The 57671-nt window shown below is 62.9% G+C and carries 57 protein-coding genes and 1 pseudogene (1 of these 58 running past the window's edge); 43 read left to right on the top strand and 15 right to left on the bottom strand.

The genetic code is table 11. The annotated features are described in order from the left end of the window. The 5 genes from AUL38_RS17580 to AUL38_RS13280 all read right to left on the bottom strand — a co-directional run. A partial coding sequence (locus AUL38_RS17580) for an IS3 family transposase (protein ID WP_059062940.1) occupies positions 1-308 on the bottom strand: 308 nt, incomplete at its 3' end. 68 nt (positions 309-376) lie between these two features. Continuing rightward, positions 377-1144, bottom strand: coding sequence for a helix-turn-helix domain-containing protein (locus tag AUL38_RS17995; RefSeq protein WP_369795321.1), 768 nt, complete (start codon positions 1142-1144; stop codon positions 377-379). Positions 1145-1353: 209 nt separating this feature from the next. Further along, positions 1354-3594, bottom strand: coding sequence for a cation-translocating P-type ATPase (locus AUL38_RS13270; protein WP_059062860.1), 2241 nt, complete (start codon positions 3592-3594; stop codon positions 1354-1356). Further along, on the bottom strand, positions 3591-5420 hold the full coding sequence (locus AUL38_RS13275) for a cytochrome c oxidase assembly protein (RefSeq protein WP_235590723.1): 1830 nt from the start codon (positions 5418-5420) through the stop codon (positions 3591-3593). Before AUL38_RS13275 ends, AUL38_RS13270 begins: the two co-directional genes overlap by 4 nt. A 239-nt stretch (positions 5421-5659) precedes the next feature. Further along, positions 5660-5884 carry a heavy-metal-associated domain-containing protein gene (locus AUL38_RS13280; protein WP_059062861.1) on the bottom strand — a complete coding sequence of 75 codons (225 nt, stop codon included), beginning with the start codon at positions 5882-5884 and terminating at the stop codon, positions 5660-5662. 142 nt (positions 5885-6026) lie between these two features. Here AUL38_RS13280 and AUL38_RS13285 point away from each other — a divergent pair, with 142 nt between their 5' ends. From AUL38_RS13285 to AUL38_RS13330, 10 genes are read left to right on the top strand one after another with little or no spacing between them, the layout of a single operon-like run. Next, entirely contained in the window at positions 6027-6902 is an 876-nt protein-coding gene (locus AUL38_RS13285; protein WP_235590724.1) for a TauD/TfdA family dioxygenase, read from the top strand. Next, positions 6899-7450 carry an FcoT family thioesterase gene (locus tag AUL38_RS13290; protein ID WP_059062862.1) on the top strand — a complete coding sequence of 184 codons (552 nt, stop codon included), beginning with the start codon at positions 6899-6901 and terminating at the stop codon, positions 7448-7450. The genes AUL38_RS13285 and AUL38_RS13290 overlap by 4 nt, the downstream gene beginning before the upstream one ends. After that, positions 7440-8225 carry a glycosyltransferase family 2 protein gene (locus tag AUL38_RS13295; RefSeq protein WP_059062863.1) on the top strand — a complete coding sequence of 262 codons (786 nt, stop codon included), beginning with the start codon at positions 7440-7442 and terminating at the stop codon, positions 8223-8225. Before AUL38_RS13290 ends, AUL38_RS13295 begins: the two co-directional genes overlap by 11 nt. Before the next feature lie 4 nt (positions 8226-8229). After that, positions 8230-10191, top strand: a complete 1962-nt coding sequence (locus tag AUL38_RS13300; protein WP_059062864.1) for a glycosyltransferase — start codon at positions 8230-8232, stop codon at positions 10189-10191. Positions 10192-10243: 52 nt separating this feature from the next. After that, on the top strand, positions 10244-12283 hold the full coding sequence (locus AUL38_RS13305) for a hypothetical protein (RefSeq protein ID WP_153006598.1): 2040 nt from the start codon (positions 10244-10246) through the stop codon (positions 12281-12283). Next, positions 12283-12501, top strand: coding sequence for a hypothetical protein (locus tag AUL38_RS13310; RefSeq protein WP_059062866.1), 219 nt, complete (start codon positions 12283-12285; stop codon positions 12499-12501). The genes AUL38_RS13305 and AUL38_RS13310 overlap by 1 nt, the downstream gene beginning before the upstream one ends. Then, positions 12498-13562: a serine hydrolase gene (locus AUL38_RS13315; RefSeq protein ID WP_059062867.1), complete on the top strand. Its 1065-nt coding sequence runs from the start codon at positions 12498-12500 to the stop codon at positions 13560-13562. The genes AUL38_RS13310 and AUL38_RS13315 overlap by 4 nt, the downstream gene beginning before the upstream one ends. Further along, positions 13559-14191, top strand: coding sequence for a 4'-phosphopantetheinyl transferase (locus tag AUL38_RS13320; protein WP_059062868.1), 633 nt, complete (start codon positions 13559-13561; stop codon positions 14189-14191). Before AUL38_RS13315 ends, AUL38_RS13320 begins: the two co-directional genes overlap by 4 nt. Then, complete coding sequence (locus AUL38_RS13325) at positions 14188-15210, top strand: glycosyltransferase family 2 protein (RefSeq protein ID WP_083506887.1); 1023 nt, start codon at positions 14188-14190, stop codon at positions 15208-15210. The genes AUL38_RS13320 and AUL38_RS13325 overlap by 4 nt, the downstream gene beginning before the upstream one ends. Continuing rightward, positions 15210-16124 (top strand): glycoside hydrolase family 16 protein, encoded by a 915-nt coding sequence (locus tag AUL38_RS13330; protein WP_059062870.1) that lies wholly within the window; start codon positions 15210-15212, stop codon positions 16122-16124. Before AUL38_RS13325 ends, AUL38_RS13330 begins: the two co-directional genes overlap by 1 nt. A gap of 448 nt (positions 16125-16572) precedes the next feature. Here the strand turns inward: AUL38_RS13330 and AUL38_RS13335 are convergent, their stop codons facing one another. Then, a complete protein-coding gene (locus tag AUL38_RS13335; RefSeq protein WP_059062871.1) occupies positions 16573-17226 on the bottom strand; it encodes a GntR family transcriptional regulator in 654 nt (217 codons plus the stop codon). 56 nt (positions 17227-17282) lie between these two features. Between AUL38_RS13335 and AUL38_RS13340 the strand changes: the two genes are divergently transcribed. The 4 genes from AUL38_RS13340 to AUL38_RS16935 are packed head-to-tail and all read left to right on the top strand — an operon-like array spanning position 17283 to position 20042. Further along, positions 17283-17936, top strand: coding sequence for an ATP-binding cassette domain-containing protein (locus AUL38_RS13340; protein WP_059062872.1), 654 nt, complete (start codon positions 17283-17285; stop codon positions 17934-17936). Beyond that, the gene (locus AUL38_RS13345; RefSeq protein WP_235590725.1) at positions 17933-18799 is read left to right on the top strand and encodes a metal ABC transporter permease; all 867 of its coding nucleotides are present in this window, start codon (positions 17933-17935) and stop codon (positions 18797-18799) included. Before AUL38_RS13340 ends, AUL38_RS13345 begins: the two co-directional genes overlap by 4 nt. Then, positions 18757-19668 (top strand): metal ABC transporter solute-binding protein, Zn/Mn family, encoded by a 912-nt coding sequence (locus AUL38_RS13350; RefSeq protein WP_059062873.1) that lies wholly within the window; start codon positions 18757-18759, stop codon positions 19666-19668. The genes AUL38_RS13345 and AUL38_RS13350 overlap by 43 nt, the downstream gene beginning before the upstream one ends. Then, positions 19668-20042 carry a copper chaperone PCu(A)C gene (locus AUL38_RS16935; RefSeq protein ID WP_083506889.1) on the top strand — a complete coding sequence of 125 codons (375 nt, stop codon included), beginning with the start codon at positions 19668-19670 and terminating at the stop codon, positions 20040-20042. Before AUL38_RS13350 ends, AUL38_RS16935 begins: the two co-directional genes overlap by 1 nt. On the opposite strand, the gene AUL38_RS13360 is transcribed toward AUL38_RS16935, so the two are convergent. Continuing rightward, positions 19988-20602, bottom strand: coding sequence for a hypothetical protein (locus AUL38_RS13360; protein WP_059062875.1), 615 nt, complete (start codon positions 20600-20602; stop codon positions 19988-19990). The genes AUL38_RS16935 and AUL38_RS13360 overlap by 55 nt on opposite strands. 21 nt (positions 20603-20623) lie before the next feature. Continuing rightward, a complete protein-coding gene (locus AUL38_RS13365) occupies positions 20624-20812 on the bottom strand; it encodes a hypothetical protein (protein ID WP_059062876.1) in 189 nt (62 codons plus the stop codon). A gap of 570 nt (positions 20813-21382) precedes the next feature. Here AUL38_RS13365 and AUL38_RS13370 point away from each other — a divergent pair. The 3 genes from AUL38_RS13370 (at position 21383) to AUL38_RS13380 (ending at position 24488) form a co-directional block, all read left to right on the top strand. After that, complete coding sequence (locus AUL38_RS13370; RefSeq protein WP_059062877.1) at positions 21383-21973, top strand: DUF5134 domain-containing protein; 591 nt, start codon at positions 21383-21385, stop codon at positions 21971-21973. A 62-nt stretch (positions 21974-22035) separates the two neighbouring features. Then, complete coding sequence (locus AUL38_RS13375) at positions 22036-22770, top strand: YcnI family protein (protein WP_083506891.1); 735 nt, start codon at positions 22036-22038, stop codon at positions 22768-22770. After that, a complete protein-coding gene (locus tag AUL38_RS13380) occupies positions 22767-24488 on the top strand; it encodes a copper resistance protein CopC (RefSeq protein WP_059062878.1) in 1722 nt (573 codons plus the stop codon). The genes AUL38_RS13375 and AUL38_RS13380 overlap by 4 nt, the downstream gene beginning before the upstream one ends. Before the next feature lie 33 nt (positions 24489-24521). Here AUL38_RS13380 and galE read toward each other — a convergent pair whose 3' ends face one another. The 3 genes from galE to AUL38_RS13395 are packed head-to-tail and all read right to left on the bottom strand — an operon-like array spanning position 24522 to position 27912. Beyond that, a complete protein-coding gene (galE, locus tag AUL38_RS13385) occupies positions 24522-25541 on the bottom strand; it encodes a UDP-glucose 4-epimerase GalE (RefSeq protein WP_059062879.1) in 1020 nt (339 codons plus the stop codon). After that, entirely contained in the window at positions 25538-26710 is a 1173-nt protein-coding gene (locus AUL38_RS17910; RefSeq protein ID WP_369795322.1) for a glycosyltransferase, read from the bottom strand. Before AUL38_RS17910 ends, galE begins: the two co-directional genes overlap by 4 nt. Then, positions 26710-27912 carry a lipopolysaccharide biosynthesis protein gene (locus AUL38_RS13395; RefSeq protein ID WP_059062881.1) on the bottom strand — a complete coding sequence of 401 codons (1203 nt, stop codon included), beginning with the start codon at positions 27910-27912 and terminating at the stop codon, positions 26710-26712. The genes AUL38_RS17910 and AUL38_RS13395 overlap by 1 nt, the downstream gene beginning before the upstream one ends. A gap of 114 nt (positions 27913-28026) precedes the next feature. On the opposite strand from AUL38_RS13395, the gene AUL38_RS13400 reads away from it, so the two are divergent. The 9 genes and pseudogenes from AUL38_RS13400 to AUL38_RS13440 all read left to right on the top strand — a co-directional run bounded on the left by AUL38_RS13400 (position 28027) and on the right by AUL38_RS13440 (position 36595). Beyond that, on the top strand, positions 28027-28995 hold the full coding sequence (locus tag AUL38_RS13400) for a beta-ketoacyl-ACP synthase III (RefSeq protein WP_235590726.1): 969 nt from the start codon (positions 28027-28029) through the stop codon (positions 28993-28995). Then, on the top strand, positions 28992-30005 hold the full coding sequence (locus AUL38_RS13405) for an alpha/beta fold hydrolase (RefSeq protein ID WP_059062883.1): 1014 nt from the start codon (positions 28992-28994) through the stop codon (positions 30003-30005). Before AUL38_RS13400 ends, AUL38_RS13405 begins: the two co-directional genes overlap by 4 nt. Then, a pseudogene (locus tag AUL38_RS18000) lies at positions 29954-30640 on the top strand (AMP-binding protein); the annotation flags it as partial. The gene AUL38_RS13405 and the pseudogene AUL38_RS18000, both read left to right, overlap by 52 nt. Before the next feature lie 59 nt (positions 30641-30699). Further along, complete coding sequence (locus AUL38_RS17585; RefSeq protein WP_235590727.1) at positions 30700-31533, top strand: AMP-binding protein; 834 nt, start codon at positions 30700-30702, stop codon at positions 31531-31533. 2 nt (positions 31534-31535) lie between these two features. Then, entirely contained in the window at positions 31536-32510 is a 975-nt protein-coding gene (locus tag AUL38_RS13415) for a hypothetical protein (protein ID WP_059062884.1), read from the top strand. A 100-nt stretch (positions 32511-32610) separates the two neighbouring features. Continuing rightward, positions 32611-33246 (top strand): copper resistance CopC family protein, encoded by a 636-nt coding sequence (locus tag AUL38_RS13420; RefSeq protein ID WP_059062885.1) that lies wholly within the window; start codon positions 32611-32613, stop codon positions 33244-33246. Next, complete coding sequence (locus AUL38_RS13425) at positions 33243-33785, top strand: copper chaperone PCu(A)C (RefSeq protein WP_059062886.1); 543 nt, start codon at positions 33243-33245, stop codon at positions 33783-33785. Before AUL38_RS13420 ends, AUL38_RS13425 begins: the two co-directional genes overlap by 4 nt. Then, a complete protein-coding gene (locus tag AUL38_RS13430) occupies positions 33772-35067 on the top strand; it encodes a Dyp-type peroxidase (RefSeq protein ID WP_083506892.1) in 1296 nt (431 codons plus the stop codon). Before AUL38_RS13425 ends, AUL38_RS13430 begins: the two co-directional genes overlap by 14 nt. A 223-nt stretch (positions 35068-35290) precedes the next feature. Continuing rightward, on the top strand, positions 35291-36595 hold the full coding sequence (locus AUL38_RS13440; protein WP_059062888.1) for a UDP-glucose/GDP-mannose dehydrogenase family protein: 1305 nt from the start codon (positions 35291-35293) through the stop codon (positions 36593-36595). On the opposite strand, the gene AUL38_RS17425 is transcribed toward AUL38_RS13440, so the two are convergent. The 3 genes from AUL38_RS17425 to AUL38_RS13450 all read right to left on the bottom strand — a co-directional run bounded on the left by AUL38_RS17425 (position 36592) and on the right by AUL38_RS13450 (position 38001). Beyond that, on the bottom strand, positions 36592-36729 hold the full coding sequence (locus AUL38_RS17425) for a hypothetical protein (protein WP_161937442.1): 138 nt from the start codon (positions 36727-36729) through the stop codon (positions 36592-36594). The genes AUL38_RS13440 and AUL38_RS17425 overlap by 4 nt on opposite strands. A gap of 67 nt (positions 36730-36796) precedes the next feature. After that, a complete protein-coding gene (locus AUL38_RS13445) occupies positions 36797-37573 on the bottom strand; it encodes a M56 family metallopeptidase (RefSeq protein ID WP_059062889.1) in 777 nt (258 codons plus the stop codon). A gap of 50 nt (positions 37574-37623) precedes the next feature. Next, positions 37624-38001 (bottom strand): BlaI/MecI/CopY family transcriptional regulator, encoded by a 378-nt coding sequence (locus AUL38_RS13450; protein ID WP_059062890.1) that lies wholly within the window; start codon positions 37999-38001, stop codon positions 37624-37626. A 294-nt stretch (positions 38002-38295) separates the two neighbouring features. Between AUL38_RS13450 and AUL38_RS13455 the strand changes: the two genes are divergently transcribed. From AUL38_RS13455 to AUL38_RS13520, 13 genes are all read left to right on the top strand, one after another. Continuing rightward, entirely contained in the window at positions 38296-39372 is a 1077-nt protein-coding gene (locus AUL38_RS13455) for a site-specific DNA-methyltransferase (RefSeq protein ID WP_083506902.1), read from the top strand. 702 nt (positions 39373-40074) lie between these two features. Next, entirely contained in the window at positions 40075-41265 is a 1191-nt protein-coding gene (locus AUL38_RS13465; RefSeq protein ID WP_153006601.1) for a hypothetical protein, read from the top strand. A gap of 267 nt (positions 41266-41532) precedes the next feature. Further along, on the top strand, positions 41533-42414 hold the full coding sequence (locus tag AUL38_RS13470) for a bifunctional DNA primase/polymerase (RefSeq protein ID WP_059062894.1): 882 nt from the start codon (positions 41533-41535) through the stop codon (positions 42412-42414). A gap of 2 nt (positions 42415-42416) precedes the next feature. After that, entirely contained in the window at positions 42417-43175 is a 759-nt protein-coding gene (locus tag AUL38_RS13475; protein WP_235590728.1) for a DUF2637 domain-containing protein, read from the top strand. Continuing rightward, positions 43168-43617 carry a hypothetical protein gene (locus AUL38_RS13480; RefSeq protein WP_059062895.1) on the top strand — a complete coding sequence of 150 codons (450 nt, stop codon included), beginning with the start codon at positions 43168-43170 and terminating at the stop codon, positions 43615-43617. Before AUL38_RS13475 ends, AUL38_RS13480 begins: the two co-directional genes overlap by 8 nt. A 249-nt stretch (positions 43618-43866) precedes the next feature. Continuing rightward, entirely contained in the window at positions 43867-44706 is an 840-nt protein-coding gene (locus AUL38_RS13485) for a hypothetical protein (protein WP_059062896.1), read from the top strand. Beyond that, the gene (locus AUL38_RS13490) at positions 44703-45827 is read left to right on the top strand and encodes a ParB N-terminal domain-containing protein (RefSeq protein WP_059062897.1); all 1125 of its coding nucleotides are present in this window, start codon (positions 44703-44705) and stop codon (positions 45825-45827) included. The genes AUL38_RS13485 and AUL38_RS13490 overlap by 4 nt, the downstream gene beginning before the upstream one ends. A gap of 82 nt (positions 45828-45909) precedes the next feature. Continuing rightward, positions 45910-46599 carry a hypothetical protein gene (locus AUL38_RS13495; RefSeq protein ID WP_059062898.1) on the top strand — a complete coding sequence of 230 codons (690 nt, stop codon included), beginning with the start codon at positions 45910-45912 and terminating at the stop codon, positions 46597-46599. A 17-nt stretch (positions 46600-46616) separates the two neighbouring features. Further along, entirely contained in the window at positions 46617-47786 is a 1170-nt protein-coding gene (locus tag AUL38_RS13500; RefSeq protein WP_235590729.1) for a M23 family metallopeptidase, read from the top strand. Positions 47787-47856: 70 nt separating this feature from the next. Next, positions 47857-48159: a DUF6112 family protein gene (locus AUL38_RS13505; protein ID WP_059062899.1), complete on the top strand. Its 303-nt coding sequence runs from the start codon at positions 47857-47859 to the stop codon at positions 48157-48159. Positions 48160-48262: 103 nt separating this feature from the next. Further along, complete coding sequence (locus AUL38_RS13510) at positions 48263-48586, top strand: DUF6112 family protein (protein ID WP_059062900.1); 324 nt, start codon at positions 48263-48265, stop codon at positions 48584-48586. Positions 48587-48622: 36 nt separating this feature from the next. Then, positions 48623-50065: a conjugal transfer protein TrbL gene (locus tag AUL38_RS13515; RefSeq protein WP_059062901.1), complete on the top strand. Its 1443-nt coding sequence runs from the start codon at positions 48623-48625 to the stop codon at positions 50063-50065. A gap of 135 nt (positions 50066-50200) precedes the next feature. Beyond that, the gene (locus AUL38_RS13520; RefSeq protein ID WP_059062902.1) at positions 50201-51661 is read left to right on the top strand and encodes an SCO6880 family protein; all 1461 of its coding nucleotides are present in this window, start codon (positions 50201-50203) and stop codon (positions 51659-51661) included. Here the strand turns inward: AUL38_RS13520 and AUL38_RS13525 are convergent. Then, positions 51658-53445 (bottom strand): hypothetical protein, encoded by a 1788-nt coding sequence (locus AUL38_RS13525; protein ID WP_153006602.1) that lies wholly within the window; start codon positions 53443-53445, stop codon positions 51658-51660. The two genes, AUL38_RS13520 and AUL38_RS13525, sit on opposite strands and share 4 nt — an antisense overlap. 63 nt (positions 53446-53508) lie before the next feature. On the opposite strand from AUL38_RS13525, the gene AUL38_RS13530 reads away from it, so the two are divergent. The 4 genes from AUL38_RS13530 to AUL38_RS13545 form a co-directional block, all read left to right on the top strand. Continuing rightward, positions 53509-55032, top strand: a complete 1524-nt coding sequence (locus AUL38_RS13530; RefSeq protein ID WP_059062904.1) for an ATP-binding protein — start codon at positions 53509-53511, stop codon at positions 55030-55032. Beyond that, complete coding sequence (locus AUL38_RS13535; protein WP_059062905.1) at positions 55029-55550, top strand: hypothetical protein; 522 nt, start codon at positions 55029-55031, stop codon at positions 55548-55550. Before AUL38_RS13530 ends, AUL38_RS13535 begins: the two co-directional genes overlap by 4 nt. Continuing rightward, complete coding sequence (locus AUL38_RS13540) at positions 55547-56089, top strand: hypothetical protein (RefSeq protein WP_153006603.1); 543 nt, start codon at positions 55547-55549, stop codon at positions 56087-56089. Before AUL38_RS13535 ends, AUL38_RS13540 begins: the two co-directional genes overlap by 4 nt. A gap of 66 nt (positions 56090-56155) precedes the next feature. Beyond that, positions 56156-57671, top strand: the 5' portion of a protein-coding gene (locus AUL38_RS13545; protein ID WP_059062907.1) for a type IV secretory system conjugative DNA transfer family protein. 257 nt of this gene lie beyond the right edge of the window; only the first 1516 of its 1773 coding nucleotides appear in the window; it begins with the start codon at positions 56156-56158; the stop codon falls past the right edge of the window.

A 57671-nucleotide genomic window follows, 5' to 3' on the forward strand; every position in this document is an offset into this window, starting at 1 on the left:
CACGAGCGGGTAGAGCCTTTTCCCGGCAGGTGCGCCTGGGAAAGATACGCGGCCGCACGACGGAGTACTTCCACTTCTTGTTCGAGGAGCTTGTTGCGTTTGCGTAGCTCACGCAGCTCAGCATTCTCGGACTGCGTGACACCGGGTTTCTGGCCCTGTTCGACGCGTTCCTCTCGGAGCCATTTATCGAGGGTTCCAACGTGGATGCCGAAGTCTTTCGCGATCTGCGCCAGTGTCACTTCCGGGCCGCGATCCAACGCGATCCTCACGACGTCGTCACGGAACTCTTTGGGATAACGAGGAGGCATAGGTTCATCCTTCCAGGCCAGCCGAAACTAGCCATGTTGATGTCACCTACACGAGCATCAGTCCCGATTCAGAAGCGCCTCCGTATGAGGTTTTCATCAAGACGGGCCGCTGCTCTGAACGAGGAAGGGCTGACGCCCCAGTACGCGCGAAAAGCCCGACTAGCGACTTCCGGGGTGGACCACCCAATCTGAGCGGAGATCAGCGAGATTGGATCGTCATTGAGTACAAGCCTTTCAGCCATAGCCTTAGCCCTGAGTATCCTCAAGAATCGAGCCGGGGTCAGGCCAGTTTCCTTGCGAAACAGTCGGGTAAGTTGCGCAGAAGAAAGGGCAACTTCATTTGCGAGATGCCGGACATCCCAAGGGCGTTCTATATGGGAACCTAGTAGATCTATTGCGCGTAGGACTTCCCTGCCCGGAGACTTCGTTTGGTCAGCCGGCCTAGGACCAGAAAGATGCAGGAAGAGATCGGCGAAAACCTGAGCGGCACCGACAATAATCTTCGGCAGGGTTTCTTGGTTCAAGCTCAGTCGGGATAGTGAAGCCATACTCTGCGCTAGCGAAGAAGAGAGTTCTTTATTCACGGTTCCGAAGTGGACTGGAGGGCCGGGTCTTAGTGATTGAAGCAACGCCATAGTAAGGGGGTGCGTCTGGGGAAGCCATCGAGCGTGGTCTGACACAAATTCTGGCCTCATATAAAGTGTCAGCGTGCGAGTCGGTGCGAGAGGCTCTCCAGCACAGAGCGTCTCATTCGGAATCAATATGAGATCTCCGGGACCGACCGCGACTTGGGCGCCACGAAACGAGAGTCTCGACCACCCGGACGAGACATACATGAGTTTGACAGCCTCGGCCTTAGTCACACCCGTGGGCTTCAGCGTGAGTGCAGTTCGCACTTGGAACGGCGCGAGGATACTTGGAAAGATCCGATCTCCCGATAAGACCTCAACGGAGAGCGGTTCGATCACGCTGTTATCTGCCTGGTAGATTTCGCTCAAGCGTCCGAAGTTCCACTGACACAAGCCCACAAGCGTTTGGGCAGGGCTTAGCCTCTGAAGCTCTGGAGTCGAAGGCTGTTGTAGACAACAAGCACAGACGACAATGCCATGGCTCCGGCAGCAATGAGCGGGTTCAAGAGCCCGGCTGCAGCGATCGGAATCGCAGCGACGTTGTAACCAAAGGCCCAGACAAGGTTTACGCGGATCGTTTGCAGTGTCTTACGAGAGAGCGCAATCGCATCCGGAATAACTGCAAGATCGTCTCGAACTAAGATGATGTCTGCGGATTTGAGGGCGATGTCCGAGCCATTGACCATCGCGAGACCGAGGTCTGCGGCGGCGAGCGCGACGGCATCATTGATGCCGTCGCCGACCATCGCGACCCGTTCCCCTTGGGTCTGGAGTGCACGCACGGTTTCGGCTTTGTCGGCAGGAAGGACTTCACTGAGGGCGGTGTCGATTCCGAGTTGTGCGGCGGTGTAGTCGCCTGCCGCCTTGGAGTCACCTGTCAGGAGCACGGTTTTGAGTCCCTGCTTCCGGAGAGCGTCGACGGCCTTCTTGGCCCCAGGCTTGATGGTGTCGGCGAGATTGATAGCACCGATCAGCTTCCCATCGACCGCGACAAACACCGTGGTCTCGGCGGGATTCTCGTGAAGTTCTATCCCATTCGATTCGTTGAAGTTCAGGGCTACGCCATGCTCTGCCAGAAGCGCCCTGTTGCCGACAATGGCGAGTATGCCGGAGACCGTCGCTGTCGCTCCCTTCCCGGGAACGATATTGAAATCAGTCGCGGACTCCAGATCCGTAATTTGCTTCTTTGCTGCGGTCATGATTGCGCGTGCAATGATGTGCTCTGAGCCCTGCTCGACTGAGGCTGCGATGCGGAGCAAATCGTGTTCTTGGATGTGTTCTGCGGTGGCTGTGCCCGTCACTGTCATGGTTCCGGCGGTCAGTGTGCCGGTCTTGTCCAGGACGACGGTGGTGATGGTGCCGCTTGCCTCGAGTGCGTCTTGTCCTTTGACGAGGATGCCGAGGCTGGCACCTCTACCGATACCTACCATGAGTGCGGTGGGCGTTGCGAGGCCGAGTGCACAGGGGCAGGCGATGATCAGGACGGCGATTCCGATGCCGAAGGCGTCTTGGAATGCGGTGCCTGCAAGCATCCAGGCGAGTGTGACGAGAATCGCGAGAGCGATGACTGCGGGAACAAAGTAGGTGGTGATGCGGTCTACGAGCGTCTGTACTCGAGCTTTACGGGATTGGGCTTGTTCGGCAAGGGCGGCCATCTGCGCGAGTTGGGTGTGCGCTCCGACTGACGTTGCACATACTTCGAGTCTTCCGTTGGTGCTGATCGTTCCGCCGACGACGTTGTCTCCAGGACTGAGGTCTTTCGGGACAGCTTCCCCGGTCAACATGCTGGTGTCCACTGATGCGTATCCGGCGCTGATCGTGCCGTCCGCAGGAATTGTCTCGCCTGGAAGGACTACGAAAGCATCTCCGACGCGCAGAGACGCGGCAGGTTCGATGCTTTCGCTGCCGTCTCGGGTAATGCGTACGTGGGTAGCGGCAAGCTGACCCAGCGCGCCGAGTACGTCTCCCGCTTTTCTTCTGGAGCGTGTTTCGAAGTAGCGCCCAGCGAGCTGGAATGTCGTCATCCCGGCAGCGACATCGAGGTAGATGGAGTTTGCTCCTTCCGGGGTGACGCCGAAGCCGAGCCAGTATCCGGCCCCGTCCTGCCCGATACCGAGCAGAAGGGAGGTGACCGCCCAGCCGAATGATGCTGCGATGCCGAGTGACACGAGGGTGTCCATGCTGACATTCCCGTGGCGTAGGTTGCGGAGTGTGGCTTTGTGGAAGGGCCAGGCCGCCCAGGTGACGATGGGGAGGGCGAGCATGATACAGAGCCATTCCCAGCCGGGGAAGCGCCAGCCCGGAACCAGTGCGAGAACGATCGTGATGTCCATCAGTGGAACTGTGAGGATCGCGGCGACGAGGAGCCTGCGCCTCAGGGAGGTGATCCTCACCTCTGTTGCGCGTCTCGACCAGGCGTCATCGGCGTCGTCGTGAACGCGCGCACCGTATCCGGCCTTCTCCACGCGACGCACTGCTAGGTCGGCCTTGGCGGGTGAGAGTCCAGTGACGATCGCGCGTTCCGTCGCGTAGTTCACACTTGCCGTCACTCCGTCGAGTTGCCCCAAGGCACGCTCTACTCGGCCCGCGCATGCGGCGCAGGTCATGCCGGAGATATCGAGTTGAAGGGGATCCGTGGCGTTCTGTTGGATCGTCATGAGCTACTGCCTTCCTCTGTGCCGAGAAGCTGGGGACCTCGCACATTGCGAGCCTGTCGAGCACTGAGTTTTTCAAGCATCCGGTTGTAGTCGTCGAACTCGTCATCGAGGCCCGCGTCGAGGTGACGATCTTTGCGGCGTGCGTCCTTTGCGTCCTGTCTCGACCACTGCACGCCGAGCGCGATGATGACGAGGAGGAGTGGGAGTTCCCCGCCGGCCCAGGCGACACCGCCACCCAAGTATTGGGATGCTTGGAGATCAGCCCAGGGTAAATCAAAGTACCTGTAAAAGTTCTCTGCAATGATGTCGCCGCCCGAAGACATCAAAATCACACCGAAGAAGGCATGGAATGGCATGGCCGCGAGAACGAAGCCGAGCTTGCCGATATGAGGAAGCGGTCGCGGAGGACGATCTACGCCAATAACTAAGCCGTAGAACAGATAACCCGCGATGAGGAAGTGCACGTTCATGAGCTGGTGGGCCCAATGGAAACGCATGTACTCGCCGAATATCCCCGAGAAATACAGGCCATAGTACGAGCCGACGAACAGAGCGAAGACCATCAGAGGGTTGTAGATGAAGCGAAGCACACGCCAGTGCAACGCCCAGGTCACCCAGTCATGGACCCCAGCAAGTCGCTTCGGGTCCGACTTCGTCGCGCGCAGGAGGAGCGTGACGATGCCACCCATAACGAGCAGGATCGGTGCCAGCATGTTTAGGCTCATATGCACGATCATGTGAATGCCGAAATCCGGAGCGGAGTACTTGCCAAATCCTGAGCTGGTGACGAATACGACGACGACCCAGCCGCCCACCCAAGAAATGGTTCGCCCTACCGGCCATGCGTCACCGCGTCGGCGGAGAGTGCTGACCGCAACGAGATAGACCGTCACCGCGGCAACCGCCAGCAGCAGGAAGAGAATGTTCGGACGCCAGTGCGTGAACAGTACGAGCGGGGTGGGCGCTTCGGCCACTTCGAACCCCAAGAACACCTGGGAAATGGATGTGGGAACGAAATAGTGCGGAGGCGGGAAGCGTGTCATCGCAGCGGTGATTCCCACCCAGCCGGCGATCGCGACGGCCAGACCTCCGAGCAAACGGGACAGCCGCTTCTCGTCGATGCGTCGGCGCCGCCACATAGACCACGCGCACACCGCCATCCCGCAGATGAGCGCGAGGCATGTCCATCGCGTGATGATCTGCCAGCCGGTCACCGAGCCGAGAAGCCCAGTTCCCGCCAGCTTGAACCAAGCGAGAAGCACATCGGCACCAACGATAACCGGCAGCGCGAAGACGAGGAACAGGAACATTCGCGGAAGCACGTCCGGCGAGACCAGGCGACCGGATGCGACCCGGATCGCTGCGAGCAGGATCACACCGAACACCGCGCTAGTCAGCAGTGATTGGTAGACGCCCGCGTCGCTTCCGAAGTCGTGTTCGGGTCCGACAAGGATCTGGCCGACCACGACCGGGGCCAGCACTCCGAAGCATGCCGCCCACAAGGGAATCAGCAGTCCCGTCCAATTCTCAACGACCATGCTGAAGAAGAACACGACGAGCGCGGCAAACAACGTTAGGGCCCATGCTCGGGCATAGTCATTAGTCCCGAACAGGAACGACACCGCGTGGGGCTCCCCCAATCGCGCGAAAGGCTGCCCGTGGCTATCCAGCATGGTGAACAGCACCATGGCACCCGCTGCAGATGCCCACACCCCCGAACTGATCTGGAGTACCTTCAACTCGAGCGGGCTGCGCAGAAGATCAGCATTCCGCCCTTGCGCATCCCGGAAGAACAGCAGCGTCAATAGCGCACCGACGGTCGCCATTGCTGCAGCATCAGCGGCGGCCTGACCTACTGCCGTGAGAACACCGACGTCGAGGCCCGGAAAGCTCCGGCGAAGTAAGTCGTAGGGCGCTTGACCCGCAAGTATTGTGACCAGCGGTGCGGGTACGAGAACGAGCCCGGCACACAAGGCAGCCATGCTCCGCACGATGCCTGAACGCCTCTTGACGATTACTGGATCGTGCGCGCGAGCCTCATCATGCTGGGTCGAGGTAACCGTGGTCAAGAACCCTCGTTCTCCCAGGAGACAAGTTCGAAACCCGCTTCTGAAACGGCATCCTCAATCGAAGATCGCTCCACCAAGCCTCCATAGCGCACCGCGACGGCCCCCGAAGCGGCATCGACGTCTGCCCCCACAACGCCACCTATTGCGAGGAGCTCGGCGGAGAGCGCCTGCTCACAATGTCCGCAGGTCATCCCGTTCACGCGGAACTCCAGTTCATTCATCGGGGCATGAACCTTTCACTTCTTCTGACACAATCACCGCTAAGTCTACGACATGTCGAGATGCAGGGGCTCCGAGGACACTCGCAGTGACTACATCATGTAGAGTTACTACGTCTTGTAGTGCTATCAGGAGGAGGCAGACGTGATCGTAGAGCAGGGGAACGACGACACCATGGGTGTGGTCGTCAAGGACTTCAACGTCGATACCGTGACGTCCGAGGAGATCGACCGGCTGAAGCAGTCGATCTACCGGGACAAAGTGGCCGTACTCAGGAACCAGGGCGACATCACCCCGGAGCAGTTCGTGAAACTCGGCCGCATGTTCGGCGATCTGGTGAGCTATCACGAACCGATGTATCACCACCCGGAGTTTGAGGAGATCTTCGTCTCCTCGAACATCCCCGAGGACGGCAAGCAGATCGGCGTGCCGAAAACAGGGAAGTTCTGGCACGCTGACTACCAGTTCATGCCCCAGCCGTTCGCGTTCACGATCTTCTCACCGAAGGTGCTGCCGCCGAAGAACCGCGGCACATTCTTCATCAACATGGCTGCCGCATACGAGGCGCTCCCGCAGGAACTGAAGGATGCTGCAGCGGGGACCACGTCCTCGCATAGCGTGCGGAAGTTCTTCAAGATTCGCCCCGATGATGTCTATCGCCCTCTCGGTGAGATCATCCGCGAAGTCGAAGAACACACGCCGGCAGTGACCTTCCCTACCGTCATGGAGCATCCCGTCACCGGCGAGAAGATCCTCTTCATCAGCGAGGGCTTCACCGTCGAGCTCAACGGCAGCGACGATCCCGACCTGCTCGACAAGCTCTTCGAAGCGACCGGGCAACTCGACCAGGAGTTCGCGCACCCCAATATCTACCAGCACGCATACGAGCCCGGAGACATCGTCATCTGGGACAACCGCACGCTGATCCACCGTGCACTGCACACCACCACGCCTGCAGCGACGGTCTCCCACCGCGTCACCGCGCTCGACGGCCTCCCCCTCTACTCTCGCGCACTGTGACCGCGCGGTTCTCGACGGGGCGGCTCGATGACCGCGAACCGGTGTTCCACCGTGCGGTGAACCCTTACCGGGCCAAGGGATGCATCTATCTCACCGGCGCGGAGGTGACCCGCTCCGAAGAGGGGCAGGTGGCCTCCCGTGGCCAGTTCCGGATCGGCGAATCTTGCTACATCGACGATACCGGCCACTTCAACGCAGCCGAGTTCGTGATCTGCTACAACCAGCTCATGTACACGACCCTTGCGGTCGCCGTGCAGCATTCCCTCCTGCCCGCGTTCTCACACTGGACACTCGACGATTACTGGGCGCGCCAACTCCCCGATGTCCTCATTCACAAGCTCACCAGCAGCTACCAGCGACCGATCGATGCACGCGGGTTCCGTGCCGATTTCACGATCACGAGCCTCAGCACCCGAGCGCTCTCGCGCGGCATGCTCACCCTGGAGACGAGCATTCGCTTCGAGGACGACAACGGCGGTCGCGCGAGAGGCGAGGTAGCCCTCGCGCTCGTCAACGCTCCCGCCTCAGGTGACCAGCATGACCCCTGATGCCACTGTTACGGTCATCGTCCCGTCTTTAGATGAAGCGCAGAACCTCGAGGAAGTACTCCCCAAGATTCCGGCGCAATACGAACTCATCATCGTGGAAGGGGCGAGGTTTCACCGTACGAGCGAACTCGTAAGGTCTCTCCGGCCTGACGCCCGCGTCATCGAACAAACCCGATATGGCAAAGGCAACGCGGTGGCGTGCGGCTTCGCGGCCGCGACCGGAGACATCATCGTCATGTTCGATGCAGACGGCTCCGCCGATCCTGACGAGATCCCACGCTTCGTGGGGGCAATCACCGACGGTGCGATGTTCGCGAAAGGCACCCGGTCGCGGGGCGGAGGAAGTGACGACATCACTCACCTCCGCAATGCCGGAAACGTGGGATTGACGCTACTGACGAACCTGATGTTTGGGGTGCGCTACACCGACCTGTGCTACGGGTACAACGCCCTTCACCGCGACCTGCTCCCGCTCCTCGACCTCCCCGACACAGAACCTGCGGGAGGGGCGCCTCAGTGGGGCGATGGATTCGAGATTGAGACCCTGATCAACGTGCGGGCTGCGCTCGCCGGTGTCCCGATCACTGAGGTTCCGAGCCATGAACGCTCCCGTATCCATGGAGTCAGCAATCTCAATGCTTGGCGCGATGGGAAACGGGTGCTTGCCACGTTGATCCGTGAGCGACGCAACGCGAAAGAACGCCTGATCGCAGTTGACCCTATGCATCAATCCGACACCCCACTGTCGGTTCGCGGTCAGTTCCCCCTCTCGTAGTTCCATGCGCCTCGAGATCGTCATCTGCACATACACGGAGCACCGCAGCCACCTGGTGGACGCCTGCGTAACCTCCGCGATCAAGGAACTCCCTGAAACCGGCACGATCACCCTCGTGGCCGATCACGCGGCCGCACACGCGCGGGCACTTGGAGAACGCTACCGGCACATTCCTCGCATTCACCTGATGGAGAACACGAGGCAGCGCGGACTTTCCGGTGCGCGGAACACGGCGATCGCGGCCAGCACTGCTGACGTGCTGCTCTTCATCGACGACGACGCGATCCTGCAAGAGGGATGGTTTGAGGCACTTGCTTCCCGGCTCGAAGACCCCAACGTTGCAATCATCGCCGGTGCCGTTCTGCCAGATTGGGAGAGCGCAACTGGTGCCCCAACATGGTTCCCACCCGAGTTCGGATGGGTGGTGGGCTGCGATTATGTCGGCATGGCCGCGAGTGGGTCAGAGGTTCGCAACCCCATCGGTGCGTGTATGGCAATCCGCAGGGAGGTATTTGCCGGCATCGGGCTCTTCGCCGAGGGACTCGGAAGGATCGACACCCACCCCGTTGGCGGTGAGGAGACGGACTTGGGCATCCGGCTTCGCAAACAGATGCCGGATGCCCAGATCATCCGAGATACGGACCTGGCGGTGCGCCATTTCGTACCGCATGCGCGAACACGCGTCTCCTACATGCTGCGCCGATGCTTTTGGGAAGGCCGTTCTAAAGCGCTGCTCCAGGCACGTGCTTCTCTTCCGCGAAGCTTGGGAACCGAACGAACCCACGTCCTCACCACGGTCAGACACGCGGTCTTCACGGACTTTCGGAGCATGCTCGGAGGCGACCGCTCAGCGTTCCCCCGGAACTTCATACGCCTGGCCGGCCTCTGCGCGGCAGGAACGGGATTCGTGACCTCGCGGCGACGGCATCGACGTCAGGCTGCACTCGAGGGTAGCCCGCACCTCGGCGTGGATGTCACCGTGTGCATCGCAACCCTCGGTCGCAATCGTGCGCTGGCAGAAACGGTCCGGGCGATCCTGGCTCACACGCAGGCCCAGGTGGAGGTACTCGTCGTCGATAACGATCCCCGCTCCGGCCGTGTTCGCGCCACCCTCCATGATCTCCACGACTCGCGGTTGCGGATCGTGACCGAACCACGCAAGGGCCTCTCACTCGCGAGAAACCGCGGCATCTCCGCCGCCCGGGGTCGCATTGTCGCGTTCACTGACGATGACGCGCACCCGGAACCGGGGTGGGTCGACGCTCTCCTGTCGGCCATGTTGGATCCGGTCGTGGGCGGCGTGACCGGCCGAGTCATACCAATGTCGACTGACGCAGACGTGGAACGCTGGTTCGAGGAAGCGATCGGCTTCGACAAGGGAGAGACGCGCAGCGAATGGGGACGCGGCGACGCTGCCGCCCCAGGCTGGCAAACGGGCCGTCAGGGACCGGTGTACCCGGTTGCCGCGGGCGAGTTCGGCTCCGGCAACAATATGGCCTTTCCGCGCGCGTTCCTCGTCGAGCAGCACGGTTTCGCTGACACTCTCGGGGCGGGGTCGCTCACGCGAGGCGGCGAAGACCTTGACATGTTCCGAAGGGTGATTCTCGCAGGCAGGATCTTGCGTTACGAACCTGCGGCTCTGGTGAAGCACCGTCACCGGGACACATTGCCGGCGCTGCGCACACAATTGTTCGGGTATGGCACCGGCATGGCCGCGAACGTGACCCGGCTCGCAGCGACCTCACCCCGCCACATGGTGTCCGTGCTTCGCGCGTTGCCGGCCGGCCTCAGGATGCTGCTCTCCAAGGATTCGACGAAGAACAGTCAGCGGCCTGGCGACTATCCGCGTGCACTCGTGTGGGTCGAACGACTCGGGTACGTTGCCGGCCCCGGCCTGTATCTGCTCGAAGCGATCCGAACAGGACTCGGCCTCCGGGGGGGCAGGAAGGGAGGCACCGATGCGTGAAAGTGCGTTGATGCGTCCTCTGATCGTTCTCTCCTGTGCGTTGTCCTTGCTGGTGCCGATTCTCGCGTGGTGGGATCTGCCCGTGCCAGGCCGCATCGGCCTCGCAATCGCATTCGTACTCCTGGTCCCAGGAGCGCCCCTCGCCATCATCCTTATCCGCCGATCCGGAGCGGTGCTCTGGGCCTTCATCCCCGCACTCTCCCTCTCCTTAGTGATGCTCCTCACCGTGGCGCAGGTCACAACCGGTACCTGGAGTGCGCCGGTCGCAGCCACCATTTTGGGGTTGGGAAACGTGGCCTGCACGGCATTCGCGTGGAATCGCACACCGCCCCTGCGAATCACGCGCCCGGTTCTGCGCAGGCCCGGACATCGCCGAATCGTATCCGTCGTGGCGCTGTTCATCGCGGTCGCGTTGTGGTGGGCGGCAACGACCAGCGTCGATCTCGATGCGGCTGGTGCTGCCGGCCTGGTCACAGTTCTGCCCTGGACCTATTGGCTGGCACTTATCCTTGCCGTCTCTGTCGCGGTCTTCGCAATCACCAGCAAGCCTGCGCCAGACGGGGTCATGGCGGCGATCGGGGTCGCCGTCCTGGCGGTCATGGTCACCACATTCGTCGGCATCGCGGACGGCGGATCACCGGTCGGCACCGCCTATGTGCATGTCGGCTTCGTGGAATGGATCTCCCAAACCGGCACCCTACGCGAGGCGATGGATGCGCGGTTTAGCTGGCCTGGGTTCTTCACCGCTGCCTCGGCTGTGACCGGCTGGGCGGGCCTTGCCGACGCGACGCCGTTCGTCGTGTTCTTCCCCGTACTCGCGGTGCTCTTGAGTATGGCACCGGTGTACGTCATTGGCATGGCGGTGTTCAGGGACCGTGCGGTCGCCTGGACCGGGGTGTTGCTGTTCGTGCTCGGCAGCTGGGTGCAACAAGACTATTTCGCCCCGCAGGCGGTCGCATTCCCGCTGATGCTGACGGTCATCGCGGTGCTGCTCTGGCAGACCAGCGAAACCGGGATCCCCGCAGGCACCGCAAGGGGTTGGCGGCGATTTCTCGAGCCGATGCGCCGGACTCCAGCCCGACTTCCGGGATACTCTGCCTGCCGCGCCCTCATGCTCGAAGCGGCTCTGGTGGTGATCGCGAGCGCGATCGTCATCTCTCACCAGCTCACCCCGGTTTCGCTCATCGTCGTATTGCTACTGCTGAGCCTGCTCGGTGCGACGCGATCACGAACCCTGTGGTTCGGTGTCTCAGTGGTGTTCGCAGCCTGGTTCGCCTTTGGTGCAACCGACTGGTGGACGGGGCATCTGAGCGTACTCATCGATGGGTTCGGGCGTCTCGCTGAGGCCGTCGGCGCCGGTGTCGTAGAGCGCGTCTCCGGTGACCCCGTCTACCAGGTGATGCAGGCGGCACGGATCGGCTGGTCTGCGTTGTTCGCCATCGCGGGGTTCGTCGGTTGGTCGGTGACTCGCGGCGGCAGGCTTCCAATGCCCGTGACCGCTGCTCTCGTGGTCGCACCAATGTCGCTCGTGCTTGGGCAGCCGTACGGTGGTGAGGTCGTGCTTCGCGTGTACCTGTATGCGTTGCCAATTCTCGCAGTACTCGCCGCAGGCGGCATCGCACCGCTCATCCGGGCGCGAAGCGCTCTGTCTCGTGTTGCCCTCACGTTGATCATGGTGCTCGCCGCTGCGGGAGTGACCACCGCGCGTGGCGTGAACGTTGCTTTCGAACGCACGCCCGTGGATGTGCTTGAGGTCGCACGCGCGGTGCTGTGGGAGACCCCGACCGGGAGCACGATCCGCCCGTTGGCGACCGAGGGCGCGTTGCGGGTCGCCCGGATCAGCGATCTCCACCACCCGCCCTCCGTGGACGGCGATGGCACCGCGTTCGAACGCCTGCTGCAGCAGGCCCCCGATGTGGTATTTCTCACCACCATGCGGGAGCGGTACGAACAGATCACCAGGGGCGCAAGACCGGGCTGGTACGAAAACGTTGCGACGCTCCTGGAAGCGAGCGGCCAGTACCAGGTGACCCATCGCACCGAGCACGTGATCGTGCTCGAACGGAAACCCGGCCCCGGAGAGGACGAGTGATGACGCGACTGGACTGGTTGATCGGCGGGATCGCTGGGATCGCCGCCGCGACCGCATTTGCAATGTACGCCTGGTCGGTGGTGCTCCGTGAGCGGCGCGGCCCCGACGCCCATAGAGTGACGCTGCGCCAATCGCGGCCGGTATTCACCACACTGTTCGTGCTCATTACCACCATTGGAGTAGCACTCTTGGTGCTGCGTCTTGGAGTCCTCTCATGAAGAAGTCGACCTGGGTCACGGCGCTGCTCATCGCGGCTGTCACAGTCGTCGGGGCATTCGGCGTGACGCACGGCAATGCTGCTCCTGCCTTGTCCTCAAACCTGACCGGGGATTCGGATCTTGCTGCAGAAGCTGCGCCATATCTCAGCGGTGTCAGGGATCGCGTGTCGATCTGCGTGTGGGAGGACGGTAGGTTCACGTCAGCTGGTTTCGGAGCCGACGCCAACACCAGATATGAGATCGGATCCATCACCAAGACATTCACCGGCATGCTTCTCGCCGACGCAGTCGCTCGCGACGAAGTCGATATCGACGACCCGGTCGGCCGCTACCTCCCGCTTGACGACGCACCGGTTGCCTCGGTCACGCTCCGTGAGCTTGCTGCGCACACCAGCGGCCTCGGGGAATGGGGCGACGATGAGCGAGATGGCACTTGGATGCGCTGGTGGGTGGAAGACATCCGAGGCGACACCATCCACAATCTCGATCTCGAAGCACTCTACGATCGTGCACGCACCGACTCGTTGTCGACCCGAGGCGAGTACCGATACTCCAATATCGGCTTCGCGCTCCTCGGGCATGCGCTCGCCGAAGCGGCGGGAATCTCCTACGACACCCTGCTGCAGGAGCGAGTGCTGGGCCCAGGAGGTATGAGCGACTCAGGCCTTACGTCCAACACTGACCGGAATGCGCAACGAGGTTATCGCGCAGACGGTCGTGCGGTACCTCCGTGGCGGCTCGGCGCCTACGCGCCCTCCGGTGGCGCGTACTCTACCGTCACTGATCTCTGCCAATACGCCGTTCGGCTCGTTGACACGCACGAATCGGATGCGGCGGAGAAAGACGTTGATGTGCTCGGAACCGTGATGGCGGGTACGGACCTTGGATGGGACGCCACCGAAGAAGGGGACAGCTTTGTCCTGTCGAAGACGGGGCAGACCGGCGGCTTCCAGTCCGCGGTCGCTCTCGATCCTGCAGCGTCGCGCGTTGTGGTCGCCCTCGCCAACACTGCGAACGACCTCGACCCACTCGTGCAGGCCCTCCTCGAGGGCGGTCGGTGACCGTGGTTGGATCGGTGCGGATCCGAGCCGGACACCTCTATGAGGGTGCGCCCGCGGTGGGTATCGAGCAGGAGATTGCCGCGGGTATGGGGCCGGCCAGGCGCACTGAGTTCTGTTCGGCACGTGCCCTCGCGCATGATGCCCTCGCGAGTCTTGGACTCAGTGCGCCACAAGGCATCGGGCAAGCCGGTACAGGTGCGCCGCTCTGGTCGCAGGGAGTGTCGGGCAGCATCGCTCACTCCGGCGACCGCATCGCCGTTGCCGTTGCCGATATCCCCGGCATATTCCTCGGCATCGACCTCGAACCGGTCGGTGCTGTACCGGCTGACGTAGCAGTTTCCGTGACCACTCCCGGCGAACTCGCGGACGCGCATTCGCGGAGCGGTCTGCCGCTGAACTCTCCGCTGCTGCACACGCTGCTGTACGTTGCGAAAGAGAGCAGCTTCAAAGCACTGAACCTGACAGACGGTGAGCACATCTGGCATCCACGAGATCTTCATGTCCAGCTCACCGACTGGGAAGAACACCACGGGACATTCACCATCAATCATGACCTGCAGGTGCGGGGCCGCTGGTGGATGGATAGCGGCTATGTCTTCGCGAGCACCACGATCGGGCTGGAAGCATGACTCCGTGGCCGGAAGTATCCGTGATTGTGCCGTTCCGGAACGCTGCCGCAGACCTTCCATACGCTTTCGCTCAACTCGCGCGTCTCAAAGGGCCAGTGGAGATACTTCTCATCGACGACGCCTCCACCGACAACGGCCCCGAACTCGCCGAAACCTACAGCCATAGCGATCCTCGGGCACGTGTGATCCACCGGACCAAGGCTGGTGGCTCAACACGTTCACGCATGGCCGGCGTCAACGCAGCTCGGGGCGATTACATCTGGTTCTGCGACGTCGACGACGAATGGGAACCCGACATCGTCACTACCCTGCTCCACGAAGCCACGTCGCACGACGCCGATCTTGTTGTTTGTCGTGCGGAACGGGTCGAGGCAGATGGTCGCCGCTGGGTCATGGAAGGTTCGCCACACGCACGCAGTGTCTCCGGTCACGAACTGTCGTCACTCGTGTGGACTGGGCAGCTTCGTGGGTATCTGTGGAACAAACTCATTCGCCGCCACCTCATCCCGCCGCTTCGGCGAGAGCCCCTCTCCTCTCAGGACGACTTCCTCATGATTCTCGACATCCTCGAGAATACCCACCGCGTGCGCCTCATCCCCGACATTAAATATCGGTACTTGGAACGAGCAGACTCAATCAGTACTGGGACGGCCTTGCGACAAGAGAACGTGCAACGCTGCCGTAATGAAGCAATGCAACGTCTCCTGCCAGCGCATCCCACACGGCGTGAGCAGCGCGATGCCGACGCGTTCACGCTCTGGTTCTACCTGGTGCCGTCGATCGCGACACCCGTCCACCGCGGCTGGGCCGACGAAGACGCCACTGCAGCGCGAAAGGAACTCACCTCACAGATTGCCTGGCGAACCATTCTCCACTTGGCAAGAAATCAGCCCTCCGTCGCCGCGCATGCGGCACTCATCCGGGCCAGCGGGCGCTATTACCCAACGCTTTACCGTCTGTCGAGGAGGGTGACACGGGGGCTCCGCACCGGTAATCTACGACATGTGGAGAAGAAGTGATGGGCTCGCGCAACGCAACGCAGGCAGTTCGCACCCGGCGTGGTGTGGCCCTGATGATCGCCGGGGCGATCGCCTTGTCCGCTTGCTCGCTCGCTGCGGGGCAGGGGCCCTCACCCATCGACAGATCAACAGTAGAGAACCTCAGCCAGCACAGCCACAGTCAACCCGTCACCGCTGCGAAGAACAGTGTCACGAAGATGACTCTTCAGACTCAGGACAGCATCAGTGCAGAAGTCGTGACCGGCGATGACATCTGGTCCACGGTCTTCTTCGACGACTTCGACCGCAACTCTCTGGGAGCCGACTGGTCCGCGTATACCGGAAGGCCGAGCTCAGATCCACGCACCTGGTGGGATCCGACGATGGTGTGGCTCAGCAACGGATCACTCGTACTTGCAGGCGCCCCCTCCACCGGGCATACGAACTTGTGGCGCACCGGCGCAGTCTCCAACTGGAAAGCCGCCCAAACCTACGGGAAATGGGAGGTGCGTCTCCGTACCCACGCCAGCCAGGTCCTCAGCTACCACTTCCTCTTATGGCCGCAAGCAGAAAGCTGGCCACCCGAGATCGACATTGCCGAAGGGTACTCGCGAGAACGAACGAACTCACAGTCCTTCCTGCACTGGGTCGACGAGAGCGGAACCCGGCGACAGACGAGCTTCTCCGTCAACGGCAACTTCTCAGAGTGGAACACCGTCGCCGTCGAATGGACTCCAAACGCGGTCCGCTTCTTCCTCAACGGCCAAGCCTACGGCGAAGCTACAGGGTTGGCCGTACCGCACGAGCCGATGTTCCTCGCCCTCCAGACAGAGACTCGCCTCGCTGCGTCTCTACAAGGGCAGAGCAGACAGACTCAATTTGTGTGGATTGACTGGGTTCGGATATCCGCACTGGATAGTCAAGAACTGGCGTAGGACTAAACTGGCCGCTGCATTGACCATTCCCGCACTGGCACAGGTAATGATGGTCTCGATATTGGCGCAGGCAATGTGATTCAGGCGTGGAAGAAGGACAGTACGATCGGGGTGGCGAACCGGCGGGACGGTAGAGCGACAAACAGCGATCCGGCAAAAGAGACAGCGCGGTGGCGGGACCGTGCCAAGACGCTACGCCGCGCGCTCAACGAGATTGAAGCGCTCCCTCCGGCGAAGCTGCGCAGCGTATCCGGCAGTGGCAGGTGGAAGCCGGAGCACGCCGAGCCCAGGCTGAGCGCGCAAATGCTGAACGCGCGAAGAAACTCATTACAACCGAGTGGAAGCCAAGTCAATCCACAGAACCGCAGCGCAACTGCGGGATCGGACACTGCCTAAGGCCTCATCTGTCGGACATATTTGCAACAGGGGAGACTGGGACGCGTTAGCGTCAGGTTCCCGCCGTACGGATTATCATTTCACTCGAATGAGCCCTGGTGAGATCCTGCACCGCGTCAGCATCTGCTCGTTGCAGCGCGTGAAGGATCTTTCGATGACTGTCCCATCCTGCGCGGTGAATGTGACCGATCGTGCGTGTGACGATCGCACCCGTTTGGGCGTAGAGGGGTCTGAGCGCGGCTTCGGCGGCGCGTTGATGGATGGCGTCGGCCAGGTGGTCGAGAAGGTTCGCGTGTGCGCGGATCGCGGTCAGTGCGTCCCCGTCGAGCGTTGCGGATAGCCCAGCGTCGAGCGATTCCGCAATGCGGGCGAGGTCGTCATTTGTCCGGTTTCTTGCTGCGTACCTCATCGCCCATGGCTCAAGGTGAAGCCGTCCTTCGAGGATCGGGACCAGGTCGGCGGACTCCTTCTCGGGGAGCACCGTCGCGCCCTTGTTCGGGACGACATCCGCGAGTCCCAGGCGCGCGAGGCTCCGGAATGCTTCTCTGACAGGGACACGGGAGACCTGAAGCCGGTCGGCGATCTCCCCGGCCACCAGGCGTACGCCTGGCCGGTGGGTCCCGTCAATGATCTCCACCGCCAGCACGCTAGCAACACGGTCGGCGCTGTCGGCGGCGCGAAGGCCTCCGCTTGATAAATTGCTCACACACCACACCCTAACGAAGTGAATTCACTTTACTCTACTTCATGTAGAGTAAAGACATGCTTGATTCTTCGGCGCTCGCCGCTGCCCCCGCGCTTTCGGTATCGTCGCTGCGGGTCAACATCTCCGGCGCAACTGTCCTCGGCGGGGTTGATCTGTCGATCCGCGCTGGCGAGCGGGTAGCGGTGCTGGGTATGAACGGTGCCGGGAAAAGCTCTCTGCTGCGGTCACTGCTCGGGCTGATTCCTGCACAGTGGCGGGGGCTCACCATCGAAGGCGTACCGGTGACCAGCCTGGCATCGCATCGACGGGCTCGCCAGCGCGTAGCTTGGGTGCCGCAATCCCCGGCATTCGGAGATTTCCCGGTCACCGCACGCGACCTCTTCGACCTGGCAAATGCCCGCGCGGAAGCGGTAAAGGTGTCTAGACGGCTCGGCGTCGGCGAGCTGGTCGACGTACCTGTCCGGGAGGTCTCCGGCGGGCAGTTGCAGCGGCTGTTGTTGTCGCGCGCGTTCGGTCAAATCACCCGGAGCGGAGGTCTGTTGCTCGCTGACGAGCCGTCAACAGGTTTGGACAGCCGAAGCCTTGGCCTGCTTCACTCGCTCCTCAGCAAGAGCAATGCCGCCGCGCTCGTGGTGACCCATGACGAGCGCCTGCTCTCCGCCTGCCACCGTGTCATCCGTGTGGAATCAGGACAGCTGGTAGACGCGTGATCGGCTGGGAGCAGTTCATCGAAGTGATGGGGATGCCCGCCGTGCAGCGGGCCGCGATTGCCCTTCTGGTCGGGTCGATAGGCCTTCCGCTGGTGGAGGTGATGATCATCGGACTGAACATCGTTCCCGTCCGTTTTGCGATGATGCACGTCGCACTCCTCGGCATCGCTGTCGGTATCGTCACTGGGTTGGACCCGTTGCTATGTGCGCTCGTGGCTTGCGCGATCACCGGTGGCGCACTGACTCCGCTTGCGCGCACCCCTGGCGGGCTATCGGGCGCGACCGGGTTGCTGATGAGCATGGCGATGGCCGCAGCTCTGCTGTTGATCGCGATCTCCGGGATCAACGCCGCTCACACGTTCGGGCTGCTGTGGGGATCAATTCTCGGGGTGAGTATTGGCGACATTGTGCTCGTCTCAGCCCTCGCCATTGCCGTACCTGCACTCCTGATCCGGGGCCGAGGCAGAATAGCGGTGCTCTTCGCCAGCCGAGAACTTGCCGTTGCTGCAGGCATCCGGGTGAACCTGCTCACCGGGGCGATGCTCGTCCTTATCGCGATCGCCATCGCCACGGGAATGCAACTCACCGGGGCGCTCCTCGTTGACGCACTCACCCTGCTTCCAGCCCTTGCCGCAAGGCGTCTCGGACGAACCCTGCGGTCGATCTGCTGGTGGGCGGTCATCATCAGCCTGGTGTCCTCGACGATCGGATTCCTCGTCGCGATTCTCTTCGATTTGCCGCCCGGACCCGTTCTTGTCCTCGTCGCCGGCGCGATTGCGCTGGCGGTCAACCTCACCCCAAAGAAAGGCACCACCCCGTCATGGCAACCCACACCCGAGCCCGCGCCGGTCTCGCACTCCTGACCACAGCCACCCTCGCGCTTCTCGCTGGATGCGCCACCGCACCGGGGGCGAATGGCACCGCTCCGACTCAGGAGGAAAGCGTCACCGTGGTAGCATCCACGACCTGGCAGGGTATGTTCGCTACCGCCGCAGGAGCGGAGAACGTCACCATCATCGTCCCACCCTCCGCGCAGCATGCCGCCGAGTACGACCCGAACCCGAGCGACCTGACGAAGCTCACCGGAGCTGACTTCGTGCTCTACAGCGACTTCGAATCCTTCGTGCCCACGCTCACGGACGCCGCCGACGCGGACGCCGAACTCATCGCCGTGAACGCCGACAACGCCCCCGAGAATGTCATCGCTGAAGTCACCCGTCTCGGCGAGGCGTTCGGCACCACTGAAGAGGCCGAAGCATGGGTTGCTGAGTTCAAGACTGCGCTCGATGAATTCCGTGACGAGATCCTCACCGCTCTCGGCGACCACGCTGATCCTGTAATCGTCTCTCAGGTGTACACCACCTGGCTTGCCGACCTGATCACCGATGACGTGCGCTCCTTCGGCCCCTCACAGCCCACCGTCAGCGAAGTCGCAGACCTCACCGGAGCTGCGCCTCGGCTCGTGCTCGACAACATCCACATGACCAGTGGACGCGTACTGCCCGACTCTGACGCGATCCAGGTCAACGTCGTCAACTATCCAGAGAAAGACCTCGATGTCATTGCTCTCTACCGCCTCAACGTCGACAAGGTTATCGCAGCACTGGGAGGCCACACCGTGGACGAAATCACCGACGGCGGTCACGGGGCTCATGGCGAGAGCGCTCACGGATCACACGGCACTGATAACCAAGACCGCGGCTCCGACAACGACAACGGTCACGACCACTAATGCTCCATCTCGAACACGGATGGGTGAGGGCAGGCCGTGACGACGTCACCGGCTTCTTCGGCACCCTCCACAACAGCAGTGGGTTAGAGATCACCGTTCGCGGCGGGCGCAGCCCCGCCGCGAACGCGGTCGAACTCCACGACATCATCCAACAACACGACGGGCGAAAGCAGATGACCCAGCTCGCAAACGGGATCACTATTCCTGCCCAAGGCAGCATCACACTCGCTCCCGGCGGGCTGCACGGTATGCTCATCGGCCTCGATCACCGCCTCAACGATGGCGAACGGGTGCAGATCGCCTTGGAGACGAACACTGCTCACGTCGAGCTCACCCTGACGGCACGTCGCCGCCCACCGACAACGTCACTCTGAAGCTCAGCGTTCACAAGCCGTGGCGCCACAGAGGCAGAGTGCATCAGCTCCTGCTGCGTATGGCCGAGCCGACCGGCAAGAACCGCCACCAGGAGGTACGCGAAGATGATCACGTCGTAGGTGGCTGATGCCGCCGGGGAGATCCCGAGGTGACCCATCGTCGCGTGCGCGGCGTGGTGGTCGGTTTTGCGCGGAAGCAAGTTCCACAGCAGATGGAAACCCCACGCGGCAACAAACCACCAAGGTGAGGTGAGATAGCCCAGCATCCCGACGAGCATGAGGCCCATGAACACGAGGATCTCGAACCATGCCCCGGAATGCGCATACGTCATCCCCATCCACGCAGTGATCACCACCCACGCCAGGGACTGGGCCTGCGGACGCAACCAGAACAGACCAGCCAGCACAGCGAGCCCTGCCGCGGCGGCCGCGAGCGTAAGCCAGCCCTGTCCGCTGCCGAACCACACCAAGACCACCTGCACTAGCAACAGGACTCCCACCCACACGGCGATCCCCGTCCGCCGCAGGCCTTGCCGCCAGTAGACCGGCTGCGGTGTCACGACAGCCGTGAAGTGACCCCGCTACGTGCGGAAGGCGAGATAGGCGCCAAGGATCAGATCGTAGATGCAACACGCGCAGGGCAGATCCTCCATGTGACCGTGGAGATCCCGCTTCACCAACACATCCCACAAAGGATGCAGCACCCACGCCGCCACCAGAAACCAGGGCGAGACGAACACCCCCAGCAGGCACAGCAGTACGATCACCACAAGGGCTGCGATCTCTTGGTCGCCTTGGCTGAGATACGTCGGAGCGAGCAGCCATGCGGTTAGCGCTGCCCACGCGATCGACTGCGCCTTAGGAGCAAGCCAGATCAGCGCAGCAATGCACAGAAGGCCAAAGGGGCCGCGAGTGGGATCAGCAAGCCGTATTCTGCGATCGTGCCAATCCCATACGACGCACCGATCCCGACCATTGCTACATAACCCGTCAACAGCAACGTTCGTCCTGAACGGGGGTCGATACCGAGTACGGACATGAGGACTCCTTTATCGCGTGGCGCTGGACGCGAGCGATGACGTGCGCATTCTCAGGTCACCACTATCCTAAATACTACATCTTGTAGAGTTAAGTGGGATATCGCTGCCTTTTGCGATGTGAAATCACTGCCTACCTGCATGCGTGAGGAGACGCAATGCCGGGTGGATGCTTGGGTTGGGGGTCACATTCACATGGAGCGAGAGGCGGCCTCATCTCGTGGGGCCTTGTGGGGCGCTTTGACCTCGGGGACTTTCCTTCGTAGCATTGCTACTACATATTGTAGAGATAAGGTGTGTGGCATGCTGTCTGACCCGGTGCTCCAATGGGCGCTGACGCTCACCTTCTCGGCGACCGCCATGTACGCTACCGTGAGACTTCTTGCCGATCGGAAGCTGCTGCCCATCGTCGGCAACGCATTGCACCTGGTGATGGGTCTCGTGATGGTCGCCATGTGCTGGCCCTGGTGGTCCCTCTTACCGGCAATCCCGCAGACACTGTGTTTTTCGGCCGGAGCAGTGTGGTTCGTCGCGATCGCGATCCTCCAAGTGCGACGTCGCATCACTCGGGCCGCCGTCGGCGGACACAGCGCCTGGCATCAAGCAGCACATGCAGTCATGATGCTCGCAATGGTCTGGATGATCCTCGCGATGCCCTCCGGGACCGACGCAACGACACATGCCCACCACCACGGCGGACTTGAACCGTGGGCCGCCGCCTCTGGAGTTGCCATTACCGCAGCGTTGGTGACTTCCGGAGTCATCTTCCTCGTCGAGCTCATCAGCTGCCTGCGCGGACGCACGAACTGGCTCGGGCACACCGGCGATGTCGCTTCCGGGGTGCTCATGAGCTTCGGCATGGCAGCGATGTGCTGGCCGATGATCACCGGCTAACCGCCCTTCACCACAATCAACCTGCCGGCACTATCGGCGGGTCAACCAGAAAGAGAGACACCATGAGCACACGGCACACCAAGAGGCCCCTGCTGATCGGAACCGGAGCCCTCGCGGCCGCTGCTGCATTGATTCTGGGCGGGGCCGCCGCGGCGAACGCGCACGTCAGCATCGCCGAAGGTCCCGTGGAAGCCGGCTCGTACTCGATATTGACCCTCGGGGTTCCGCATGGATGTGATGGGGCCGCGACGACGAAAGTGGCGATCCAGATCCCCGATGGCATCAACGCCGTCACCCCCACCCGCAACAGTCTGTACACCGTCGAGAAGGTAATGGAAGACCTCGACACCCCCATCACCGACAGCCACGGCAACGAAGTCACCGAACGCGTCGCGCAGGTCGTCTACACAGCAACGATACCCCTCCCCGACGGGCAGCGGGACGCGTTCGAACTCTCGCTACAGATCCCCGAAGACGCGGCCGACTCGACGCTATACTTCCCGACTGTGCAGACCTGCGAGCAGGGCGAGACCGCCTGGGTGCAGATCCCCGAAGAGGGCCAGGACGGCCACGATCTGGACACGCCGGCCCCCGGCGTCGACGTCATCGCTGCCAGCGCCACGGGATCGCACGGTCACGGCGACACCACCGACGCCTCCGCTGATGCGCACGAGGATTCGGCATCCGCGACGGCTCCTGCGGATCAGACACCGCTCGTGATCACCTCGCTCGCCGTCGGCAGTATCGGCCTCATCGTCGCGGTCATCGCGCTGCTGAGGGGACGCAAGAAGGCGTGAGCACTCTCATCGCCGGGAAACACTCACCGCGACGCGGCCTCGCCCTGTCCCTCCGTGCGCTCACAGCCCTCCTCCTCGGCGGGCTGCTGACGCTGGCGGGAGCACAGGCGGCGTCCGCACATGCCGAGTTGCTGTCCACGACACCGGAGAACGGTACGGTGCTCGATCAGGCTCCCGCGGAGGCGGTACTGACGTTCAACGAGCCCGTGCAGCTCATCGACGGCAGCATCCGCCTGTTTCCCGGCGATGACGACCCCCTCATCCTCGACGCACACGTCAGCAACACCAGCGTCATCGCGGCTCTCCCCGTCGATGTACCGGACGGAGCCTATGCGCTGAGCTATCGGGTCGTGTCCGCCGATGGTCACCCCATCTCCGGCGCGATCACCTTCACCATCGGAGACACCCCGCAAGAGGGCGCAGCGACTCCCGTCGTGGAAACCGCGACACCTCCAGACACCCAGTTCGCCGTCAGCGCCCTGACGGCACTCCAATACCTCACGCTCTTGGTCTTCGCTGGCCTGATTCTGTTCGAGCGTCTGGTGCTGGGCAGTACCACGCCGCCAGACCTCCGATCCAGGAACATCCTCCGACTGACCGGCATCGCAGCGGCAGCCGCATCACTGCTCCTCATTCCTGTGTCAGCACTCAACGTGACCGGAGAATCACTGCCCGCGGTGGTCAACCCGTCAGCCTGGTGGACTGGTGTCTTCTGGGCCCCAGTGGCTGCGGCCATCATCGTATGCGTGGGGCTCACTGGTGCCGCAGTGTTGTGGACGCGACAGCAGGAGCGCAGAGGGACGCGTCTGCTTGCCGCGCTGCTGCCGCTTCTCGCTCTGGCCGCCCCCGTGCTCGTCGGACACACCCAGCTGATGGAACCGCGAGCTCTGATCATCGCCGCCGACCTCGGGCACCTTCTCGTCGGCTCCTTCTGGACCGGAGGAGTCCTCGGCCTTCTCCTGTTCCTTGCAGCCACTCGAGTTACCAACAACCCGGAGGCAGGCACCGCGCCGGCACTCGCGGTGAAGATCGTGCAAAGATTTTCTCGCGTGGTGGTCTGGAGCGTCGCCCTCCTCGCCGTCAGTGGAACCGTCATGGGCGTCATGATCGTCGGAAGCTTCGACGCACTCATCACCACGAGCTACGGCCTCACCCTCCTGCTCAAGATCGGGATCGTCATCCCCGTCATCGCGATCGCCGCCTACAACAGAACCCGACTCCTCCCACGCATCGCGGCACGACCGACCGCTCGCATGCAATGGAAGACCCTGACGCGAACCCTCAGTTACGAAGCCGCGCTCCTCATCGCGGTCCTGCTCCTCACCGGCTTCCTCACCAATCTCAGTCCCACACATGACAACCACGGCACCTCAAGTGCGAGCACAGCGGCGGCCGCACAGATCGTCACCATCGACGCGGACGCTCAAGGACTCGCACTGCAGGGTGAACTCGAACCAGCACTGATCGGCGAGAACGAGATCACCTTCACCCTCGAATACGATGGCGAACCAGTCGGCCCCGACGAGGTGACTATTCGCACCACTCAACCCGAGCACGACCTCGGGCCATTCCAGTCTGTAGCCGAACTCGATCCTGAAACCGGTGAATACTCCGCGCACCTGGATATGCCCGTCGCGGGTGAATGGGAGATACAGGTACTCGCCCGCGTATCCACCTTCGCTCAGCCGATTGTCACGATACCTATCACAGTCAACTAGTCTCTAGGCAAGCCCCAGCGCTACGGGCGTTCGTCAATCTATGTTGCCGTAGCCCCGAGGGTTCGCCGCTTGCCACCGCCACGCCTCTCGGCATGCTTCCTCGAGCGTTCGTGAGGGGCTCCATTCGAGAAGTGTCTCGGCTCGCGAGGAGTCTGCGACGAGGCGTGCTACGTCGCCGGGTCGCCGGGGCGCCGGATCCCATCGCACTGGGACCCCGGTGGCGCGCGTGAATGCGGCGATCACCTCGAGAACGCTATTTCCCACCCCCGAACCGAGATTGATGATTCGAGTGCCCGATTTCGTGGCGTTGAGGGCGGCAGCGTGGCCATCGGCGATGTCGAGAACGTGAAGGTAGTCGCGAATCGCGGTGCCATCGGGTGTGTCGTAGTCCGTTCCGAACACAGTGAGAACTTCGCGCCTTCCGACGGCAACTTGTGTCAGGAAAGGGAGCAGGTTGTTTGGTGTGCCGCGGGGGTCATCGCCGATGCAGCCACTGGGATGGGCGCCGATCGGGTTGAAGTAGCGAAGGATGGTGGCGTCAAGCTCCGGCCAGGACGCAGACGTATCGCAGATGATCTGCTCGCACATCGCTTTCGACCGCGCATAGGGGCTCATCGCGCCGGTACCGGTGGTGTGGGCTTCGTTGAGGAGTGGCGCGTGCGGTTCGCTGTACACGGTGGCCGACGAGCTGAACACCAGCTTCACGATCCCGCGCCGTTGCATGAGCTCGAGCACCGTCAACAGTGAATCGAGATTCTGCCGAAAGTAGCGGACGGGGTGGAGCATAGATTCTCCAACTGCTTTCACGCCAGCGAGATGAATGACCGCGTCGAAGTCCACGTCGCTGAGTGCCAGTTCGGTAGCGACGGCATCGGTGAGATCCGCGACGACGAGCCGCAGCTGTCGCGCTGCGAGATCCTGCACCCGCCGAATGCCTTCAGCGCTCCCTGAGGAGAGATCATCAACAACAACGACATCTATGCCGTTCCTGAGAAGCACCAACGCAGTGTGGGTTCCGATGTATCCGGCTCCGCCAGCAATGAGGACCTTCACGATTCACCTTCGTTCTGCGTCGACGGTCGCTGACTCCGCGCACCAGGGTCTCTCGCTATTGCGCCCGCTGTCACCTCATCGAATAGCCGTTCGAGAGGGGGTGTACGCACTGCGACATCGAACTGTTCTCGCACTCGCTGCCTTGCGGCCTCGCCCATCGCGACCCGCATGTCTTCGTCTGCGAGGAGTTCGCTTAGTGAGGAAGCAAGCTCCGCGGTGTCGCCTTCCCGCACCAGAACCCCTGTCTCTCCATCGACGACCGCCTCCGGCACACCCCCGTGACGGTAAGCGACAGCGGGGACGCCCGCGAGGGCGGCCTCGAGAAACACCATGCCGAAACCCTCAGCATCACCGTCAGCGGCATACCGCGAAGGGGCGAGCAAGACGCGTGCTCGCGCAAGATGTTGCGCCACTCGCGCCGGCGACAGCGAACCGGTGAAGGTCACCCGGAGGTCGAGTTGCTTCGCAAGCGCTTCAACATCAGCGCGGAGTGGCCCGTCTCCGATCACTTCACAGGTAAGTGCGTGCGCATCGGGTTGAGCGGCGATCGCCTGCAACGCATCGCTCACACCCTTCTTCGGAACCAATCTGCCCAGGAACACCACATCGACCGGGCGAGAGACAGCGACGGCGGGCTCAGTGAGTGGAACGCCGATCGGGAGCACCCGTACTCGTCCCTGTGGAGCACCCCATCTGAGAGCCTCGCCACGGATGAACTCAGAAACAGCAACCACAGCATCGGCGCTGCGGAGCACCCTCCGGGTTCGACAGCGATTGATACAGCCCCGGACACCACGAACGCGCGGGAGCGCCGTGACATCGTATCCATGGACAGTGACGACAAGCGGAATCTCCAAGGCCCGGCATGCGCGGAGGATCATCCACGCGTCCTTCGCGAAGTGCGCATGGACGAGGTCTGGCCGAGTCTGCCTGAGGGCCTCTCGAATACGCATTGAACGCCCCGTAACCGACGCCCAGAAAAGCGCCACGCGATCCCACAGCGAACGAGTGAACACCACCGGCTCCTCCTCGCGAGACAGCGGAGAGCAAACTCGAAGAGAACCAAGCAGCGTGGGCTCCCACCTGACCATCGCATCAAGCTGGTTTCGGATGAACGTTTCAGACCCCGGAAGGGAATCCAACCGCCAAACAGTCACACGCCTCGCCATCACAGGGACCCATCCGTGCGCAGACGACGCAGCAAGATCCACAGCGGTGGAATAGCAGCGATGAGGATCAGAATGTCATGTGTGAGAAACGCCCACCCGACCGCCACGATACCGAGCTGCTTGATCCACAGAGCGACCAGCGCGACGACAACGAGCGACGCCACCAGCTGAACGACCATCGGATATGCAATGCGTCGAGCGACACGGGCGAGCCCACCGTAGAGCATCGCGACCCCTGACACCGCGTGCGCAATCCCCATCAGTACCAGCAGTTCGCTTCCGTGCTCAGCATATTCACTGCCGTACAAGTGCAGCGCAAACGGGCCGACCGCTCCGACCCCGATTCCGCGAGCCAGGCTGACACCACATAACACCAGCGCGAAGGAGCGCACAAGCGCACCAACATCCGCACCGGGCTTCGATGCCGCAGCAACAAAGGGCCCGGTAACCAGGCTCGTCATCATGAGCGAGGCCGCGACAATGGTCCATGCAATGTTGTAATAAGCTGCGTCGTCAACGCCAGCGGCTGTGATGACGATTGTGGGGATCGCGATACCGGGAAGCGCCTGCGCGAGCATCCACCCCAAGGACACCGCACCAAATTGAACGAGCTCAGGCCGCCTCGGAAGAGCCGGATCAATACCTGCACCATTCCAGCGAGAACGGGTGAGCCATAATCCCAGCTCCACCACACCCACCGCAGCCACGGCGGTCACGATCCACGATCCGACCAGCGACATCCCCCCACCTACACCGGCAAGCAGCACGATCGCGCCGAGCTTAGCGACCGCGTGCCCCACGTTTTTCAGTGCCACCCACCGGGCGCGATGCATGCCGATCAGCACGGAATCCAAGAGTGCGAAGGCAGCCAACACCACGACGGCAATCGCGAAGCCCACTCGTTCCCAGGCCGATGCAAACAATGACGTGCCCGGCATCCACCACGCGTAACCGCCGCCGAGCAACAGCGCAAACATTGCGGAACCGGCCAACGCAAAAGCGACCGCGCGTGCGCGCAACCTCCCAGCAGCTGGCAAGAATCTTTCCAAGAGCGGCCCCATACTGAGGTTCGCGATCGATGCGAGCACAGTTCCTGTATTCACTGCTGTCGTTGCTCGGCCCACATCTGCAACCGAGTAGAGCGTTGTGGCCGCAATCCAGAAGACGAGCCCCAGAACCGCCGTTCCCGCGCTCCCGCCCACGAGGAAGATCGAATCTAACGCTACCCGACGGGAGTCGCCCGTTCCTCTTCGACCGAGGGTACGAGGGAAGGAACGGGACACACTCATAGATACTACCTGTTGTAGAGTTATTCTGTGTTGTCTGTTCCCCCCGTGCGCCCAGGATCCGCGATAAGCGGCACCGGTCACGCGCTGCCATCCCGCAGGATGCGAAACTCTGAGCTGGAGGCATCTCTCGACACCGATTACTCCTGGATCGTGACACGAACAGGGATACGCGAGCGCCGCATCCTCGCCGACGAATCGCTCCTCGACCTCGCAACCCGTGCTGCTGAACATGCACTTGAAGATGCTGGCGTCCCGGCTTCTGATGTGAACTTGGTTGTGGTCGCGACAATGACCGCTCAGGACCGCTGCCCGTCGTTCGCTGCGCAACTGGGGGCGCGGCTTGGTACGACTGCCCCTGCGGTGTTCGACGTGAACGCGGCATGCGCCGGGTTCTCGCAGGCGCTCGCAGTCGCCGACCATGCGATCAGATGCGGCGCAGCAGAGCACGCACTGGTCGTAGGCGCGGATGCGATGAGCGAGGTTCTCGACTGGCAGGATCGCAGCACTGCGGTGCTGATGGCTGACGGGGCCGGGGCCGTAGTGCTTTCTGCCTCTGAGCGTCCCGGTGTTGGTCCGGTGGCGTGGGGGTCAGACCCTGATCTTGTGCAGGCCATCACGATCGCTGCACCGGATCACCTCTTTCGGCAGCAAGGACAAACGGTATTTCGCTGGGCGATCACCCGTGCCCAGCATGCTGCTCGTGATGCACTCGAACAGGCCGGCATTACGGCCTCAGACCTTGCCGGGTTCATTCCGCACCAGGCGAACTTGCGCATCATCACTGCTCTCGCAAGCCAGCTCTCGATTCCTCTTGAGGTGACTGCGCAAGAGGTCTCCGAGTTGGGCAACTCTTCTGCAGCGACGATTCCTGTCGCGTTATCTCGTATGCTCGCGCGAGGAGCGATTGGGGACGGTCCAGTCTTGTTGCTCGGGTTCGGTGGCGGGTTTTCCTACTCGGGACAAGTCGTGATCCTCAACAGGAGGGGCCGTTCATGAACGAGGAAATCGTCCTTGCGGCCACGCCGCTTGAAGAAGTGCTCGCCGATGCGTGGGGCACGGTGCTAGGAGTTGAACCGATCAGCAGACATGATCGCTTTGCGGAGCTCGGCGGGACTTCGCTCGCTGCGGAGAAGGTACTGGTGCTCCTGCGCCGCCGTCTGGCGGTCGATCTCGGGGCGGAGATCCTCGTGGGCAAGCCGACACTCGCCGAAATCGGCGCACGCATAGAAACCGCACAGCGAATCCGTTTCACCCGTCACACGCCCGCGCATCGGAGGCTGACGAACCCCGAATCTGCGACTTCCACGGTGCACTGCTTCGCGGGCGCGGGAGCGGGAAGCGTGAGCTTCCTCGGCCTCGCGTCCATGGCTGACCCGGGCTGCACCGTCATCGCCTACCAGGCGCACGGTCTCGAATCGAGAGCGGTTCCCTCCTGGACTGTTCGCGCGCACGCACGTCGCCATCTCAAGACCCTGCTACGCGAACAGCCCGAGGGGCCTTACACGCTTCTTGGCCATTCATTCGGTGGCCATATCGCCACGGACGTTGCACAGCTCTTGACTGACCAAGGGAAAACGGTTGAGCGACTGCTGCTCCTCGATACCGTGTTGAAAGGCATCGACGCCGCCTCCGTGGCTGACTACCGCCAAGCAAGCGGTACTGCTTCGCCACCACCGCTGAGCCAGCGACTGCTCACCCACCTCCGCGTCGCCACTGCCGGAGTTGTCCGCTACTCACCTCCAGTTCAGCAGGCAACATTCTGGGAACAAGGCATCCGTGTCCAGAACCGTCACCAACCCGCACCGCTCCCACCATACGCAAGGGTCCTCGTATCCGATGAGAACGCCGAACAGGCCGAACGATGGACCAGTGGTCTCGCAATTCCGGAGCAAGTGCAGCGCATCTCGGGCACCCATTTGAGCGTGCTCAGCAACCCCGCCGCATTGGCGCAGGTATGGTCCGCGCTCGCTCCCGCACAACCATCGCCAAACAAGGACATGCCGTGATCTTCCACCCCAATCTCACCACCCTCAACCATACGATCGCGTTCCACGCGCGGCAGACTCCTGAGCATGCGGCGATCCTCACCCCGACAGGCGCCACCGTCACCTACGGGGAGCTCCACCACCGCAGCACACGCCTCGCCGGCGCGCTCCGCTCCGCAGGCATTCGTCCCGGCGACCGCATCGTCTGCCTCGGGCGCGAGACCCCGAGCTACTGGGAACTCCTCTTCGCCGCCTCCGCCACCGGGGCAGTGCTCGTCCCCATCAACCCCGCCCTGTCTGCCGCAGAAGTGGAACATATTGTGGACGACGCAGACGCAGCACTCGTGTTCATCGACCACGACCACTCCCTCGCAGGGCTAACCGGCCGCACCGAGATCATCACAGACCTCCCGAGCTTCACCGCCTGGAGAGACTCCGGATCCGACGCCGCGCCGTTCGAGGCGCATCCGGATACGCCGATCGCGCAGCTCTACACCAGCGGTACCACTGGCCTCCCTAAAGGCGTCGTGCTCGGACATCGCAGCTTCACTGCAATCCGCGACGCACTGGGCAACGCGAACCTCGACTGGATCGATTGGCGTGATGGCGATGTCGCGATGATCGGCATCCCCGGATTCCACGTTGGGGGGCTCTGGTACGCCACTCAAGCGTTCCACGCTGGGGCGACGGTTTTCAGCATGCCGGAGTCGACGCAGTGGCCGCGCGCACCGCCATCCGTTCCCTGGGCATCACCACCGCGATCGCCGTGCCCGCGATGCTGCGACAGATCCTCGACGCACCTGGGAGTCTCAGCGACTTCACGACGCTCCGCAAGATCATCTATGGTGGTGCCCCCATCACCGAGTCGCTGCTCCGCCGCGCTGCCCGCGATTTCGGCGCGGACTTCGCACAGATCTACGGCCTCACCGAAACCGGCAACACCGCGATCTGTCTCCCGCCCGACCAACACGGCCCGGACTCCACGAGGCTACGAGCAGCAGGTCGCCCCTACCCCGGAGTAGAAGTGCGCATCACCGACGAGGATGGCACCCCGGTGCCTCAAGGAGAAGTCGGGGAAGTGTGGCTGCGCACCCCCGCAGCGATGCTCGAATACTGGAACCTCCCCGAAACGACCGCCGACACGCTCATCGACGGGTGGATTCGTACCGGAGATGCCGGCCGACTGGATGCCGAGGGATACCTGTTCATCGAAGACCGCGTCAAAGACATGATCCTCGTCGCCGGCGAAAACGTCTTCCCCGCAGAAGTCGAAAACGCAATTGCCGGACACCCAGCGGTAAACGATGTCGCCGTCATCGGTGTACCGGATGATGCTTCAGGGGAAGCCGTACTCGCCTACATCGTTCCCCACGAAACGATACCCACGAGTCGGGATCTGGCACTATTCCTGCGGGACCGGCTTGCTGCGTTCAAACGACCGACCCAGTATCTCTTCGTTGACAAGATTCCACGAAACCCGAGCGGGAAGATCCTGCGCCGCACGCTGCGCGAACAGCACTGGCTGGACCGTGACCGGCAGGTGAACTAAGCATGCGAATACGCGGAGTCATAGCCGCAGTAGCGCTCGCGCTGCTCGGAACGGGCACCCTTGCTCAGGCGACGACTCTTTCCACACAGACTCAGCAGAACTCGGGGCCGTGGTCGGTGCAGATCGCCGAGAGCGAGGCAACACTCGGCCCATTCGTCGCGGTAGAAGCATTCTCTGGCGCACGTGACAGCCTCACCGCAGACGTTGAGAACACCTCCGCAGACGTGATCTCACTATCGGTCAGCTCCGTCGCGCTGTCCGCTCCGCAGGGCACGCTCGAGTACCGCGAGGCGGATTCGCCTCTCGAGCCAAGTAACTGGGTGAGAAGAGCCGACGCAGACGGCCCAATTGAAGTGCAAGCCGGAGCATCGGGCAGCATTCCATTAGTGATCAGCGTTCCCAACACTGCCCACGATGGAGACTACCCGCTTGGTCTTGTCGTCACCGACACAATCAGTGGCAGAAGCCTCAGCATCCCACTCCTGCTCAGAATTCCGGGCGAAGACCGACTCACACAGCTCGAGGCCACCAGCACGTTGTCACTCGACGGAGTGAACACCTGGCCGCTGACGCCGATACGTAGCGAGTCACGCTACGAGCTTCGCAATACCGGAACCACTGTCGTCACTGGCGCACTCGAGGTCGACGTCACCACCTTGGTCTCTCACTCGTCACAGACAACAGTTCTCGAAGACGTGGTGGTTCTCCCCGGCGATACCCTTTCTGGTACCTCCCTCGAGGCGGTACGAGTCATTGGCGTCGCAGCGCCGTCACTGCGTTTCATCGCAGACCGGTGGGAGAGCACCGGGAAGGTTCCCGTGGGCGGATGGGAACAACGCTTCGTCGGCGATACCACCCCAGCTATCCCGCTGCTGGCGCTAGGCACCTTCGCCATCGTTGTTCTCGGGGTCGGGGTGGTCTGGACATTCATCAAACGACGCGCGAACCATCATGCGCAACCCGCTTCGGACGCGTGACCAGCGGAGACCTTGCCGATTCTGGTGATCTCGGCTGGATTCGTGCTCCTCCGAGCGGTTGAGCATCAAATTTAGAACTACATGTTGTAGAGTAGTTGCGATGTCTCACCAAACCGTCGCCCATCGGCCTGTTGCCGCACTCCTTGGGGTACTCAGCTTGATCACGTGGCTGATCCTCGCCCCGGGGGTACCCGCCTATGCGCATGATCAGGTGACGAACCAGACACCTACCGCAGGAGCGCATTTCGACACGTCGCCTGACGAAGTCGCATTAACGTTCACTGCCGAGCCCCTTCCTGTCGGCGCGATCATCATGGTCGTCGACGCGGAAGGCGATTCGTGGGAAGAAGGCGAACCAACATTCTCCGGCTTCACTGCGACGCAGCAGCTGAAGAGCCCGCTGCCCGACGGCAACTATCAGGTGCGCTGGCGGATCGTTTCGAGCGACGGGCATCCGATTAGTGAGAGCTTCTTGTTCTCGGTCGGCGATGTCTCCGACGCGGCGCCCATCCCGGAGCCTGCATCTGCAGACGCTCCGGTGTCTGCAGCCGACAACGCCAACCAGGGCGAATTCTCGCTCGACGGCACAAGCGACGATGACACCTCAGGCGATTCCGGGCCAGTGCGGACTGCGTTGCTCGCAGGGGCGGGGTCGCTCGCCGCGCTGGTGTTGTTTGCCTTGGCCCGTGTCGTATTCATCCGGTCTTCTCGACGATCGAAAGGAACCACATCATGAAATCCGCCTCCTTCTCGAGGGTCACCGCAAGCTTCGCGCTGGCCGGTGCGCTCGCACTCGGCGCGGTTGGATGCAGCACGACTCCCGCGAGTACCGAGTCCGGCGCTCCTTCAGCGTCGTCGGAGAGCGCGTCCCAGGAACAGTCCTCGACGATCAGCATCAAGGACGCGTGGGTCAAGGCCGCCGAATCGGGCATGTCCGCAGCTTTCGGAGTTCTTGTCAATGACAGCGGCGAAGATATCCGGGTGGTGTCGGCCACGTCTGATGCCTCGCCCATCATGGAGCTACATGAGACCGTCGAGAATGCGGACGGGAACATGGTGATGCGGGAGAAAGATGGTGGCTTCGTCATCCCAGCGAACTCGGAGTACGTGCTGCAACCGGGCGCGAACCATCTGATGCTCATGGACATTGTCGATCCCGTACTCGCTGGCAACACTGTGGCCTTCGCTCTCGAGCTCGAGGATGGGTCAGTGTTCGAGTTCGAAGCCCCCGCAAAGGACTACACCGGCGCGAACGAGACGTATGTCGACGAGTAAGCAGGAAGACGTGGCTCCCACTGGCGGGACGGGAGCAGATTCCGTGGATGAGCCGGCGTCGGGGCTCTCGCGGCGTCGGCTCTTGTTCGGTGGAGTGGCGGCCGCCGCAGGAGCGGTCGCGGTCGTGGGTTCAGATAGATTTGTTGCCGGCCGAGAAGCCGCGGCACGGGCTGAAGCGCTCGAGGATGCGGAGCAGCTACGAGGCGGCGAGACCATCCCGTTCTATGGCGTCCATCAGGCGGGGATCGAGATGGTGCCACAGGCTCACCAATCCCTGGTGGCCGTAACACTGCGGGAGGGAATCACCCGCGAAGACGTGCGGCGCATGCTCATGATCCTCACCGAGGATGCAGCCAGACTCACGCAGGGCACATACGCGTTGGCGGATTCGGAACCCGAGCTTTCTCTGCGGCCCGCTCGGCTCACCATCACCTTCGGATTCGGTCGACGCCTTGTAGATACCGTGAACCCCGCGGCTCGGCCCGACTGGCTCGACAGCATCCCGGCGTTGAAGCTCGACCAGCTCCGAGAAGAGTGGAACGACGGTGATCTGCTGCTGCAGATCGCCTCCGATGATCCACTGACGGTGGCTCATGCCCAGCGCATGCTCCTTAAAGACACACGCACTTTCGGGTCACTGCGGTGGGTGCAGCAGGGGTTCCGACGAGCCTATGGTTCAGAGAAGCCCGGCCGGACCCAGCGGAATCTTCTCGGTCAGCTCGACGGCACCGTCAACATGTCACCAGGGAGTGACGACTTCGCGGGCGTTGTATGGAAAGGGCCCGTCGCAAACCCCGCCTGGCTTGACGGCGGAACGGGCTTCGTCGTGAGACGCATCGAGATGCTGCTGGACAAGTGGGATCGACTCGACCGCAGCGGACGTGAGCAAGCGGTCGGCCGCCGGATGGACTCCGGGGCACCACTGACCGGAACGAAAGAGCACGACGAACCTGATTTCGAAGCTCGTACTCCGATCGGGTTCCCCGTCATCGCAGAATTCGCGCACATCCGACGGGCTCGCTCAGCAGACCCTCACGAGCGGATGTTCCGTCGCGCCTACAACTACGACCAGCTCCCCACAGGAGATGAGATCTCCAACTCCGGGCTCATCTTCACCGCCTACCAATACAACGTTGCAACGCAGTTCACACCCGTGCAGCGACGCCTCGACGAACTCGACCTCCTCAACGAATGGATCGTGCACATCGGCTCTGCCGTGTTCGCCATACCGCCCGGATGCAAAGAAGATCAGTTCATCGGTCACACCCTCTTTGAAGCGTGACAGTGTGGCCCATTCTCTCTACCCTCACAACGCTGTTCGCGGGCATGGTCCTGATCCTGTGGATCGGTCTGAGCGGTCCTGCGAGGCGAGAAGACGACGAGCCTCCCACGGTCCGTGAGGAACTTGAGGATCTCTTCTACAGCGCGAAACGACTGTGGAAGCGCTTCGTAAGAAGCCCCGTCAAAATCGCGAAGCGAGACGCAAGGTCTCAGGAAGAGAACGAATGAGAATATCTGTCATCGGCCTCGGGCGCCTCGGCCTTGTCCACGCCGCCGCCCTCGCTTCGCTCGGACACACGGTCGTCGGAGTCGAAGCGAACACGCAACGTGTCCGCAAGATTCTTGATGGCACACACGAGATGCACGAGCCTGGTCTCGTGGAGCTTGTGCGTACAGCGCTCACAGATGGCACACTCGATGTCACCGGCGAACCGAGCGCCGCGCGGGGCGCAAGCGCCCACTTCCTCACCGTAGGCACGCCCGAACTCGCCCCTAACGAGGGCTTCGACCCCAGCTACCTCGAAAACGCGTTGCGTTCCCTCGTGCCCTCATTGCAGCCGGGTGATCTCGTTATAGGTAAGAGCACAGTCCCTCCTGGCACAGCAGCGGCACTCGCTGCTCAGCTTCACAGAGAGAGTCCCGGTGCTGAACTCGCTTGGAACCCCGAGTTCCTCGCAGAAGGTACTGCAGTGAGAGACACCCTCGCGCCCCATCGACTCATCTACGGTGTGAGCAGCCTGGAAGCCGCTCGCCTGCTCGATGAGGTCTATGCACCGATCCTCGACAGAGGAACTCAACGGGTCATCACGGATCTCGCGACCGCCGAACTCGTGAAGCTCGCCACCAACGCGTTCCTCGCCACCAAAATCTCCTTCATCAACACCATTGCGCAACTCGCCGCCACCAGTGGCGCCGATGCCCTCCAGACGGCGCAGATTCTCGGCGCGGACCCCAGGATCGGCGCCTCCCACTTGAACCCCGGCCTGGGATACGGTGGCGGCTGTCTCCCGAAAGATACTCGCGGGCTCGCGCACTACGCTCAGCGTGCAGGCGCTATTGAGGCAGCCCAGTTCTTCACTCAAGTCGACACAATCAACGCCGCACAGAGGCAGCACATCGCCGAGTGGGTTATCGCACAGCTCTCTGGACACCAGGACTCGCAGGTCGCGATCCTCGGAGCGAGTTTCAAAGCCGAGACGGACGATATACGCGAGTCACCCTCGATCGCTCTCGCACACGCACTCATGAGCGCCGGACTGCGCGTGCGCATCGCGGATCCTGTAGTGACCGCGTCACGCGGAGAGGACAGTCGGCTTGAGTTCGTGCGAACAGCCGAGGAGGCAATGCGGGAGGCCGACGTGACGCTAGTGGCGACGGCTTGGCCGGAATATCGGCGCCTGAACCCAGCAGCACTCCTCCCCATGGTCCGACGCCCGCTTATCGTTGATACCCGGCATTGCCTCGACTCAGAAGACTGGCGCAATGCCAGTTGGGACTACCGGAGCATGTTCAATCTTTCGCTGCACTAGAACTCGTTCAGCAGGAGAGTTTCAGCGTCGTCGAGCGTCGCGTTCATGCAGGCTCCTGGCGAACTGCGAAGCACGGGCTGGCAGCGGCTCCACTGAGCCCGTGTCCATCCGTCGACGGTGTTGTTTGTCGTCACTCGGTGACGACCTTTTTGCATCCGGCCCCGCAAACGCCGACCGAACGAGGATAGCGGGTTGCGAGAACTACGGAAGAACTGTCGCTGCAATAGCCTTCGGAAGCCGCCGACGGGATGCAGATGGCCACCGCTTACTCGTCAAACGTGTCGCACGAAGCCGCATCCCCGCATCTCCATCGCTTTCTGCGAGCAGCATGAGCGCATTCGCAAGGTTCGCGGCCCCGGCCTGACGCGCCGCCGCATCATCAGCTGCGAGTTCAACGAGGAGCTTTGTTGCACGATGCAAAGCCCGGCCCGGACGGAGACGGCCGAGGCAAAAGGCGTTGACGGCGGCAATGCGAAGCGCCCACCCGTGATGGTGGCGTAGGTGCGCATATTCATGCGCGAGCACTGCACTCAACTGCGCCTGAGAAAGCAGATCCTCCACCGCTGAGGAGATGAATATCTCGGGACGCCTGCCGGGAACAGCAAACGCGACCGCTTCGTCAGAGTCGAACCTTACAAGAGTGAACCCCTGCCGCGCTTCACGAGACCTTGCTACCGGAGCCAAGACTTTCAGGGCTTCTCGCCGCGCCTCAACAATCGGCTCGGACGATACGGAAACCATGGTTGCTACCGCTCCGAACACGCCGAGTCCGAGCCAAGCGACCACAGTAAGCAGAAGGGACTCGGTTCCACCCACATAATCCGGCGCAGAAACTGCACCGATCACACTGATCGCAAGACCAACCAGAACAAGTGCCACGCCGGCAAAGAGAGCCCCAAACCAAGCGGTGAGAGCAGTCCGTGGATGCAGGAGCTGCCAACGTCCGATGGTCAGGACCAGCGGGGCAAGCAGCGACATGATCAGTGCGCTACCGAAGCAGGCATGAACTATCCAGAGCACGAGCAGAGCTAGCGCTTATTGCGAGGTGTAACGAAAGCGGAACTCAGAAAAGCCACATCGTCTTCGTCAAGATTGCCAGCGAATGCCAGCAGTGCGGCACGCCGATCTCCCGCGCTACCAAGCGCAGACAACATCGTCTGGCTCGCATGCTCCTCATCCGATCGAGCAGGGAAGAACTTCACCTTCCGCGGAGAGCTCCCAGAGCGAACGACCTCGCCCTTCTTCTCCAGTCGTGTAAGCACTGTCATCAAGGTCGTATACGCCGGCACCTGACCCGAGAACAGATCCTGCAGTTCCCGGGCACCAATCGGTTGGGGTTGTGCACGCAGTAACCGCATGATCTCTTGCTCGAGTTCGCCTCGTTCCCGAGTTACTCCACCAGTCATTACTAACCTCCTCGGACAACTCTACAAGATGTGGCAAGTTCGGCGCTGTCTCTTGTCCAGCTAGAGGAGGCCCTCGTTGATTGCCGATCGTGTGTGGAGGAATGAGAGCACTGGGAATCGGCGAAGCCAGACCGACTCCTGGTGGCTGGTTCGAGTGAGGCGAGCGCGGGTGGTTTGAATCTGACGGCGGGGTTCTGTCGCGGTGGAACCCTCGGTGTGGCCCGTACCTGCTGGGTGATCCTGTTCGTCGCAGACGAAGGCGGACAGGCCCCGAACAGCAGGGAGCCACCAGCCATGCCAGACCCCACACCGCCGCCCGCGCCGAGGCTCGCCGAACTCCCCGCCCCGGTCATCGCCAAGGCGCGGGCTACCGTGTACCTCGGTGACGCCGTCGAACTCCTCCCGCTCCTCCCAGAGTCGAGCATCGACGCTCTGGTCACCGACCCGCCCTACGGGTTGAGCTTCAACGGCAATTCCTGGGACGACGCATCCGGATTCCGCGAATCCCTCCCACACATGGAGACGTCTGCAATGACTGCACCGGAAGTGTTCGAAGCGTGGTGCACGGCGTGGGCTGCAGGAGCATTGCACGCGCTGAAGCCTGGCGCGTATGTTGCAGCGTTCGGTGGTGCACGCACATGGCATCGCATGGTGCGCGGAATCGAGAATGCAGGGTTCGAGATCCGTGACCAGATCGCATGGCTGCACACCACCGGGATGCCCAAGAGCATGGACCTCGCGCACGCAATCGACAAACACCACGGTGCACACCGCACCGACCGCATCGTGCAGACCACCGACCATGACGGAGTGCTCGGCGCAACCCGCACCGTCCTATCTAAAGGCACCCCGGTCACCGACGACGCCAAGCTGTGGGACGGATGGGGCACCGCTCTACGACCTGCATTCGAACCGATCATCATCGCCCGGAAACCGCTCGAAGGAACAGTCATCCGCAACGTGCTCGAGCATGGCGTCGGCGGGCTCAACATCGAGGGGGCAAGGTTCACAGATGACCGGTGGCCGACGAATGTCGTTTTCGATCAGGAGCAGGCCGATGCGCTCGACATGTTGACGGGCACCTGGCAGGTCGAATCGCTGTCACGGAAGTTCCCGATCTTCCGTTTCGATCACAAACCAGGTCGTGAAGAGCGGCCCCGCGCGTTCGGGGTCTCACATTCAACCGTGAAACCGCTGGCGCTCATGCGTTGGCTGATCACGCTCGTTACCCCTCCGCGAGGGTTGGTGCTTGAGCCGTTCGCCGGTTCCGGGACGACGTTGCAGGCCGCCGTTGAAGCCCACTACGGGGTGGTCGGTGTGGAGAAGGATCCGTCATTCATTCCGTTGATTCGTTCACGGCTGGAGGTCTAGCGCTGATCTCTCCGCACCTATCCCGTAGCTCTCGCGCATGAAGGTCGCGAGCTCTCGCTTGGAAGGACTCCACCATGACCTCTGAACCTGCCGATAGAAGCCAGCCGCCCCTGCCGCGTTCGTTATGGCTAGGGGTGATCGTATGGTCAGACGACCCGGAAGTTGAGCCAACAGTGATCGCAGATCGAAGCCCAGTTTCGCTAGCGCGGACGATGGCGGTGACGATCCACGAGATGCTTGAGGACTCCGACGCGTATGCGGGTGCAACGGATTTCTTACAGTCGAATCCGCCGCCCCAAGACTGGGTGGAGCCCCGTGATGTCGACGACTGGCTGGAAGCACTGCGCGAAGCGACACCGCACCCGTCGTCTCGTTCCACCAGGTCCCCCTGGCTGGCGGAGCGGACGGAACGAACCACGGCTTCGTGAATCGGTACCTCGAGCAGGACCTCCGTGAACGAGAGCAAGCGCTGACTGAGGAGTCCTCCTTACGAAACAGCGAAGCGCCAGCCACGATGCCGCTCGAGCGGTGACCCGGTCTCGGCTTGTCGTTATCGCGCGTGTTCTTGACTTCACCGCGCATTCCTGCCGTAACAGGGGGCTTTTCACCGGTTCACATGCCTACCAATAGAACGCGGCACTGCCGCCGCTGTTCGTGTTCATTTCGCTACCCGTCTACTCATTCGTGAAGGAGTCTGCCGTCATGCCCGAAGATCATTCATTACCGCCAACCGAACCCGAGCTACTGGGCGAGCATCCAGAGCATCATCCGGGTGCTGGGTGGGAGGCGTTCGAGGGGTCCGGGGTTCCGGAGATCGTCGCGCGCATGTTCCCACCCGAACCCCGCCAAGACGCGTTCACTCTGCAAGATGGCGGCCGAGACGTTGACAGGTTTGAGGATGCGCATGAGCAGTGGCGCGAGACTTGCCTGCACTTGGCTCATTCGGCAGCCCGTCTGCCCGAGCTCTTGGAGCGGCTGGAGGAACTCGAACAGGCCCATCAGCAACGCTCGAAGGTCGTGGATGCGGAGCGGGTGCGGGACGCGGTGATCGATCTGCTGGAGCGGGATCCGCTGCCGGTGGAACCGGTCAAAGACGACTATCTCGTCACGGTCGCCCCTGCGTATGAGGGCGAGTACAACGATATGCAGTACCGGTGGGATCACTCGCAATGGCGCAGCGACTTCATCGCTACGGCCCTGCGCCGAGACCACGCGCTTCGAGGGGTGCTTAGTGAGGGTGGGCTGCGCACCTCGTATCTGCCGGAGCAGTTCTCCCGCACGTGGACACCGGCCGACCTCGCCGTCATCCACACCCTCCGTGGGCTGGTCGATAGCGGCGACTCCGGGCTGCGTGTGGTGCCGCTGGACCGGCGGGAGCGTGACCAGTTGGAGGCGATGCTCAACGCGGCTGACCCGGATGTTCGAGTGCTAGATCCCGATGATCCTGTAGACGGTGAGCTGTTCGCGGGCCGCGCGTCGGAGGCGCACGACTGGATGCCCGCGGGCGTGTACGAGGCAACCGGGATCGACGGGGAAGGTGAGTTCCGGCTCGTCGTCGGCCCCGTACCCGGCGAGGATGGGGCGACGGCGGCTGCGGCGTTCCCAGCAGCAGAGCACGACAGCACGGCAATGAATCAGATCGCCTGGATCCTCGAACACCACACCGAGCACGAACCCCTGACCGAGGTGCTGTACTGGGTGAACGAGCACGTCACCGCTACCGGGCGCACAGGCGCGCTGCCACCCGATCTGGGAGGGGTGGAGCCTGCGTCGCGGCTTGAGCGTGGGGTGCTGATCGGGGACCTCCTTGCTGAACATGAACAGCAGTTGGACAGCGAGCGCGAGGGGCCACAGCGGCCGGCTCCTGGACGTGAGATCGAACGCGATCTGTAGCACCACCTGCTGTTTTTGTGGCGGAGGTGAGGGTGGGCGTGTTTGACGATTCGACGCATCTTCTTGACGATTTGACGCATCTCTCACGAAAACTCTCGACGGCCACGGTTCGGGCCGGGTAGTGGTTGATGGGACTAGGGAATGCTCGAGAGCGGACTCTGCACCCCAGGGTGATGACGCACTGTTGCCGCCGCACCTTCCGCATGACACCGCACGCTGAGCATCGATGACTGCTCGCGCTGTGTCACCAAAGGAGGTGCCCGACCGATGACCGACCCCACACCCAGACTCCTTCCCACCCGACTGCCACTGCGCTTGGCATACGCGGCAGCCGCGAATGCCGCAGCCGGGGTGGCGGTGTTCCCGTGCGTGCCAGGCGGGAAGCGACCCCTCACCGAGCACGGGTTCCACGACGCCACCACGGATCTCGAACAAGTGGGTGCGTGGTGGCGGAATCATCCGGAGGCAAACATCGGGATCCCCACCGGCGTCGGTATCGATGTCCTCGATGTCGACGTGCACGCCACAGGCTCCGGCTTTCCCGTCCTGCGGACGCTGCGTCGGGAGAACCTCGTCGATGGATGGGACGCTGTGGTGCGTTCGCCGTCGGGTGGCCTGCATCTCTACTACCCGAGCAACCCCGAGCGCGCGGCGAGATCGTGGTCGCGTGGCCGAGCACATGTCGACTTCCGTGGCACCGGCGGCTACATCATCGCCCCACCGTCCGTGGTCAACACTGAACACGGACCGCGGCGTTACGAGATCATCGCCCGCGGCAGAAACCCACGCCCAGTCGACTCGGCAGCGGTACGGGATCTTCTCACCCCGACCCCAGCGCAACGAACCAGGCCGAGCTCTGACAGGCCGGACCGTGATGGTTCGGTGGAGGGGCTCGTAGCGTGGGTGGGGACGCTGACGGAGGGGAATCGGAATGCGGGCCTGTTCTGGGCTGCGTGCCGTCTCGCCGAGAGCGGACTGAGCGATGGCGACTCGTATGCGTTGCTCGAGCCCGCCGCCACCCGCACCGGGCTTGAAGCGCGGGAGATCGCAATAACTATCCAGTCCGCACACCGCACCACCGCGCTGAATCTGGATGCGGCCGTAGCTGAGCCGATAGTGGGGCGCTCGTTTGCCGGGATGAGGCGGTAATCGTGAGCGCCCCGGACCTGCACGTACGCGCCGCAGAGGTGGGACGGTCTGGGGTGTCACGCGGCGTGATTGTCCTAGCCGTCACGGGCACGATTCTTCTCGCCCTCGGTGCGTTCTGGCTGTCGTTCACGACGCTGCAGGACCTCGCGGTCCTGTCGGGGGTACCGGCGGGACAGGCGTGGGTGTGGCCGCTGATCGTTGACGGGGTGATCTTGGAAGCGACGATCTCCGTCGTCGCACTCCGCAACTCCGCGCCCGCCGCACGCCGGTTCGCCTGGCTCCTGCTCGCTTCCGGTGCTGGGGTGAGTGTCGCGGCGAACATCACCCACGCCGTCGTCGCCTCAGACACTCGTGTGCCCGCGATCATCGCAGCCCTTGTCGCCTCAGTCCCACCCTTGGTGCTGCTCGCAATGACCCATTTGACCGTCGAGCTCACGCGCAACGAAGCCCCACACCGGGCTTCCGAAGCGCGAACGTTCATCGAGCAAAGCGCACCGGCGAATCTGGATGAGTCGGTTGTGGATTCGATCCCGGGGCTCCCATCGGCGGGAAGGGCAGGCGTATCCGATGCGGAAACCTCTGCGCGTAGATCCGCTCGCACCACGAAGCAGAGCACCGTGGTGCGTGAGCGGGCGGTCGCGTTGGCATCTGAAGGGGTCTCGAAGCGGCAGATCGCCACAGAGCTTGGGGTGCATCCGACAACGGTGGGCCGGTGGCTGAGCGCACCTGACCGTCGAGAGAACGGAGCATCCCATGACTGAACCGACACCCGTGAACCCACACGAAGCGGCTGAGAACGCTGCTCAGCTTCGAGCCGAACTGCCAGACCCTCGTTTCCCAGCAAACGACCTGCCCGAGGTACCCAACGCGTCGCCCGGTATGGAGACGCGGGATGCGGAGCGGGCATCGGAGTTCGCCACACACGGCGACCCTACCCTCACCAGGCAGACCTCAGTGCGAGGGCGTACCGGAGTGGAGTGGGTTCGTCCCACTGATGTCGCTGCGCGCGCAGGTGGCGCGATCGTCGGCAAAGGTGCCGAGCTGAACACTCGGCTGCGTGACGCCACTTTCGAGGGTATCCGTGAGGGGCGAGCACAGCTCGCCGAACGCTTGGCGCGCAGGCAGCAGCAGATCAACCCAGACACCACGGTCCCGGCCCAGACGCAAGAGCTGCGGCTCGGGAGGACGGGGGTGAGCCGATGAGCGATTCCGGCTCCGGCGCTACCCGAGCACCGGACACCACCCACCACCACGAACTCTCACACTCCTCGCTGACGTCCAACTGACGCCGGACGAAAACATCTGACAGGCTGCCCGCTTCGGGTAGGCCTGACGGTACTCCTTTGCCTGTTCCAGGCGTTGTTCTCCACGGTACTGGCGGGATGAGGGGCGTGTGTCGGGTGGGTGTCACACCTATCTACCGACGGATCTTCTCTCATGCCAGGAGTCACCATGACACCCCAATTCTCGCAACACCAGCATCCTGCACCGGACTTCACCACCGGTGAAGGGCTGCGGACGCTCATCACGGATCTCAATGAGCACAATGCGTGGGCGTCGAGCCCGGTCGCAGCCGAACTCATGGTCTACGTCACCCACAAGTACACGCCGATCGCGAAAGCGTGGCGGCGTCCGCCAGACGATGCCGCATACGAGGCGTTCCTTGCGATGCGGCAACCCACCACGCTCCGCGCCGACGACCCCTGGGCGGTGATCACCCGTGCCGTCGCGCTCGGCATCGCCGCCGAGGTGCACGCGGACCGGAACATGACCAGCCAAGACAAGGCACGCCGCCCCTCAAAACGCCCCGCGGAGGAGCCGATGCGGGCGGGACATTACGAGGAGTTCTTCTACGACGTCCACCCCCACGCGCATTCCCTCTACGCGAGAAGCCACGGGGGTGAGGATCATTCGGTGGATCGGGTGATCCGTGCCACGAGCGTGTTCCTCGTCCTCACCGACTGGCCTGCCCGCCCCGTCGAGCAGGCCGTGGACTACATCGCCCACCGCATCACCGGCTTGTCGTCATCCAGCTCGGCGCTGGAGATCGTGTCGAAAGAGCTGCACATCGCGATCCGGCTCGGCTACACCCCAGAAGCCTGGGCGGGCCTGGTGCGTCTGGTCGTCGGAACCAAAACCGGGAGGCGCAAAAGCGGCGACTATGGCCTCTTCGCCCGTGTGCTCCTCGGTGACGATGTCGCCGACCTTCTCCGCGATGAAACCCTCGTGGAATCATCCCGCCGGATGGCGTCCGTACCTGGCCTGCAGGACGGGCAAGGGGGTGCGGCATGAGTCGCGGGCATCTGGTGCTGGAACACGCCATCGACCAGCTGAAGAAAGGGTCGCAGTATCGCCGCGACCCCGATGAAGACCTCGACGATCTGTGTGACTCGATCCGCCGCGTGGGGGTACTGAACCCGCCCGCGGTCACCGAAGACTACGTCATCATCACCGGGAACCGCCGGGTCGCTGCTATGGAGCGGATCGGGATGCGCGTCACCCCGATCTGGGTCGTTCCCGGCGTCTCGGACAAGCTCTCCTACGTCCTCGCAATCCGTGACGAGCAGACCCTGCACAAAGCCCTGAAACCGCTCGAACAAGCAGAACTCTACGAAGAACTCAAAGGCCTGTACGCAGAGGACGCCGAGCGACGTGATGCAGCCACACGCTTCGGGGCGGAGGACCGGGAGCAGCACATGGACTCTTCGTCCGCAGAAGACGGGGGTGCCGATTCGGCACCCCCGCGCAAGAACGTCAATGACGGCAAAGCGCGAGTGCAGGCGGCTCGTGCGGTGACGGGTCGGGATTCGCGGACCATGCTGGAACAGATCAATCAGCTCAAACACATCGCCGCCGACGACACCGAAGACCCCTATGTGCGCCAGCACGCCGCGGAAGCACTCCTTGAGATCAACGAGGACCGCAAGGTCAACGGCCGCTACCAGGCCGTGAAGACCCGCCAGCACCTCGCGCACCTGACCCGTGCCGCTGAACATCCCGATACCCCAGAGGCAGCCCGCAGTGCGGCTGTTGCTGAGCTGCGAGGGCTTTCTGGGATCGACTCCCCGGCGGAGGCGATGAAAGAGTCCGGGCTTGCGCTTGCCCGCGTGCGCGAGATCCAGAAGGCCGCCACCAACGAGACCTCGCTGGGGTGGAAGGACGTGGATCCGTTGCTGCGAGAAAAGCATGCGATCCGCAAACTCGTCGATCTGCTGCGCCGGGAACACGGCTGGTGGGACCGCTACGACCCGGCCGAGTTCGGCAAGTACGCCGACGACGAGCAATGGGACCTCGTCACCACCTACATCACGTCAGCCTCGAGCTTTCTCGATCAGGCACAAGCAGCCCGCGACACCGCACAGGGTCAGGGCTCCGAGGTGCCCGAAGAGAGCGTTGACGCAGCGGACGAGTAGCCGAGCGGTCTGGGGGTTTCTGGGCGGGCAGCGCACCTGATGGGTGACTCTGCCCGCCCTTCTCCTTGCTTGGAGGCTTCTCATGTCTGCACCCGTTCTGGATGATCAGCAGCGCCGCAAGCGTCGCCTGATCATCGCCCTCACCGCCACCGGACTGGTCATCGCGATCTTCGCCGGGATCGGTATCTACGGCCTCATCACCGGCCCCACAGCACCCGCCCCATCCGAGACCACACCGCCAGGCTCGTCGGCGACATCACCGCCCCGGAGCGAGGAGCCCGCAGAAGCGAAACTGCCGAGACTGGCGCGGACGAATGACCCTGAGGTCTACGTTCGGTCGGTCGCTGAAGCGCTGTTCACGTGGGACACGTTCACGCTGCTGACCCCGTCGGATCACCGGGCGGTGCTGACCGAGGACGCGGACCCCTCGGGCACCGAAACTCCGGGACTGATCGCGGACCTCGACGGCTACTTCCCGTCCGCGTCGACGTGGCGGGATCTGGCCGAGTACCGCACCCGGCAGTCGATCGACATCGACCGCATCTTCATTCCCGCCCAGTGGGACGAAGCCGTCACCGCCTCCAGCGGGCAAATCACAGAAGGCACCTACGCGTACACAGTCGAAGGCACGCGCATTCGGGAGGGTGTCTGGTACGACGATCCCGTCAACAGCGCGCATGCGGTGGCATTCACCGTGTTCATCTCCTGCAAGCCGGTGTTCGACCGCTGCCATCTGCTCAGGCTGTCCGAACTCGACAACCCCCTCCGATAGAACGAGAGGGGCCAGTCGTGAAGAAAGCAGCCATCGCCGCGCTCGTGCTTGTTCTCCTTGCGCCGATGCTCGGGCTCCTGAGTATCGGAGTGGTCATGAACCCTGCGGTCACGAATCAGGCAAACTGCGTCGCCTCCGATGTGATGCTCGGGCCGATCCCGGATTCGCTCAAGGTGACGATGAAAGACGGGTACACGTTCACCCTGAACAAACAGCAGCTCACCCACGCCGGAACCATCATCACCACCGGAGCGAACACCCCAGGAGTGGGGCGGGATGGCATCCTCATCGCGCTCATGGCGGCGCTGACGGAATCCACGCTCCGCCAGCTCGCGAACACCGGCACCTACCCCGAGTCCGGCAACTACCCGAATGACGGCACCGGGTCCGATCACGACAGCCTGGGCCTGTTCCAGATGCGCCCCCAGGCCGGGTGGGGCACCGTCGCAGAGCTCATGGACACCACTTACCAAGCGAAGGCGTTCTACGGCGGCCCAGACGGGCCGAACTATCCCTCACCGCGGGGGCTGCTGGACATTCCGGGGTGGCAACAGATGGACAAGGGTGAAGCCGCCCAAGCCGTCGAAGTGTCCGCCTACCCAGACCGGTACCAGAACTATGAGCCCGTAGCCCGCACCATCCTCGATGCCCTCACCGTTCGCGGCAGCGGGAATGGCAGCGGCACGCCCGGGGATGCGGACATCCCTGAGACAAGCCGCCTGGTGTTTCCGCTGCCGACCGGCACGTACGTGCGCACCTCAACATTCGGGCCGCGCACCGACCCGATCAGTGGTGAGTCGAGCTACCACCGCGGCACCGACTGGGCCGCCCCCGATGGTACGGCGATCTTCGCTCTCGCGGACGGGGTCGTGACCTATGCGGGCATGGTTGACGGGTATTCGGGGCAGATCACGATCGAGCACACCATCGGCGGGGAGAAAGTCGCCACGAAATACATCCACATGTGGGCGCACGGCATCCACGTCACCGCAGGCGACCGCGTCATCACGGGCCAGCACATTGGTGACGTTGGCAGCAGCGGGTACTCGACCGGCCCGCATCTGCACTTCCAAGTCCACCCCGGCGGAGCCGGATCAACCGCGGTCGATGCCGAGCCGTGGCTCGCCGAGCGCGGCGTGGAGGGCATCGAAGCCCCCGCAAGCGGCGGCCCCGCCTGCTCCTTCTGAGCGCAAGCGAGTGGGGCGAGTGGCGCACCTGACCGGTGCCCACCCGCCCCACTCACGTTTGGAGAACCACATGACCACCGCCCTTCTACTGGCTTTGTTTCCGGCCGAGAACGTCTACCCGGATCTGTCCGGGGTGGGAGGCCGCAGCACCCTGATCTCCATCGTCGGCGCACTGCTCACGATCGTGCTCATCGTCTCCGTGCTCATGCTCGTGGTTTCCGCCATTGTCTGGGCGATCTCGTCTTCGAATGGCAACCCTGGTGTTGCGGCGAAAGGCAAGGTCGGGGTCTTCGTTTCTCTCGGTGCCGCTGTCCTCGCAGGTGCCGGTGTCGCGTGGATGAACTTCCTCCTGAACCTCGGTGACACCCTCTAACACCGGGTATCCCAGGGCTTCCGGGCGGGTGTTTCGGGGTCGCACCTGACGGGTGACCCCGCAGCTATCTCATTGCGGGCCGAAGCCTGTGAAGGAGCCCACCATGCTTGCCGTCCTCGACACCCTCACCACCGTCGCCGCAGTCCTGCCCGCGAACATCGACATCTCCCCGAACGATTCCGGCCTCCCCGGTATCGGCGCGCTGCGCACCGTCGTCGGCGCAGTGATGACGATCGGGCTGATCCTGTCTGTCCTCGCCCTCATCGTCTCCGCAGTGGTGTGGGGGTTCGGGTCGAACTCCTCCAACCCGCATCTCGCTTCCAGGGGGAAGGTCGGGGTGCTGATCTCTTGCGGTGCGGCGATCATCACCGGCGCATCGGTCACGCTCATCAACTTCTTCTGGAACGTCGGCCAGACCGTCTCCTAACCCACCGCCTCTACCCGAAGAAGGGAGGGGAACCCCGTGGCTGGAATCTGCGACGTCCCCATCATCAGCAACGTCTGCGATGCCGTCGGCGAGGGCGCCGCCACCCTCGTGGCAGCCCCTTTCGACTGGCTCGCACAAGCCATCGGGCAGGCCGCGTCCTGGATCTTCCAGGGCGTGTGGGCACTGTTCGACTCCACGACCCTGGTCGATGTCACCGGGGCGGGCTACATCGGCGTGTACAACGTGATCTTCGGGATCGCGATCTTCATCATGCTGATCTTCTTCTGCCTCCAACTCATCACCGGCCTCATCCGGCGCGACCCCACCGCCCTGTCCCGTGCAGCCCTGGGGCTCGCAAAGAGCGTGCTGGGGTCGTTCCTGGTGATCACCCTCACCGCGACCCTGCTCGAGGTCGTCGATCAGCTCTGCATCGGCATCATCCAAGCCACCGGCAGCACGCTGGAAGAGATGGGCGGAAAGATCGGGGTGCTCGTTGCCGGGCTCACCGCGATCAACCTCACCGCCCCAGGAGCCGGAGCGATCATCACGATCTTCCTCAGCTTCTTGGCGATCTGTGCCGCAGCGATCGTCTGGTTCTCACTCCTCATCCGGAAAGCCTTGATCCTCGTCGCAGTGGTGATGGCCCCCATCGCCCTGTCCGGAGCGTCCTGGGATGCGACAAAGGGCTGGTTTGGGAAGTGGGCATCGTTCGTGCTCGCGTTGATCTTCTCCAAGCTCGTGATCGTGGTGGTGTTTCTCGTCGCCATCAATCAGGTCAACGCACCCATCGACTTGGACCTGTCCTCGATCGCGGATCCGATCGCGGGAATCGTGCTGATGTTTATCGCCGCGTTCGCCCCGTACATGGTGTACAAGTTCATCAGCTTCGTCGGCTTCGATATGTACCACGTTATGTCCGCCGAACAAGAGTCAAAGCAGTCGATGAACCGGCCCATGCCGCTGCCCGGAAAGCCCGACGGTGCAGGACCGCAGAAGGTCCTCGACGGCGGCGACAGAAACGGTGGCAGCGGTGGAGGCGGTGGCGGGAACCCTCCGCCACCGTCAGGCAAACCCACCCCGCCTGCAGGAGGCGGCGGATCCGCGCCTGCGGGTGGTGGGAGTGGCGCTGCTGCGGGATCTGGCGGTGCGGCTGCAGGTTCCGGTGGTGGTGCGGCAGCTGCGGGTGGTGCCGGGGCGGGAGCTGCGGCAGGGCCGGTCGGGATCGCCGCGGTTGCCGGGGCGAAGATCGCCAAGGGAGCTGCGGAAGCTGGCCCGAAGCTCGGCGGCGCGATCGGCCGCACCGCCGACAACCACGCCGGAGCCGCAGGCGAAGCACAAACCCCGCCACCGCCCCCGGACCGCTCCACACCACCACCACCGAGCACGCCGCCCGCGAGCACGCCGCCGAAGGCACCGCCAGAGAATCCCGCAGGCGGGGACGCCCCACCGCCACCACCGAAGCCTGCCCCAAAGTCCTGATGCCGCCCCGCACCTGAAAGGAGAGAAGAAAGCACGTCCGTCACGCGGGCGGCAACCCCAAACCGGGTTGCCGCCCGCGTCTTTGTGTTCGTACCTGACCTGCACGCACCCGTCGTTGTTTTCAGGAGGAACCGCATGAGTACCGCATCCACGCAGAACGAGTTTGAACTGTCCCCGGTGAAGTTCTCCCGCCTCACCAAACGCGGCATCATCCTTGGTCTTTCCCTTCCGCAGGTGATCGCGCTCTCCATCGCCGTGGCCGTGTTCATCGCTTCCCTCTACACCGGCGGTCCTGCAGCGCTCTACACCGCACCCATCTGGGGCACCGCCGCAGCGCTCGCCTGGATCCCCGTCAGCGGACGCAAGCTCGTCGAATGGGTGCCCATCTCCCTGCACTGGCTCCTCCGCAGCACCCTGAAGCAGACCCCGTACCGTCGCCGGATCGTCAAGCCCCGCCCAGCCGGGACACTCGCCCTCCCCGGAGACGCAGCACCACTGCGGCAATACGAAGACCCAGAGACCGGGGCGGTTATGGTGCACGACCCACACGCCCAGACGTTGACGGCGCTGTTGGAGGTGACGCACCCGTCGTTCATCCTTCTCGACCCGGGCGAGCAGGAACGCCGCGTCCATGCCTGGGGCAGGGTGCTGTCCACCGCATGCCGCTCCACCCGCATCGCCCGCCTCCAGGTGCTCGAGCACACCGTCCCTGACTCCGGGTCGGGGCTTGCGCAGTGGTGGGCAGAACACGGCAACGACGACGACTCGTGGGTCGCCCGCACCTACCGGGAACTCATCGACCGGGCAGGCCCCGCAGGGGAACGCCACATCTCCACCATCTCCCTCTCCCTGGATATGCGGGCGGCATTCCGCGCGATCCGCACCGCAGGCGGAAGCCTGAAAGGGGCAGCCGTCGTCTTGAAACAAGAAATGGACACCCTCACCACCGCGCTGCGCACCGCGGACCTGAAACCATCCGACTGGTACACGCCAGGGCAACTCGCGATCATGCTGCGCTCCGCCTACGACCCGGCAATCGCCGCGACCCTGGAACGCTCCGGAGACATCGGACAAGACCTCGCCGCCGCAGGCCCCGTCGCAGTCGAAGAAACATGGGACGGGCTTCGCTCCGACAGCGCGCATCACGCGGTGCTATGGATCAGCGAGTGGCCACGATCCCTCGTCTACCCAGGCTTCCTCGCACCCGTCCTACTGACTTCCGGGATCAGGCGCGCATTCACGCTGCTGTGCGACCCGATCCGCTCCGATCAGGCAGCCCGCGACATCCGCAAGAAGAAAACCGAATACATCTCAGACGCAGCCCAACGACAGAAAGTCGGTCAGATCGAAGACGCCCAACAGGCCGCCGAATATCAAGACGTGATGCAGCAGGAAGCAGACCTCACCAGCGGTCACGGAGTCCTCCGCTACACCGGCCTCCTCGCAGTTTCCGCCCCTACTGCAGACGAGCTGGAGGCTGCCGTGTCTGCGATCGAGCAGGCAGCGATCCAGGCCTCGTGCGAGACGCGGCGGCTCGTCGGGCAGCAGGCGCAAGCGTTCGTCGCGGCGGCGCTACCGCTGTGCCGGGGAATCTAAGGGTTGAGCTTAGGAGGATCCGTAATCCCGCGGAGTTCATTGTGTTCCGGGATCCCTGGAACTCCCCACGGAGAGACTACAAGATCCCTGTTATCAGCCCCGACTCGCCCGAGCAGGAAGACCTTAATCCCCTCGTCGCCGTGCGGGACGATGCGAATCGGATGGTCCTTACTGTTGTTAGCTTCGATTGCGGCGATGATCTCTTCTGAGTTCGCGATCTCAGCATGCCTGATGGCGAAACGAGCCGGACCCAATGCTATCTTCCGCGAAAGCAGTTCCACGACAAGCTTCTCTTGATCGATGACAATCGCTCCTGCTCCGTCGCGAATCATTTCGATCAAGTGTGGGGTCAAAGAGTCAGTGAGAGTTCCGTTCAAGGTGGATTTGAACGGATGGATGACGATGCTCCCCTCAAGGAGAAGCCGCACGATCCTTACGGTAAGGCGATCTTGATTGGTGATCGTTTCAGGCACCGGAAGCGTGAGTTGCAGTTCCCTCTCGATGATGGCCAAGTCCTCTATGAGAAGCACGGATTCACTTGCCAGATAATCTTCCTTGCTTTCTTGCGGGCCAGAGTTGATTTGCCCGCCCATGAAGGACTGAAAGAGGTTGCCATTCACGACAAGGCGGATTTTCTGCGGCGTCAAGGTATCTGCGACAAAACGTGCCCCAATCACCGCTTCTGAGGCTGGTATGCCTCCGAATTTGTGGGTGAATGTGAACGTTCCTTGTAGGTTGTCGCGTTCGGGCTTTGGGAGGTCGAAGAAGAGTGAGACGTCGATGCCGCCGTTGATAGTAGCGCGAAGGGTTGCGCCTCCGTACCCCCTGCCGAAGTGCGTTGTACGCCCGGCGTATGACCGGATGAGCACGTCCTCGTCGTCAACGACTTGGAACTCGACTGGCACGTCATCGAGCAGTGGCTTTGATGGAGGAGTCATCAGTTGAGCTGTATCTGAAGGCAGGGATAGTTGGGACCAGCTCGGCGCGTGGAACTTTACGTCTTTCAGATATTCAGATGTCAGAGTAAGTGTCTCGTTGTCTCCATATCGGAGTACACGGTCGGCGCGGTCAGCAAGCTCCTCTTCATGAATCGGGATCTCGATCCGCAGGCTCTCGAGGCCTACTGGCTCTCGCTGCTGGGCAAGAGGATGCTTGGGCTCTAGAGTCTCGATGTACTGACCGTTGACGAGAGTGTGCCCGGCACGCCAGTTCGGACTTCTAGCATCTGCGAGTTCCTGGATACCTTCGATCGCCTTTTGGTACTCGTCTGCGCCGTCAAGAGCGTGTCGATCGAGGTGGATCTTCTTGAGAGCATCAATTAGCGGTTCTCTGGTTGCCCAGTGGAGAAGGTCCGGGAAGCGAGCCATTAGCTCATCAAGTCGTGCTCTCCCCATGATTGAGATGCGGAGCTTCGTCGCCTTGTTGAGGCTGCGGATGTAATCTCGCTCGCCTACAGTCGGATTCCGAGGAATAATGAGGGTCCACTGCTTCGGGGAGAGCTTGACTGCTGCGGAGAATGATCGCTTAATCTGTGGTTTTCGAGAGCGTGCCCACCCTCCTGAGAATCCTTCTGGGAAAAACTTGAGCTGGTAAATATGCAAGAGCTTCGAGCCCTTGCGAACATCGATGTCAATGCCTCCATCGCCTCCGCGCCCGTCAATGACGTCGACCTGAAGCTCGGGGTCATCTGTGAGGTGCAGCCGAGTAATCAAAGGCTCGACAAAGCGGTCAAAGGTGGGTTGGTCCAACCTGTCCCACTGAACTTGACCATCGACTCCCGGCATGCTCTCCATTCTCCCATCTGCCTCTGACGTACCTGTCTTCAAGCAGATTGGAGAGGCACCAAGATGGCACGTCAGAACACGCAGAAGAAGCTCTACTCCACCGTCTTGGTCGAAGACGGCACGGGCCGCAAACACCGCAAGGCACGCGAACGCGCGGCCCGCCAGGTCATCGCCCGCGATCATGCCGAGCAGCGTGCAACGGAGAAAGCGAAGCTTGCGGCGGAGCGTGAGGAGGCGCGCTCCACGAGCCATCTTCCCAGGAGCGGCGAGCCGGGGCCTGCGGGGTTGCGTTCGTATCGGCGGTTCCGGGTGCCTGCGCATCAGGACACGTCCGCTGCGTTGCAGGGTGCGTACCCGTTCCTGGCTGAAGGAGGGCTCGGGTCGCAGGGGGTGTTCGTCGGGCAAGACATGTACTCCGGCGGGTCGTTCGTGTATGACCCGTGGGTGCTCTATCAGCGGGGCATCATCACAGCCCCGAACCTTGTGCTCGCGGGCATCGTCGGTTCCGGGAAGTCATCGCTCGCGAAGAGCCTGTACACCAGGTCGATCCCCTTCGGCAGGCGCGTGTATGTCCCCGGCGATCCGAAAGGGGAACATACCGCGGTCGCTGAGGCTGTCGGTGGGAAGGCGATTGTTCTCGGGCATGGGTTGAAGAATCGTCTGAATCCGCTCGATGAGGGGTACCGTCCCGCAGGGCTTTCCGACAGTGAGTGGGCGTCCACGGTCGCGTCGCGTCGTCGGGATCTGATCGGTGCGCTGGCCGAGACCGTGTTGGAGCGGTCGTTGTCTCCGTTGGAGCACACGGTGATCGATATTGCGCTGCAGGCGGTGGTGTCGTCTGCGTCGGTTCCTATCCTCCCGATGGTTGTCGACCGTATCCTCCGCCCTGACAGCGGTGATGATGAGCGGCTCGCAGAAGACGGCCGCATGGTTGGGCATGCGTTGCGTCGCCTCGTCTCCGGTGATCTCGCTGGTCTCTTTGACGGGCCATCGACGGTGACGTTCGACCCGACGTTGCCGATGATCACCCTCGACTTGTCACGGGTGGTGGAGAACTCGACCCTGATCTCGGTGCTGATGACGTGCTCGTCGGCGTGGATGGAATCCGCGCTGCTTGATCCGAACGGCGGTCAGCGGTGGGTGGTCTATGACGAGGCATGGCGACTCATGTCACACCCTGCCCTGTTGAAGCGGATGGATGCGCATTGGCGGCTCGCCCGGCATTACGGGATCGCGAATCTACTCATCTTCCACAAGCTCACCGACCTCGACAACGTCGGCGATCAGGGCTCTGCCATGCGATCCCTCGCCAACAGTCTGCTGGCGAACGCGGAATCACGGATCATCTACCGGCAAGAATCCGACCAGATCGGGACCACCGGCAAGACCCTCGGACTTACCGGCACTCAACAGAAACTTCTCCCGTCGCTTGGCACCGGACAGGGGCTCTGGCGGATCAAAGAATCCTCCTACGTCGTTCAGCACCAGCTACATCCCGAGGAACTCCGGGCCTTCGACACGACCCAGCGCATGACGCAGACCGCCAAATCTCGCCCGGAGACCGACAACGCGGAGACGTTGTCATGACGCCGGATGAGGACTTCGAGTCGCAGCAGAGTTCCCCGGAGGTGGTGGGCGCACCGGGGCGGCTCTTCGAAGAGGAGCTGTCGCGGAACATGATGGCGTTGCACGACGGAATGCACGCCCTCGGCAGCACCTACAACAAGCACGTGTTCCTGGCGTTCGAAGACCCACTCACGTTCGGCGCCGGACACTATGTGTTCTATCCGCTCGAGGGGCACGGGTCACGGTTCGCCGTCACGGAGCTCTACACGGGCACTGATTGGCAAGACGACGAACGCGTCCCGACCTCCTGGTCGTGGGAATCTGAAGTCCACGTGCCGAGCACGGATGGTTCGTATCCATGGGTGACCATCGCTGAGGGTGAGATCGCCTCTGACAACTACGAGCAGCTTCTGCAGGTGACCGAGAACTGGGCGGAGACCACGTATCAGTTGGCTGAGCGGGCAGACGCCCTCACCCAGGACCCCGTCGATCGTGGAGATGCGGCACGGTCGGGGCCGGGTCGCACCTTCCTGGCATGAACCTTCGACGACGCCTTCGCGCACGCACACCCGACACCCCAGCCTCCGCTGAGAGCGTTCCGCGGGTGGTGGTACCTGCGGTGTTGCCACAGATCCTCCTCGAAGCCGTCTCCGACACGAGTCTCGTCGTCACCGTGAACGGCGACAGGCTCGCCGCGGCCCCGATCACCCGCGACGAGATCACTGCGACGGTCACGGAGCTCGTCGCCCGGTTCGCATCACCGACACGGGTCGAAGTGAGAGAACTCGACGGCCGCGCGCACGCAGACATCCTCACCCCACCCGCACCGCGCTCACCGTTCGCGCCACCCGAACCTGCCGAAGCTCCGGTCGCGGTGCCGAGCCTGATGGAGTTCACCGCCGAGGGGTTTGTCCCTGGTGAAGACGTCGCGGTGGCGATCATCCTGCGGCACGCCTCCGCGGACCACACAGGGAAAGCCCGTGCCCTGATCGATCGGGGCGAGAAGCCTGCACTCGATGGCGAGGTCGTTTTGCTCGGCCGGATCTCAGGGACGACGTCGATACAGCCTGTCGACTGATCAGGCGCGCGCGTACCTGTTCTCCTGACCCCGCCCTGTGTGGTGGGGTCAGGAAGGCCATCTGCCATGTCTGGTCCTGTGCAGGCGAAACCCGCCAACGACCTTTTCATCAACCTTGCCCTCGGTGCGCTCGTCGCTGCGGCCGCGTTCACTGGGCTCCTGCGTATCGCAGGCTCGGTCACTGCGTTTCTGACCGGTCTGCCGGAGCCTGCTAGTGGGTTCACCACCGGGCTCGCCGTCCTCGCACACCCCACGGATCCTGGGGCGGCGCTCGAAGCTGAGGGTCTCAACCCGGTTCTCTACTGGCTCGTCGTGGTCGTGTTCCTTGGCGTGCTGGGTGCGGCAGGGCTCTTCGTTGCGCGGGCGATCTACCGCTCCCGGTCGAAAACAGATCCGCACCGGCTCGCGGGAACAGCAACCGCGGGGGAAGTCGCACAGGTCGCCTCCGCGAAAGCACTGGTGAAGAAAGCCGCCACACTGCGCCCGTCGCTCACCGAGAAGGCCAGGCCAGAGGCAGTCGGGTATCTGCTCGGGACGGCGAAAGGCGGGCAAGTGTGGGCGACGGTCGAGGACTCAATCCTTCTCATCGGCCCGCCCCGTTCAGGGAAGGGCCTGCATGTGGTGATCAACGCGGTCCTCGACGCCCCCGGTGCCGTCATCACCACCAGCACCCGTCCCGACAACCTCACCGCGACCCTGAAAGCCAGGGAGCGGAAAGGGCCGGTGGCAGTGTTCGACCCGCAACACCTCGCTCCCGGTCTGCCTGCGGGGATGCGGTGGTCGCCGGTGCGGGGCTGTCAGGACCCGTTGACGGCGATGATCCGAGCGAAGGGCCTTGCCACCGCGACGGGATTCGGTGGTGTCCAAGACGCGGGCTTCTGGGAAGGCAAAACCACCGCCGCAATCCAAGGCCTCCTCCACGCTGCGGCCCTCGACGGACGCGACGCGAAGACCCTGTACCAGTGGGCTCTCAACCCCACCCTTGCAGCAGACGCCGTCCGCATCCTCTCTTCGCATGCGGGCGCTGCGGAGGGGTGGGCGGACTCGCTGGATGCGATGGTGCAGGCAGACCCCCGCACCCGCGACTCGATCTGGCAAGGCGTGTCCCTCGCGTTCTCCGCCCTTGCTGACCCCCGAGTCCTCGACGCCGTCAGTCCTGCGCCGGGTGAAGAGTTCGACCCTGAGACGTTCCTTCTCGGGGACGGGACGCTCTACCTTCTTGCTACCGGTGCTGGGGCGGGTGCGTCGTCTGCGCTGGTGGCGGCGTTCATCGAAGATCTCGTCGAGACCGCGAGGAAAATCGCTGCCCGTTCACCGGGCGCACGCATGGATCCACCGCTGCTGCTGGCTTTGGATGAGATTGGGAACCTTGCCCCGCTCCCATCACTGCCAACGTTGATGGCAGAAGGCGGCGGCACCGGCATCACGCCCCTGCCGGTACTGCAGTCACTCGCTCAAGCACGCGAGAAGTGGGGTGAGAACCAAGCGAACGCGATCTGGGATGCCTCGATCGTGAAGATCATCCTCGGCGGAGCCTCCAACAGTCGCGACCTCCAAGACCTCGCCACCCTCATCGGTGACC

The sequence above is a fragment of the Leucobacter sp. G161 genome, assembly GCF_001482305.1.
Taxonomy (GTDB): Bacteria; Actinomycetota; Actinomycetes; order Actinomycetales; family Microbacteriaceae; genus Leucobacter.

What these genes read in the sequence shown, in the direction of transcription:
- AUL38_RS17995 (WP_369795321.1), bottom strand. Translation starts at nt 1,144, where the DNA reads ATGTATGTCTCGTCCGGGTGGTCGAGACTCTCGTTTCGTGGCGCCCAA.
- AUL38_RS13270 (WP_059062860.1), bottom strand. Translation starts at nt 3,594, where the DNA reads ATGACGATCCAACAGAACGCCACGGATCCCCTTCAACTCGATATCTCC.
- AUL38_RS13275 (WP_235590723.1), bottom strand. Translation starts at nt 5,420, where the DNA reads ATGGCGACCGTCGGTGCGCTATTGACGCTGCTGTTCTTCCGGGATGCG.
- AUL38_RS13280 (WP_059062861.1), bottom strand. Translation starts at nt 5,884, where the DNA reads ATGAATGAACTGGAGTTCCGCGTGAACGGGATGACCTGCGGACATTGT.
- AUL38_RS13295 (WP_059062863.1), top strand. Translation starts at nt 7,440, where the DNA reads ATGACCCCTGATGCCACTGTTACGGTCATCGTCCCGTCTTTAGATGAA.
- AUL38_RS13300 (WP_059062864.1), top strand. Translation starts at nt 8,230, where the DNA reads ATGCGCCTCGAGATCGTCATCTGCACATACACGGAGCACCGCAGCCAC.
- AUL38_RS13310 (WP_059062866.1), top strand. Translation starts at nt 12,283, where the DNA reads ATGACGCGACTGGACTGGTTGATCGGCGGGATCGCTGGGATCGCCGCC.
- AUL38_RS13315 (WP_059062867.1), top strand. Translation starts at nt 12,498, where the DNA reads ATGAAGAAGTCGACCTGGGTCACGGCGCTGCTCATCGCGGCTGTCACA.
- AUL38_RS13325 (WP_083506887.1), top strand. Translation starts at nt 14,188, where the DNA reads ATGACTCCGTGGCCGGAAGTATCCGTGATTGTGCCGTTCCGGAACGCT.
- AUL38_RS13330 (WP_059062870.1), top strand. Translation starts at nt 15,210, where the DNA reads ATGGGCTCGCGCAACGCAACGCAGGCAGTTCGCACCCGGCGTGGTGTG.
- AUL38_RS13340 (WP_059062872.1), top strand. Translation starts at nt 17,283, where the DNA reads ATGCTTGATTCTTCGGCGCTCGCCGCTGCCCCCGCGCTTTCGGTATCG.
- AUL38_RS13350 (WP_059062873.1), top strand. Translation starts at nt 18,757, where the DNA reads ATGGCAACCCACACCCGAGCCCGCGCCGGTCTCGCACTCCTGACCACA.
- AUL38_RS16935 (WP_083506889.1), top strand. Translation starts at nt 19,668, where the DNA reads ATGCTCCATCTCGAACACGGATGGGTGAGGGCAGGCCGTGACGACGTC.
- AUL38_RS13370 (WP_059062877.1), top strand. Translation starts at nt 21,383, where the DNA reads ATGCTGTCTGACCCGGTGCTCCAATGGGCGCTGACGCTCACCTTCTCG.
- AUL38_RS13375 (WP_083506891.1), top strand. Translation starts at nt 22,036, where the DNA reads ATGAGCACACGGCACACCAAGAGGCCCCTGCTGATCGGAACCGGAGCC.
- AUL38_RS17910 (WP_369795322.1), bottom strand. Translation starts at nt 26,710, where the DNA reads ATGGCGAGGCGTGTGACTGTTTGGCGGTTGGATTCCCTTCCGGGGTCT.
- AUL38_RS13405 (WP_059062883.1), top strand. Translation starts at nt 28,992, where the DNA reads ATGAACGAGGAAATCGTCCTTGCGGCCACGCCGCTTGAAGAAGTGCTC.
- AUL38_RS13415 (WP_059062884.1), top strand. Translation starts at nt 31,536, where the DNA reads ATGCGAATACGCGGAGTCATAGCCGCAGTAGCGCTCGCGCTGCTCGGA.
- AUL38_RS13420 (WP_059062885.1), top strand. Translation starts at nt 32,611, where the DNA reads ATGTCTCACCAAACCGTCGCCCATCGGCCTGTTGCCGCACTCCTTGGG.
- AUL38_RS13425 (WP_059062886.1), top strand. Translation starts at nt 33,243, where the DNA reads ATGAAATCCGCCTCCTTCTCGAGGGTCACCGCAAGCTTCGCGCTGGCC.
- AUL38_RS13430 (WP_083506892.1), top strand. Translation starts at nt 33,772, where the DNA reads ATGTCGACGAGTAAGCAGGAAGACGTGGCTCCCACTGGCGGGACGGGA.
- AUL38_RS13440 (WP_059062888.1), top strand. Translation starts at nt 35,291, where the DNA reads ATGAGAATATCTGTCATCGGCCTCGGGCGCCTCGGCCTTGTCCACGCC.
- AUL38_RS13445 (WP_059062889.1), bottom strand. Translation starts at nt 37,573, where the DNA reads ATGTCGCTGCTTGCCCCGCTGGTCCTGACCATCGGACGTTGGCAGCTC.
- AUL38_RS13450 (WP_059062890.1), bottom strand. Translation starts at nt 38,001, where the DNA reads ATGACTGGTGGAGTAACTCGGGAACGAGGCGAACTCGAGCAAGAGATC.
- AUL38_RS13455 (WP_083506902.1), top strand. Translation starts at nt 38,296, where the DNA reads ATGCCAGACCCCACACCGCCGCCCGCGCCGAGGCTCGCCGAACTCCCC.
- AUL38_RS13465 (WP_153006601.1), top strand. Translation starts at nt 40,075, where the DNA reads ATGCCCGAAGATCATTCATTACCGCCAACCGAACCCGAGCTACTGGGC.
- AUL38_RS13470 (WP_059062894.1), top strand. Translation starts at nt 41,533, where the DNA reads ATGACCGACCCCACACCCAGACTCCTTCCCACCCGACTGCCACTGCGC.
- AUL38_RS13480 (WP_059062895.1), top strand. Translation starts at nt 43,168, where the DNA reads ATGACTGAACCGACACCCGTGAACCCACACGAAGCGGCTGAGAACGCT.
- AUL38_RS13485 (WP_059062896.1), top strand. Translation starts at nt 43,867, where the DNA reads ATGACACCCCAATTCTCGCAACACCAGCATCCTGCACCGGACTTCACC.
- AUL38_RS13490 (WP_059062897.1), top strand. Translation starts at nt 44,703, where the DNA reads ATGAGTCGCGGGCATCTGGTGCTGGAACACGCCATCGACCAGCTGAAG.
- AUL38_RS13495 (WP_059062898.1), top strand. Translation starts at nt 45,910, where the DNA reads ATGTCTGCACCCGTTCTGGATGATCAGCAGCGCCGCAAGCGTCGCCTG.
- AUL38_RS13505 (WP_059062899.1), top strand. Translation starts at nt 47,857, where the DNA reads ATGACCACCGCCCTTCTACTGGCTTTGTTTCCGGCCGAGAACGTCTAC.
- AUL38_RS13510 (WP_059062900.1), top strand. Translation starts at nt 48,263, where the DNA reads ATGCTTGCCGTCCTCGACACCCTCACCACCGTCGCCGCAGTCCTGCCC.
- AUL38_RS13520 (WP_059062902.1), top strand. Translation starts at nt 50,201, where the DNA reads ATGAGTACCGCATCCACGCAGAACGAGTTTGAACTGTCCCCGGTGAAG.
- AUL38_RS13525 (WP_153006602.1), bottom strand. Translation starts at nt 53,445, where the DNA reads ATGCCGGGAGTCGATGGTCAAGTTCAGTGGGACAGGTTGGACCAACCC.
- AUL38_RS13530 (WP_059062904.1), top strand. Translation starts at nt 53,509, where the DNA reads ATGGCACGTCAGAACACGCAGAAGAAGCTCTACTCCACCGTCTTGGTC.
- AUL38_RS13535 (WP_059062905.1), top strand. Translation starts at nt 55,029, where the DNA reads ATGACGCCGGATGAGGACTTCGAGTCGCAGCAGAGTTCCCCGGAGGTG.
- AUL38_RS13540 (WP_153006603.1), top strand. Translation starts at nt 55,547, where the DNA reads ATGAACCTTCGACGACGCCTTCGCGCACGCACACCCGACACCCCAGCC.